Source organism: Thermobacillus sp., assembly GCF_003390775.1.
Lineage (GTDB): Bacteria > Bacillota > Bacilli > Paenibacillales > Paenibacillaceae > Thermobacillus > Thermobacillus xylanilyticus.
The window spans coordinates 1-49,160 of the sequence record NZ_QEWA01000056.1 but is presented as its reverse complement, the minus strand read 5'-3'; the positions used below and the strand labels follow the sequence as shown (position 1 = coordinate 49,160).

Below are 49,160 nucleotides of genomic sequence, written 5' to 3'. Positions count from 1 at the left end.
GATTAAGGGCGCGGTTGGCCACCATAGCGAAGATCAGACGCTCAATGGACGATTGATATTTACGATCCTTGAACAATTTTTCGAGGATGGCGTCCAACCCGATCTTTTGCCACAGCTGATGGAGGAGCCAGGCTCCGCCCAAGCGCTTGCTGGACCGGAACAAGAATTCCGCCGTTTCGCCAATTGCGTTTTGCGCCTGCAGCGCCGCTTCCGGAGTCAGGTAACGGGCAATGCTCTGCACCAACCGTTCCAGAACGGAACGATCGATTTCGTCCTCGCGGCCGAACGAGTAGATGACCTTCGCCTTGGCATGCTTCGCGACGGGATCCCACTCGTTGTGCGCAAGCTGAAGGTAAGCGGTGGTGGATCCATTTTTGTTTTTTCGAGAAACGCGTCGTATATACATGCCTATATAATACCATATATCATCAATAAATACAAGAAAACATCAACAAAACGTGTGCCTATGAAACTTTGCGTTTTTTTCTATCTTCAGTCCCCAAAAACCTTGCTGTTATGCGATTCTTTATTTTTCATGTGCCTAAAATTGCCGATTTACTGTCGAACTCGGGTTCCGCCCATTCGTCATCCCTCCATCGGTCGTATCTGGCTTGATGTTGTCGTCTCGTTGGTTAAATGTATTTTATCATAGCGGTTTACTCGGGTTTTAATTGAAAATTAAATCGTTCAATAGAGGATTTCGATTGCCGCCGATCATGGCTGACTGCTGCACGGGGCTTGACACTGCTTGGCAAATTTCGTCATACAAGCACATATAGGCCGCTGCCCACATAGACTGTAAAACAGTCTTCCGCCGCCGGAGGCGTGCGGGCCGTTCCGGTAAATCATCTTGGGGGTGGCCTTATTCATGCCTGGATTGTTCGCTGCCATCGCTTTGTTCATCAAACAGCTCTCGCTGCTGGTTTCCTACGTCAAGAACAACGCCTTCCCGCAGCCGCTGCAGGAGGAAGAAGAAGCGAAGCATCTCCAGCTGATGGCAGAAGGGAATCAGCATTCCCGAAACTTGCTGATCGAACACAATCTGCGCCTGGTGGCCCACATCGTCAAAAAATTCGACAACACCGGCGAAGACCTCGAAGACTTGATCTCGATCGGCACGATCGGGCTGATCAAGGCAATCGAAAGCTTCCAGCCCGGCAAGGGGACGAAGCTCGCCACTTTCGCCGCGCGCTGCATCGAGAACGAGATCCTGATGCATCTCCGCTCGCTCAAGAAGACGCGCAAGGACGTATCGCTTCACGATCCGATCGGGACGGACAAGGAGGGCAACGAGATCACCCTGATCGATATCCTCGGCTCGGACACGGACGAAGTGGTCGACAAGGTGCAGCTCAAGATCGAGAAGTCGAAGATCCACAAGAATCTGGACATTCTCGACGAGCGCGAGCGCGAAGTCGTCGTCGGCCGGTTCGGGCTGGAAGCCGGAGGCGAGGAGCGGACGCAGCGGGAGATTGCGAAGGAGCTCGGCATCAGCCGTTCCTACGTGTCCCGGATCGAGAAGCGTGCGCTCATGAAGCTGTACCACGAGTTTTACAAGCAGAAGAAATAACGCCGGCCGGAGCCTTTTTTAGGCTCCGGCTGTATACATCCGCCAAAGCTACGAGCTAGTGGTGTTGAAGAAGGTGCAGTGCTCTAGGAGTCAATCTTTACGATACATAGAGTCTAGGTTTACTACTTTCATCTACTTTGTACAACCCAGTTACCCAATTAAAAACACAATTCACTATGATGAACTAGGTTTTTTGTAAGTCACATAGAGGTATAATGTCTTCATGTTTCTTATAGAGAGAAAAATAGAATGAATTGTAATAGTTAACCAAACACCTATAAAAACCCAGGAAAACCAATTAACTTTCAAATTTTCAAATTTTCGAGGGATAAATAATCCGATGTAATAAAAAATTATACTGAGTAAAACAACAATTAGTTGAATTATTACCGCCCATGTAAAGAAACATATGAGCATTTCATAAAGATTTAATGAACCGTCGTCAGAACGCTTTTTTCTAAGAGTTTCTGTAGGACCACCAGTTATTGTTGCTAAAATTGATATGCTAGCAATATTAAAACCGGCTAGAATGGCTACTGCTGCAATTACTTGACCGCTAATCTGTTGAACTTTTTCAATAAGCGGTTTAAAGTCGTCAACTGACAAGGATGTAAAAATTAAAAGTATTATAGATAAAATACAGGGAAACAGTACATCCATTAGTAGTTCGGAAGTAGAAGAATACTTCCAATATCTTTTAAAGGTAACCCAAGGAAAATTATTAGCCCTTATGAACGATCTAATCCTATTCATCTTTTTCTCTCCTCATTTTAGAGGAAGTCTTGATAAGCACAACTCCCTTAAAACAGCTTCCGCTGATCGCATTGTTGGTTGTCCAGTATGATCTACGTCTACACTTCGTCTATATTTTTCTTGAGATTCATCCATTCGAATAACTTTCTCTGCTCCAGCAATTTTACCTTTTACAACAATTTTTGATACACCTGGCTTATCGACGTATCTACGTATAAAAGGGACAGCTCCAGCCAAACCACTACGACGGTATTTGGCCGTAAAATCTAATTTGACACTGGTAGCTTGGACAATAGTGGCCTCCTCTTGGAGTTCACGCACGGCCGGGTTTTCATCAGCAGCATATTGTGTCGTGGTAACTTCAATAGAAATTCTATTGACAGAATTCAACGATTGAATGTCGTCAAAAAATGAATTACTCAATAGAGTACAAATTTGTATATAAGTAAGATTATGTCGTGTAATTACTTCAGCACCTAAATGTTCAATATACTCTTCAATTCTTGGTCGGTTAAGCTTAACATGGCTTTGAAGCAAAAATAACCCGTCACTTTTCCGTATGCAGAAGTATGTGTAGAGGGTTTCACCCTCACGAAGGTGTTTCGGATTTGGTCGAATAGTTAAATTATCTGCATGAATTAATTCACCAGTTGTTCCATATTCAGCATAAGCAAACCTCCCGAAATAATAGTCAGTTTCCTCACTAAAATGGTCAAGATACATCAGCCATGAGTCTTGAAACCTCTGTGTTTTCTGTTGAAGCGGCAAGTCGTTAATATGTGAAAATATTTCTCCAACTATCCGCTGGTCCCACTTTATTGAATCAACTTGTCTATCTCCTTCAAGATAATGAAGATCGAATTGATACGCATAAAAGTTTTTTTGTTTTGTGGGCAATCTCCCCATCCTCCTTACTAACCAATTTAATTGGTTTCTTTCGACAGGGATGTGGGAAACCCTTCCTATCTCAAGTAATTTTGTAATACCTCTTAAAGCCTATTTTGGTATCCTCCTCTCGAGAATAAAATTGGCTTACATCTCCATTTTAATAGGAACATATGTTCTTATCAAGTAACAGATTTTTATATTTGTTTTTATGGTTGCTTCCTCTATATTTGCCGCCCATACAGGTGCAACCCGAAGGCTTATTTGAATTAGCTTCGCAACGAGCACGTCATCCACAGTCCGTCGGATACTTCAAGATCTGAACGCACCGACAAACAACAAGAACCGCACCCGGATCAGCCGTCTCCCGGCCGCAGGGTGCGGTTTTCGCTTGACTTATCAACTCAACAACTCATGCCCGGCGCGGGCGACCACCTCTTTCAGCTTCTCCACATAGAGCTGCCCGAGACGGCTCAGGGACGTCTTCTGGTTCGTGATATAGCCGATGAGCATGTCTTCGTCCGTCTTGAGCCGCACGGGCTTGATCAACCCGCCGTACACGTCCTGGTTCAGCACGCCGGAACTGATCGTGTACCCGTTCAGGCCGATCAGCAGATTGAACAGCGTCGCCCTGTCGCTCACCAATATTTTCTTCCGGTAGCTTCGCGTGCTCAGAATTTCCTCCGCGAAATAGAACGAGTTGTACTCCCCCTGCTCGAACACGAGACACGGATACTCGTCCAGTTCGTCCATCTCCAGCATCTCCCGCTGCGCCAGCGGATGGTGGACGCTGATGAACACATGGGGCTTCGCGGTGAACAGCGGATGGAACTTCAGGTCATGATCCCGCAGCAGCTTGGTGATCACTTTCCGGTTGAACTCGCTCAGGTACAGAATGCCGATTTCGCTGCGCAAGTTCCGGACATCCTCGATGATTTCGTGCGTCCGCGTCTCGCGCAGCGTGCATTCGTATTCGTTCTCGCCCAGCGTCTTCATGAGCGCCACGAATGCCTGGACGGCGAAGGCGTAATGCTGGGTGGAGATCGAGCACAGCTTCCGGGACGGCCGCTTGTTCAAGTACCGCTGCTCCATCAACTCCGCCTGCTCCACCACCTGGCGGGCATAGGCCAGAAACTCGATGCCCTCGTTCGTCAGGGCGATCCCCTTCGGGGAGCGCACGAAAATCTCGATGCCGAATTCTTCCTCGATCTCCTTCACCGCGTTCGACAGACTCGGCTGTGAAATATAGAGCTGCTTCGCCGCCTCGCTGATCGAACCGCAGTTCACGATGGCGAGAATGTATTTGAGCTGCTGCAGCGTCATGCGATCGCCCCCTTGCCGCCGTCAGAACACGAACGTTTCGTCCGTAATGGGCGCCACTTTCGCCACCGCGTACGTCGACCCCTTCTGCGAGAAGAAATCGTAGGTCGAACCTTCGTTCCGAATGCCGTTCATGACGATCGGATTGACTTCCTCGTCGGGGAACATCACATCCATCCCGAGGTTCATGAGCGCCTTGTTGGCGTTGTAGCGCACGTAGCTTTTCACTTCCGGACCGAGGCCGGTCTCCGCGTACACGTCGTTCGTATATTCGATTTCATTGTGATACAGGTCGAGCAGAAATTCGCAGCCCCACACCGTCAGCTCTTCCTTCACCTTGTCGGGAAACGATTTAAACAGTTGCTGCGCGAAATAGCCGACGGCGACCCCGTGGATCGACTCGTCCCGCAGGATGAGGGAGATGACCTCGGAGCTGTTCCGCAAGATCCCCTGGCCGCCCAGATAGAGCGGATAGAAAAATCCGGAATAGAACAGGAACGATTCCAGCATGACCGAGGCGAACATCGCCTTCCACAGGGAGACGGGGTCATTCTCCCGGATCGAACGGTAGACGCCCGAGATCCGGTTCGCCTTGTATTGCAAATATTCGCTCTTCTTCACCCAGTCGAAGATCGCCTCGATCTCGCTGTTCGTGCAGAGCGTGGTGAAGATGTACGAGTACGACTTCGCGTGGATCGCCTCGAACGCGGCGAACACCGTATAGAGCGCCTTCTCCTGCAGATCCGGCGCATGGCGGGCGATCTCGTTCATCCCGATGTTCGTCTGGATCGTATCGAGCAGCGTAAGCCCGCCGAGCACCTGCTTGTACGTCTCCTGATGCTCGAACTGGCTCCACTGCTTCACGTCCTTGCTCACGGCAATCTCCTCGGGGAACCAGATCTGCCGCCATTGTTGATCCCAGAACGTCTGGACGAGGTCCCGGCCCTGCCGGTTCCAGTTCACCGCTTCATACCGATTCAGACCGAGCATGCCACACACTCCTCAATCGTCTGCAGCCGCTGCCGCACGTAGTAAACCGTCTTGATCCCCTTCATCCACGCGTAAATGTACAGCCGGGCGAGCCGCTCCGTCGTCCATTGGTCGGTCACGTACACCGTCATCGAGAGGCCCTGGTCGACATGCTTCTGCGCCGCCGCGTACAGGTCCACCATGCGGAACGGATCGATCTCCCAGGCTTCCTTGTACAGATGCTTGTTCCCGTCATTCAGGAACGGCATCGGATAGATCGTGCGGCTGTCCGCGTAGTCGCGGATTTCCACCCGCTCCGTGATCGGGGCAAGGGACGCGGTGCAGTTCCGGATGTACGAAATGCTGCCCGTCGGCGCCACCGCCAGCCGGTAGGCGTTAAACAGCCCGTGCGCCATCACCTGCTCCTTCAGTTCCTGCCACATCTGTCTCGTGATGACGGGCACGGTCCCCAGCGCGCGCCGCACCGGCTCGGGCAGTTCCCGCTCTTCCTTGTCCACATACGGGTCAAAATAGGAACCGTCCGCGTAGTCGCTCAGCTCAAACCCGTGGAACGTCTCCCCCTTCTCCCGGGCCAGCCGCATGGAAGCGAGCAGCGAGTAGTAGTTCAGCGCCTCCATGAACGCATCCACGAACAGGATCGACTCGTCCGAACCGTATTCCAGCCCTTGCGACACCAGATGGCCGTGCAGATTCATCACGCCGAGCCCGACGGAATGCATGAGCCGGTTCGCCTTGCTGACGGACGGCACGTTCCGGATGTCGGTCATGAGCGACACATTGGTGAGCAGCCGCATGGCCGTATCCACGAGCTTTTCGAAATCCGTCTGCGTCGCCTTGTGGATGTCGAGCGAGCCGAGGTTGCAGGACACGTCCATGCCGTATTCATTTTCCGTGCCGTGGTCGTGGATGACGCTGGTCTGCTGCACCTGCAGAATTTCCGTGCACAGGTTGGACATTTTCACCCGTCCCAGCCCGCGCAGCGGATGCCGGGCGTTGACGTTGTCGTCGAACACCTCGAACGGATAGCCGGACTCGAACTGGGCTTTCTTGATCTCCGTGTACAGCTTCCGCGCATTGACCCGCTTCAGCTTGCGGATGTTCGGGTTGTCCAGCAGCTCGTAGTACATCTCGCTCATGCTGATCTCCGACATCCGCTTGCCGTACTCCCGGTAAATGTCGTACGGGCTGAACAGGACGATGTCCTTGTCCCGCTTCATCAGCTCGAAGAAAATATTCGGCACGATGATGCCCGTGGACAGCGTCGCCAGGCGGATCTTCTCGTCGGCGTTCGGCTTCTTCGCGGAGATGAGGCTCTCGATGTCGGCGTGGAAAATGTTCAGATAGACGACGCCCGATCCGTTGCGCTGCCCGAGCTGGTTCGAATAGGAGAAGGCGTTCTCGAGCAGCTTCGCCACGGGCATGACGCCGCTGGCGCGGCTTAAGATGCCCTTGATCGGATCGCCGAGCGGACGGATGTCTGTCAGGTTGACGCCGACGCCCCCTCCGAGGCGGGACAGTTCCAGGCAATAGCCGATGTTCGCGGCGATGCTGTTCATCGAGTCGTCCATCGACAGCTTGAAGCAGCTCACCAGCTCGCCGCGGGCCCGCTTGCCGCTGTTCAGCGCCGTCGGCGTCGCCGGCTGGTAGGCGGTCATCATCGCGTCGACCGCCCGCTCCGCCAGCTCCTTGTCGCCGCGCGCCAGGTAGAGGGCGATGATGACGATGCGGTCCTCGTATTTTTCCAATATTTCGGCGCCGTCCCGGCTCTTCATCGCATAGCTGTCATAGAACTTGCTCGCGCTCATGAACGACGGGAACCGGAAATGATAGCTGTACGCCCGCTCGAACAGCTTCTCGATGAACGCCTTGTCGTACTGCTCGAGGAATTCCCGCTCATAGTAGCCCTCGTCGACGAGGTAGCGGATTTTCTCGTCCACATCGATGAAGTAGCGCATCTTGACGTTCACATGCTCGAGAAAATAACGCCTCGCCGCTTCCCGGTCCTTCGCCAGATCCAGCCGCCCCGTGCGGTTGTAGTGGTGCAGCACTTCGTTGTTAATTCGCAAATACGATTTCATGCCGGCTCCCCTTCCCGATCCGTTCCAGGTAAAATTGCCGGATCGCTTCGTAATCCTGCCTGAATCCGCGCAATTCCAGCTTGCGCACCAGCGGCACGTTCCACCGCGCCGCGATCGCATCCCCGGCTCTGCCGAAATGGACATGCCCGAAGTTGCGGTTGCCGCTGACGGCCACGCCCCGGCAATGCGCGCCGCTGCGCTCCATGAATCGCTGCACGACCTCCGGCACCTGCCCCAATCCGTCGGTGTAGGTCAGCAGCAGGAACGGCTCCGCGACCGTCGTATCCTCGCCGATCTCGATTCCCGGCAGCCCCAGCTGCGCGACGATGTAGCGGACATTGCCCGTCCGGCTGGCGTAAGCGATCATCCGTCCGCGCCCCCCAGCCGCTCCAGCATCTCTTCGGTGCTCGTCCAGAACTCGCCGTCCGCCTCGAGCGCCGGCACGGTCTTGATGCCTGCGCTGATCAGGCGCTCCCGCGCCGCTTCGTCATGGTCGATGTTGATGATCTCCACTTCCTTGCCGGAGCGCTGCGCCTCGGATTTGATCCAGATGCACCGCGGGCAGACGGTTTTCGTGTACAGTTTCATGGCGGGTTCCTCCCTTGTGCGGTTCGATTGGATGAAAAAAAGCACCCTCTCCCCCGAGGATGCCTGCTGACGACAAGCGCATGGCGCGGAAGCCCTGCCGCGGCAAAACCGCTCCATCCTCCGCATGCGCCGGCCGTTCCTGTTCTCAATCCCCGGAGAAAGGAAACCACGTTTCGGTCAGGCAGGTCTCCTGGCTCCGCCTCATCCTCCCGTTCCCTTCCCATGCGCGAAAGCGCACAGTGGATGTGAACGTTCGTCCGCGTTACAGTTGCGGGGACAGCGCCGGATTCGCACCGGCTTCCCTATTAAACCGCCTTCGCGGTGCCTGTCCGAAACAAGCAATATGTGGTTGTGCGAGATGAGTCCATCCTAACACAAGTTTTGCCGAGGTACAAGATATAGTGTTTCGGGATCAATTCACCTCCAATATATTGATTCCACGGCGTTCCGGCCATTTCGGGGCACGCTTCGGCTCCATAGAAAAAAACTATCGAACGCGATAGAAACCGCGTATTACCCGATACCTCGTCCGGTCTTCCATAATCTGAAGCAAAGACGAAATCGGGAGTGATGGGGATGCAGACATCGATCATCGGATATCCGAGAATCGGAGCCTCGAGGGAACTGAAGTTTGCCGTTGAGAACTATTTCAGGGGAGAAATCGGCGCCGGGGAGCTGAACCGGACCGCCGCCGGCCTCCGAAGTGCGCATTGGCAAGTGCAGAAGGACAGCGGGATCGATCACATCCCTTCCAACGACTTCTCCTTCTACGACCATGTGCTCGACACGGCCGTCCTGTTCAATCTCGTTCCGGAGCGCTACCGCGCGCTGGGGCTTGATGAGCTCGAGACGTACTTCGCGATGGCGAGGGGCTATCAGGGGCCGCGGGGCGACGTGAAGGCGCTGGCGATGAGGAAATGGTTCAACACCAACTATCATTATCTCGTGCCCGAAATCGAAGATTCCGCGGAAATCCGGATCGCCGGAAGCAAAATCTTCGATGAATACGAGGAAGCAAGGCGGCTCGGCATCGAGACCCGGCCGGCGCTTGTCGGCGCCTTCACCCTGCTCAAGCTGGCGCGGTTCACCGGGCGCAGGCGGGCGGAACATGTCCTCGCCGACATCGTCCGGGCCTATCAGGATGTCCTTCAGCGGCTGGGGGAACTGGGCGCCCGGTGGGTTCAGCTCGATGAGCCGTGGCTGGTGACGGATTTGACGACGGAGGACATCCGGCTGCTTGCGGAGCTGTACCGGCCGATCCTGTCCGGGAAGCACAGCGTGAAGGTGCTCGTCCAGACGTACTTCGGCGATGTCCGCGACTGCTATGAAGAACTGCAGACGCTGCCCTTCGACGGCATCGGGCTTGACTTCGTGGAAGGCGTGCAAAGCCTGGTGCTCCTGCAGAAACACGGTTTCACGGAGAACAAGACGCTGTTCGCAGGGGTCGTAAGCGGCCGGAACATCTGGCGAAACCGTTATGCCGACACGCTGCGGACGGTGCGGGAAATCCGCCGTTATGCGCGGGATGTCGTCATCGGCCCGTCCTGTTCGCTGCTGCACGTGCCGTATTCGGTCAAGCATGAGACGCGGTTGCCGCAGGACTATACGCGCCATTTTGCCTTCGCGGAGGAGAAGCTGCGGGAGCTGGCGGAACTGAAGCGGCTCCTGGACAGCCCGAATCCGACGAAGGAAGAGGCGTACAAGCGCAACGAGGCGCTGCTTGCGGGTCCTCGCTGCAAGCCGGACGAAGCGGTCCGGGCGAGAGTCGCCGCCCTGACGGAGCGCGACTTCACCCGTCTGCCCGCCTTGCCGGAACGGGAAGCGATCCAGCGGGACAAGCTGAAGCTGCCTTTGCTTCCGACCACCACGATCGGGTCGTTCCCGCAGACGCCGGATGTGCGGGCGATTCGTGCGGCGTACCGGAAGGGAGAAGTGCCGGAGGAGGCGTACAGGCGGTTTATTTTCGACAAGATCGCGGACTGCGTCAGACGCCAGGAGGAGATCGGCCTCGACGTGCTCGTCCACGGCGAGTTCGAGCGAAGCGACATGGTCGAATATTTCGGCGAGTGTCTGGACGGCTTCGTCTTCACGACAAACGGCTGGGTGCAGTCCTACGGCACGCGGTGCGTCAAGCCGCCGATCATCTGGGGCGACGTCCGCCGGTCCCGGCCGATTACCGTCGAGCACGCCGTCTTTGCCGACGGGCTGACGGACCGGCCGGTCAAGGGGATGCTGACCGGGCCCGTGACGATGCTGAACTGGTCGTTCCCGCGGGAAGACCTCCCGCCGAAGGAGATCGCCTTCCAGATCGCCCTCGCCATCCGCGACGAAGTACTGGATCTCGAAGCCCATGGCATCGGGATCATCCAGATCGACGAAGCGGCGCTCCGGGAGAAACTGCCGCTCAGGCGGTCCGACTGGCACGCGCAATACCTGAGCTGGGCGATCCCGGCCTTCCGGCTCGTGCACAGCGGTGTGCGGTCCGAGACACAGATTCACACCCATATGTGCTACAGCCGGTTCGAAGACATGATCCGGGAGATCGAAGCGATGGACGCGGATGTCATCTCCTTCGAAGCATCGAGATCCGATCTTGAACTCGTCGAGACGCTGCGGGCGAGCGGTTTTCGTCCGGGGGCAGGACCGGGCGTCTACGATATCCACTCCCCCCGCATCCCGGATGTGGAGGAGCTGAAAGCGGCCATCCGCAAGATGGTCCGCGCCATCGGCCCCGCCCGCCTGTGGATCAATCCGGACTGCGGGCTGAAGACGCGCGGCGAAGCCGAAACGTGGGCCAGCCTGCGCCATATGGTGCAAGCCGCGGCCGAGGTCCGGGCCGAGCTTCAGGGTTGATATGGAACGCCTTTGCAGGAAATCGACTGAAACAAGATGAAAGAATATGGAAACCGGTTTAAGCATGGGCGCTGTGTACGCGAAGGAAGGGATGACTTGCCTTGACGCTGGGAATGTCCATCCTCCTGTACGGGCTGGCGTTGTCGATCGTGCTGTCGGCGATGATCGTGGGAACGCTGTACGCCAATCCCCGGCTGCTGCTGCAGTCGTACCCCGAGGGCATTCAGCGGGCGGCCGGCGCGAAGACCGCTTCGGAACAGCGGACAACCCGCATCATCGGCGCTTGCTTTCTGCTCGTGCTCATCGGCGTTCCGGCGGTCTCCACCTGGCTGCTCGAGCGGTCGCTCGGCGGGGACATCGCGTTTCCGACCGCCTTCCTCAACGCGTTCGGCATCATGACCGTGTTCAACGCGGTCGACTGGCTCGTCCTCGACTGGCTGCTGTTCTGCACCGTCACGCCGAAGTTTCTGGTCATTGAAGGAACGGAAGGCATGGCCGAATACAGGAACTATCGTTTTCATTTCAGAGGTTTTGTTGTCGGCACGGTGTTGGCCGCAGCCGCAAGTCTGGCATTGGCTGCGGTTTTTGCAATCGTATAGGCTGCTCAGCGGCCCTCCGGAGTTCCATTGCGCAGACATCCGGAGGGCCTCTCGTGTCCCGCCGTCGGCACCGCTCTCGCCATCTCTGTCCGCGCCGCTCAGTTCCCGAACCTTCAGGATCAAGGCCTCCCGCCGGGAAGTCCGGATTTGGTTGCGGCCGCGCATTCTGGTAGAGTAGAGACATGGGCGAAAGCGCTCACAGGAGAGCCGGATGCGGCGGAATCACTCACAGTTGTCGAAACGGCGGTAATTTGGAGGCATTTTTGATCCGGACGGAAAAATTGAGGCACAAGGAGAGGGACTGATCATGAAAATCGCGCGCTTCATCCCGCTGGCGGAACCGGAATCCCCCGCCCGCCGCGGCATTCTGGAAGACGGCTGGCTGCGGGAACTGTCCGGCGGACTGTTCGACCCGCCCGCGTTCACCGGCCGGCGGTTCGGGCTTGCGGACGTCCGCCTGCTCGCGCCGGTCATGCCGCGCCATATCATCGGCATCGGCAAAAACTTCGCCGCTGCGGGCGAGCCGAAACCGCCCGAACCCGACATGCCGATCCTGTTCTTCAAACCGCTCGGCACCGTGATCGGTCCCGGCGATCCGATCATGCTGCCGGACGGGGCGAATCGGGTGAAGTTCGAGTCCGAGGTGGCGGTCGTCATCGGGCGGACCGCACGCCGGATTCGTCCGGAGGATGCGGACGGCGTCATCTTCGGCTGCACCGTCGCGAACGATGTCAGCGCGCTGGACTTTTTCCACCCCGAAGGCCATTGGACGATCGGCAAGGCGTTCGATTCGTTCTGCCCGCTCGGGCCGGTCATCGACACGGCGTTCGACTGGCGCACGGCGCGCATCCGCGCCTCGGTGAACGGCGTGCCGAAGCAGGACGGCGCGATGGACGAAATCATCATGCCGGTCGACCGGCAGATCGCTTACATCAGCCGCTTCATGACCCTGCAGCCCGGCGATGTCATCCTGACCGGCACGCCGGCGGGCGCCGACTGGGTCGGCGACGGCGATGTCGTCACGTGCGCGGTCGACGGCATCGGCGAGCTGACGAATCCGGTCGCCGCTCCGGCGTGATCCCGCTCCGGCGGCTTCCCGGACGGGCGCACCGGTCTTAGGGCCTGACGCCCCGCAGCACCTGTGCGCCCTCGAAATGGGAGTCCAGCACGACCATCGTCCGGCAGCCGATCATTCCCGGCTCCGCGACGATCTCGTTCGTCACCGTCGCGCTGAGCACAAAGCCGCTGTCCGCCACCATCGGCTCATCCCGGCCGTATTCGATCGCGTCATCGTGCATATCCTCGAGAAGCTGCTCCGGATCGACCAGCACGGACGTATAGATCGTCGCCGTCGGCAGGAAATAGGCCGCCAGGAAGAACGGCCGGTCGGCCGGATAGCCCCCGAAGCAGAGACGTTCGCCGTAGAATCGGAGCACCGTGCCGACAAGCAGCGGCAGGAAGCCTTCGGGGAGCTCCAGGTGTTCGACTTGTTTGACATCAACCGAAATCCAGGAATCCTGTCGCATGGTGTTCATTCCTTCCGTGGGCCGCTCGAATATCCCGGGCAGATTCGGGCAACGATGGTGCTGAAAACCTTAAATGTCGTCAAAAAAACTGAAAAATCTCCAAGATTTCGAATCGCCATGGTCTGGCAGCCTTATACAGGTTCACTATAATGGAAGTGATGCAACAGCCGCAAGCATTCTCCGGCCCGCCTGTCATCAGGCTTTCCGCAGCCGAAAGGGAGAATGGCATTGAAACGCAAACCGTCCATTCTGGCGCAGCTCACGATCGGTTTCACGGCGATTCTGCTCTTCGTCATGTCGGCGACGGCAACGGTGACCTACGTGCAGACGTCGCGCTCGTCGTTGAATCAGACCGCCAGGCTGCTGCTGGACTCCATCACCCATCTGAGCGGCAAGCTGGACGCCAATCTGATCGAATATGACAAAATGACGCAGGTGCTGGCGTTCAACGAGGTCGTGCAGAAACATTTGTCCGCCCGCACGAATCCGGGGAGCTACAACGAAGAGCTGATCCGCGTCATGAACGCGAGCAACCGGACGAGCGGACACGAATCGAATATCATGATCCTTGACCGGTACGGATCCAGCTACCTGGCCAACTCTTCCATGGACTTCCTCTGGCGGTCGCTTGAAGCCGTGCAGAAACAGCCCTGGTACGACGAAATGGAACAGTACAAGGGACGCATGCTCTGGTTCTCCGGACTCGTCTGGGTGGGCGGCGCCCAGCCGGCCGTGATCGGCGCGCGGAGCCTCAACAACATCGAGACGCTCGAGAACATCGGCACGATCGTCTTCGCCTACCCCGCGATCACGCTGCAGAAGACGATCGGACAGATGAACCTCGGCAAGAGCGGCAAAGTCCAGGTTGTCGACTCATTCGGCCGCGTCGTCTATTCGACCGTATGGGACGACGTGGGCACGCCTGCGCCGAGCGTGCTGCTGGAGCAGGTGCGCAAAGTGCCGAGCGACATGATTACGCTGAACACGGAAGACGGGCCCGCCTACATCTCCTATGCGTATTCCGAATACAGCGGCTGGACGGTGCTGGCCTACATCGACCGCAGCGAAGTGTACGAGGGCGTGTCGCGCCTGCAGCGCACCATCCTCTGGATCAGCATCGTCGGTCTGTCCGTCGGCATTCTGTTCATCACCTTCTATTCCTGGACGCTCGTCAGACCGATTCGCTTCCTGGCGAAACGGATCGAGCGGATCGACGAAGGCCATCTGCTGCCGGTGAAGCGCCAGCTCTGGAATGCGGAAGTGTCGGGGCTGTATGACAGCTTCAACCGCATGCTCGCGCGGCTGCAGCAGACGATCCGCGATCTGACGGACAAGCAGGTCAGCGAGCGGCAGGCGCAGTTCGTCGCGCTGCGCGCCCAGTTCCGCCCGCACTTCCTGTACAATACGCTGAACACGATCTACTGGACGCTGGAAGGCAAGCGCGACGCCGCGGCGGCCGCCGAGATGGTGCAGCTGCTCAGCGAGCTCTTGCGCTACAGCATCCAGCCGGGCTCGGAGATGACGACGGTCCGCGAGGACGTCGCCCAGCTCAGACGGTACATCACCCTGCAGAAATACCGCTACGGCGAGCGGCTCGATGTCGAGCTGGACATCGACGAGGAACTGCTCGATTGCCGGTGCATGAAGCTGCTCCTGCAGCCGATCGTCGAGAACGCGATGACCCACGGGCTGGAAGGCGTCAAGCGGGATCAATGGAAAATCCGCATCCGCATTCAGCGCGACGGGCGGGACATGGTGCTGACCGTGGACGACAACGGCATCGGCATGAGCGAACGCGAGATGAAGGAGATTTTGTCCGAAGACGCGCCGCAGCGGAACAAGCCGCTGCACACCGGCATCGGTCTGCCGAATCTGCAGGAGAGAATCCAATACATCTATGGCCGCAGCTACGGGATCACCTTGTCCGGCAACGAATGGGGCGGCCTGCGCGTGACGATCCGCATTCCGATCGATCCGGACGCCGGCAGCGGCAAGGAGGTGCCGTGAGATGACACCGCATGGACAACCCAGACGCGGCGGACCGCGCCGGACATGGCCGCTCCTCGCGCTGGCCGCGCTGCTCGTCCTCGCCTCATGCGCGGAGGGCGGCATGATCGTCAGCCACGGCGCCCGCGGCGCGGACCAGGGGCCGGACCCGCTCGTCATCTGGCTGTGGCCCGGTTCCGGCTACGAGCCGTTCATTTCACAGTATAACGAGGAGCATGACGACGTGCAGGTCGAGATCGTCCGGTTCGACTCCCAGGATCTGCACGCCAATCTCCAGACCGCGTTTGCGGCCGGCTACGGCGCGCCGGATGTCGTCATGATCGACCTCAGCTACATGGAACGCTTCAAACGGTTCCCGTCCTACTTCTACAATCTGCGGGAACTCGCATCCGAGCCGCTCGCCGGGCGGTATCTGGCGTGGAACTGGCAGCAGGCGGCCAGCCCGGACGGCTCGTTCATCTACGCCCTGCCCGCGTCCATCGGGCCGATGACGATGCTGTTCCGCGTCAGCCTGTACGGGCAGGCCGGATTGCCGCTGGACCGGGGCGAGCTGGCCGAATCGCTGCCGGACTGGGATTCGTTCCTCCGCAGCGGCATCGTGCTCCGCACCCGGACGGGCAAACCGATGATCGACAACATCGGCACGCTCTACCGCGCCATCCTCGGCCAGGCCGAGGTGCAGTACTTCGACCCCGAGACCGGCGCCTTCATCGGCGACACCAACCCGGCGGTGCGCGAAGCCTGGGACTACGCCGTCGCCGCGAAGGTGAACGGCCTGTCCGCCGGCCTGCAGACGGGCTCGACCGAGTGGGCCGTCGGCATGGAGCAGGGACACTTCGCGACGCTGCTCGCCCCGGCCTGGATGCTCAGCTACGTGACAGAGAACTCGCCCGGCGCGATCCGCCAATGGAACATGACGCGGCTGCCCGGCGGAGCGGCGAACTGGGGCGGATGGTTCTTCGCCATTCCGCGGGAGAGTCGCCATCCGGATGAGGCCTGGGAGCTGATTCGATGGCTGACCGATGAAGAACGGCAGCTCGAACTTTTCCGTGAGCAAAATATTTTTCCGTCGCTCACAACTTTGTACGACAATACCGATATTACGAATAAACGGGATGGTTTCTTCATGGGCGCGCCGGTCGGCCAACTGCTGAGCGAGGCTGCGCTTGCGGTCCGGCCGGTCTATGCGGGCGCCTATCAGCCGCTGGTCGAGGAGATCATGGAATCGGCGCTGCAGAAAGTCGAGAACGGACTGCTGAGCGGCGACCGGGCGTGGGAAGACGCCATGCGGCAGATCCGCACGGAACTCGCGGCGCGATAACCCGCCGGCACGACGACAGAAGGAGGATTGACCGATGCGGATTCTGATCGTGGATGACGAATCCGGCGTCCGTCAGATGATGGCGGACACCGTGCGCCGATTCGACGACAGCTACGAAGTGGAAGAAGCTGAGGAAGGCGAAGAGGCGCTGCGCATGCTGGACGATTCGTTCGACCTGGTCATCACCGACATCCGGATGCCCGGCATGGACGGGGTGGAACTGGCGTCCCGCATCCGCGAACGTTTTCCCGACATCATCATTTTCATGCTCACCGGCTACGCGGAATTCGAGTACGCCCGGGCGGCGATCCGCGCCAACGTCTCCGAATATTTGCTCAAACCGGTATCCGTGCAGGCGCTTCGCGAAGCGATCGCCAAGGCCGCCGATACGGTACGGGGACGCAAGGAAGCGGAGCGGATCAGCCGGCTGCGGGAAATGGCCCTGCTGGAGAAAAGGGTGCAGGATCTGCTCTACGAACTGCCCCTCCCCTACTACGACGAGTGGATGTTCCCGGAATACGACGCCGTCGGCGTGCTCAGCTTCGTCATCGAGGACGCGGAGGAAGGCGGCACGATCCGCTTCGCCGTCAAGAACGTGCTGGGCGATGTGCTGAGCGGTTTCGGCGTTCCCCTCGTCTTCGTTGAAGGCAGCCATCTGACCTGCGTCCTGTTCCTGAAGGACGGCCACGCGTCGCCGGAGGAGATCGCCTCGCGCTGCGCGGACGCGGTCCGCGCCACCCTGCGGCGGACGATCCGGGCCGGGATCGGCGGCGTGGCCAAGCAGCTTTCGGAAGTGAGCGGCCTCTACTGGCGCAGCCTGAAACAGCTCGGCATTGACCGTCCGGCCGTGCCGGTCGCGGGCGACGGGACGGAACAAGGAACGGACGGCCTGCTTGAGCCGCGCGGCGAGATGCACCATCTGATCCGCCAGACGATTCACATTCTGGAGACGGAATACGACCAGGACATTACGCTGTCCGGACTCGCCGAGCGATTGTATCTCAATCCGAACTACCTCAGCACCCTGTTCAAGAACGAGACGGGCACCACGTTCACGCAGGCGCTGCTCCGCATCCGGATGGAAAAGGCGAAGGAGCTGCTCCGCACGACGAAGCTGAAGATTTACGAGGTTGGCAGCCGGGTCGGCTACGCCGATTCCGCGCATTTCAGCCGGGTGTTCAAAAACCACGAGAACATGAGCCCCTACGAGTACAGAGAAAAATACGCGCAGACCTGAAGCCTGTTCACACATCCGCACCTTGTAACCGGGGTGGCCTCTTGCGGCGCATGGGTGCGCCGGAGGGAGTTTCACCGTGCCACACCTCCGGATCTGGTGCATATCTGCACCAGATGGAGGTTCTCCGCGCCTACCTTCCCGCATCTGGTGCATTTCTGCACCAGATGGAGGCACTCCGCGCCGACTCCTCCGGATGCGGTACCAGCGCAGTGCCATCGCACAAACGGGCTTCCGCTTGAAGATTGCGCCTCAAGCGGAAGCCCGTTTCAACTATCCCCTCACACCGCCTCCGGCAGACCGAGGAGCGTGCGCCGCAGCGCGCGCCACGCCGCCTCCAGCACCCGCTGCAGCCGCCACGCCGCGCCCCCGGCGGCCATGACGACGATGCCATTGCGCCAGGTGCGGGAGGCGCCGGCGATGCACCCGCCGGGCATGGCCTCGGACGCGCGTTCGATCGCCTCGCGCACCGCATCCAGATGGATGCCGTCCAGACGGTCGGAGAAGCAATACAGCATCCCGACGTGCGTGCAGTCTTCCCAGGCACCCGGCGCGGCGATCCGCTGTTTCGCAGGGTCGACGAGCTGACGGCTGCGGAAGATCAGCTCCCCGCCGTACCGGACGGACAGCGTCGCATCGTAACGGCGGAACGCGAATTTTTCCCCGCGCCCGGCGCGGCCCGGGCAGATGATCTCGGAAGACAGCCAGACGGCGCCCGGCGCGAGGTCGACCTCGGTGCACGCGGCAAACTCGGCGTCCCGGTACAGCATGAGCGGCTCCATCATCGACTGGACGCACGCGCCTTCATGCAGCGCGAACCGCTGCGTCAGCACCGCGCCGCGGCCTGGCGGCGACGGATGGATGCGCGTGTGCCCCTGATTCGTCAGGCAGACGCGCGCGTCCGCCTCCGCCGTCCACGCCATCTCGTAGCGGTCGCCGGTGAGCATGCCGGGCGACGCATCCATGACGATGACGGCCAGCTCGTGCTGGCGGTCGAACGCCTTCGCGATTTTGAGCGGTGCGGTGTGCATCTTCGAGACGAGGGCGGTGCGCCCGCCGCGGACGGCGAAGGCGGCTTCGAGGCGAGCCTGCCCGTGGGCCGGCGGCACTTGCGGCAGTCCGTCTGCCGATGCTGCATCCAGCCTTCCGGCCTGCGCTGCGTGCGGTCGGGGCCCAGGCACCGCATGCGGCTGCACGATGGCCCGCGTCCCTAGTCCTGCGGCTGCCGCCGCGCCGTCAATGCGTATGCCGGATGCCGCGGGCATGCTGAAGCTCATGTTCCAGCCAGTCGACGATCATGCGGAGCCCTTCGCCGCCGTGCAGCAGATTGGTGAACACATAGGGCCGTCCGCCCCGCATCCGCTGCGTATCTTCCTCCATCACCTTGAGGCTCGCGCCGACATGCTCCGCAAGGTCGATCTTGTTGATGAGGAGCAGGTCGGAGCGCATGATGCCCGGACCGCCTTTGCGAGGGATTTTCTCCCCTTGCGCCACGTCGATGATGTAGATGAACCGGTCCGCCAGTTCCGGGCTGAACGCCGCCGCCAGATTGTCGCCGCCGCTCTCGATCAGAATGAAATCCAGATCCGGGAACCGGGTTTTCAGATCCTCGATCGCCTCGAAGTTCATCGAGGCGTCCTCCCGGATCGCCGTGTGCGGGCAGCCGCCCGTCTCGATGCCGATGATCCGCTCCTCCGGCAGGCAGCCGGTTTTCACGAGAATGCGCGCGTCTTCCGCCGTATAGATATCGTTCGTGATGACGGCGATGCTGTAGCGGTCCCGCATTGCCTTCGCAATGCGCTCGACGAGCGCCGTCTTGCCCGAACCGACCGGCCCGCCGATGCCGATCCGCATCGGACGGTCCGCCGGTACGGTCGGCGTCTCCCAATCATGATGGTGATGATGTCCCTGTCCTTGGCACATGGAAATCCCTTCCTATCAAAAAATGGTTATCCGGCGTCATCGCTACGACATGAACAGCCGGGAATACAGCGTCTCATGGCGCATCGCCATCAGTTCCGCAAGCGGCGTGTTGCCGTGCGCGTCCTCCGGTTCGAGCCGGTTCGCCAACTCCCACCCTTCGGCGATGAGCGGGATGAGCCGGGCGATGATCGCCTGCCCCTCCGTCTGGCCGATCGCCATAAGACGCAGCGCGCTGTTCACGCAAGTGACGATGTTGCCGTAAAGCAGCCCCTGCACCGCCTGATGGAGCGGAAAGCCGAGGCGCCGGCACAGAAACCCGAAGACGAGCGGATGCGTAGCCAGGGAGCGGCCGCTTCGGAAGGCCTCTTCCAGCGGCGACAGATCAAGTCCCGGATGGACACTGGCCGCGAGGCGGAGCAGCCGGCGCCCCATCTTCCCGGCGGCCGCCCGCGACTCCGCCGCCGCGCGCTGGAGATGGACGAGCCGCTCGATGCGCCAAGCCCGCTCCCAGTCATCCGTCGGGCATTCGTACACCGCCTTCACGATCATCGCGTCGAGCGTCGCCCAGCTCTGCAGCAGCAGCATCGTCTCCGCATAGCGCTCAAGATCAGCCGACGTCCGGATCCGCCCTTCCTGCACCATCGTCTCCAGGCCGAACGAATGCGAGAACCCGCCGATCGGCAGCGCGGACTCGAGCAGCTGCTGCAGCATCAGCCACGACACATCTGCTCGAGTCCGCGTCGGAACGGACACCGGCACCGCTCCGCCGCCTGCCGGACTATCCAGAGCATCCGCCACAGCCACAACCTCCTTGCCGCCTCAGAACAGGAAATACCGCTGCGCCATCGGCAGCACGGCCGCCGGCTCGCAGGTGCACGGCTCGCCGTCGACGGTCACCTTGTACGTCTCGGGATCGACTTCGATCCGCGGCGTCGCGTCGTTCAGCACCATATCCTTCTTGCCGATGTTCCGGCTGCCCTTCACCGGCTCCACCCGCTTCGTCAGGCCCAGCTTCTCCGCGATGCCTTGGGTATAGGCCGCCTGCGACACGAACGTGATCGAGGTCGCGGCGCGCGCCTTGCCGAACGCGGCGAACATCGGCCGGCCGAATACCGGCTGCGGCGTCGGAATCGACGCGTTCGGATCGCCCATCTGCGCCCAGGCGATGGCCCCGCCCTTCAGCACGAGATCCGGCTTCACGCCGAAGACCATCGGATTCCAGATGACGAGATCGGCGAACTTGCCCGGCTCGACGGAACCGACCAGATGCGCGATACCGTGCGTGATCGCCGGATTGATCGTATATTTCGCGATGTAGCGCCGGATGCGGAAGTTGTCGCTCGCCGTGTCCGGTTGAAGCTGTCCGCGCTGGCGTTTCATTTTGTCCGCGGTCTGCCATCGTCCGGCCGGCGATCGCGGCCAGCGTATCCTCCACGAACCCCGACTCGTTCAGCGTGTCGGTGTGGATGGCGACCTGCACGTCGTGCAGATCCGCCGCGCGCAGGCACGCGTCGATCGCCGCCGGCGTCGTCCCCCAGTCCTCGTGCAGCTTCAGCCCGATCGCGCCCGCTTCGATCTGCTCGATGAGCGGCTCGATGAACGAGGCGTTCCCCTTGCCGGTGAAGCCGAGGTTCATCGGGAATGCCTCGGCCGCCTCCAGCATGCGGGCGATATGCCAGGCGCCCGGCGTGCACGTCGTCGCGTTCGTGCCGGCGGCCGGCCCGGTGCCGCCGCCGATCATCGTCGTGATGCCGGACGCGAGCGCCGTCTCGATCTGCTGCGGGCTGATGAAATGCACGTGCGAATCGATGCCGCCGGCGGTGACGATCCGGCCCTCGCCCGCGATCACCTCCGTGGAGACGCCGACGATCAGGTTCGGATCGACGCCGTCCATCAGGTCGGGGTTGCCCCCCTTGCCGATGCCGACGATCAGGCCGTCCTTGATGCCGATGTCGGCTTTCACGATGCCCCAATGGTCGATGATGACCGCGTTCGTAATGATCGTGTCGAGCACGCCGTCATCGCGCCGCGCCCGGCTCGACTGCCCCATGCCGTCGCGGATGACTTTTCCGCCGCCGAACTTGCATTCGTCGCCGTAGACGGTATAGTCCCGCTCGATTTCGGCCCACAGCTCCGTGTCCGCCAGCCGGATCGCATCGCCCGTCGTCGGGCCGAACATGCCGTCGTAGCTTTTGCGATCCATCCGGCTCACCGCGGTCCCTCCTTCCATGCTTCCAGCCGCTCCCGCACCTCTTCGGGAACAGCGCCGGGAGCAGCCACGCCCCGCGTCAGCCCGTTCAGGCCGTAGACGATGCGTGATCCGCCGATTGTGGTCAGGACGACCGGCTTCTCTTCGCCCGGCTCGAACCGGACCGCCGTTCCGGCCGGAATGTCCAGCCGCATGCCGAACGCCGCCTCGCGGTCGAAGACGAGGGCGCGGTTGACTTCGAAGAAATGAAAATGCGAACCGACCTGCACGGGACGGTCGCCCGTATTGACGACAATCAGCTCCTTGCGCGGCCTTCCCGCGTTCAGTTCGATCCCGCCTTCCGCCGTCCGGTATTCCCCTGGAATCATGCACGGCATCTCTCCTTCCACATTTGCATGCCGGATCTCCGCCCGGCCGGTTATTCGGCTATCGGATGGTGGACGGTGACCAGCTTGGTGCCGTCCGGGAAAGTTGCCTCGACCTGCACTTCCTGAATCATCTCCGGCACCCCTTCCATCACCTGGTCCCGGCGCAGGATGCGGGCGCCGTACGCCATCAGCTCGGCGACCGTCTTGCCGTCTCGCGCGCCCTCGAGGATTTCGGACGTGATGAGCACCACACTTTCCGGATAGTTCAGCTTGACGCCGCGCGCCAGCCTCCGCCTTGCGAGATCGGCGGCCACGCTGATCATCAGCCGCTCCTTCTCCCTTTCCGTCAGCAGCATGCGTACATCTCTCCCTTCCATCCAATTTAATGTTCGGTTTTCTAACATAATTATAACGTTAATCCTCAGAATTCGCAATTTAATGTTAACTTTTATAACATAAAAATTTTGCGCCCCAATGCTCTTGCATCTTCTCGAAAAAACCGGTACGTTCCTGATGAGTGTGTTGTGACGAGGAGTGATCCCGAATGAAGGAACAGGGCATCCGTCGTCTGACGGATAAGGAAGTGGATGACAGCATCCGGCTGTCCTCTTTCGCGTTTCAATTCAGCCTCAACCCGGAAGTATGGGAACAGCGCCGCAAATCGTTGAAGCCGGACCGCGTCTGGGGATATTTCATTGACGGACGGTTGGCGGCCAAAGCCGCCGTCCATCCGATGCGGATCTGGCTGAACGGCCGCAGCATCCCGATGGGCGGCATCGCGGGGGTCGCTACGTGGCCGGAATTCCGGAGACAGGGACTCGTCCGGCAGCTCCTCCTGCACGTCCTGGGCGTAATGCGCGACGAAGGGGTGACCGTTTCGTTCCTGCACCCCTTCTCCATTCCGTTTTACCGGAAATTCGGTTGGGAAGTCGTCGCGGACGCCGTTGTGCTTGAACTGCAGCCGGAGAAATGCGGAGGATTCGCGATGGAGGGCGGCATGCGGCGGATCGAACGGCCCCTGGAGGAACTGGGACTGCTCCATCGCCTGCGCGGGCGTTATGCGGCCCGGTTCAATACCATGAACGATCGCGACGCGGATTGGTGGGAAGAGCGGGTGCTCGCGAACGAGTGTTGCTGCTACATCTACGAGGACGCGTCCGGCGAGCCGCAGGGGTACATGCTGTTCACGCTGAAGGACCGGCTGATGCACATTGCGGAGTGGGTTTACCTGAATCGCGAAGCGCGGGAGGGCATGCTGGCGTTCATCGCCAACCACGATTCCATGGCGGACAAGGTGCAGCTGAAATGTTCGGCGAACGACCGTCTGCCGTTTCTCCTGCATGATCCCCGGTTCACGCAGACGCGGATGCCGCACGTCATGGGCCGCATCGTCGATGTCCAGAGCTTCGTCTACGCATACGCGTTCCGACCGGGGAACGGCCCGACCCGTCTGCGGCTGCGCATCACGGACGAGGCCGCGCCCTGGAACGACGGCGAATTCCTGCTCTCCGTCGACGCGGACGGCCGCGGGAGCCTGACGCCGGCCGCCGCCGGGTCGCCGGATGCTCCGGCGCTGGCTTGCCACATTCGCGCGCTGTCGGCAGTGCTTCTCGGCGATCAGCGTCCTGCGTCCCTGTATGAGGACGGCTTGTTCACCGGCGACGCGGCGGCCGCGGAATTGCTCGAATCTCGCGTTCCGGCGACGCCGACGAATCTGATCGATTTCTTCTGAGACCAAAAGCAGACATTCGGATGGCGGGAAGGCGCAATTGCCCCCGCCGTTTTTGTTGCCTCCGTCTGCCTCCCGATTGCTGGTCAAGGTATGGCGGATATGTTACACTAAATTAGATAGTTCCCGGCGTTTGCACGGATCCGCCTCAGAATCGGAAAGGGGAAATCGCAGTTGACCACAGGCAAAATGAGATCCGACATGATCAAGCGCGGCTTCGACCGCGCCCCGCACCGCAGCTTGCTGCGCGCCGCGGGAGTCAAGGAAGAAGACTTCGACAAACCGTTCATCGCGGTCTGCAACTCTTACATCGACATCATTCCGGGCCACGTCCATCTGCAGGAATTCGGCAAGCTGGTCAAGGAAGCGATCCGCGAAGCCGGCGGCGTCCCGTTCGAGTTCAACACGATCGGCGTCGACGACGGCATCGCGATGGGCCATATCGGCATGCGCTACTCTCTCGCCAGCCGGGAGCTCATCGCCGACTCGGTCGAGACGGTCGTGAACGCCCACTGGTTCGACGGCATGGTGTGCATTCCGAACTGCGACAAGATTACGCCGGGCATGATGATGGCGGCGCTGCGCATCAACATCCCGACGATCTTCGTCAGCGGCGGTCCGATGAAGGCCGGCAAGACGTCCGACGGCCGGTCGATCTCGCTGTCGAGCGTGTTCGAAGGCGTCGGCGCCTACCAATCCGGCAAGATCGACGAGAAGGGCCTGCGGGAACTCGAAATGTACGGCTGCCCGTCGTGCGGCTCCTGCTCCGGCATGTTCACCGCGAACTCGATGAACTGCCTCGCCGAAGCGCTCGGCCTCGCGCTGCCCGGCAACGGCACGATCCTGGCCATCTCGCCGGAACGCCGAGAGTTCGTGAAGCAATCGGCGCGCCAGCTGATGGAGCTGATCAAGCGCGACATCAAGCCTCGCGACATTGTCACCAAGGAAGCGATCGACAATGCGTTCGCCCTCGACATGGCGATGGGCGGCTCGACGAACACCGTGCTGCACACGCTCGCGATCGCGCGCGAAGCGGGCATCGATTACCCGATCTCGCGCATCAACGAAGTGGCGGAGCGCGTGCCGCATCTCGCCAAGATCGCGCCCGCATCGGATTACCACATCGAAGACGTGCATGAAGCCGGCGGCGTATCGGCCATCCTGAACGAGCTGCTCAAGAAGCCCGGCGCGATCCACGGAGAATGCATTACGGTCACCGGCAAGACGCTCCGCGAGAACGTCGAAGGCTGCGAGATCAAGAACAAGGACGTCATCCGTCCGCTGGACAATCCCCACAGCGAGCGCGGCGGCCTCGCGATTCTGTTCGGCAACCTGGCGCCGGAAGGCGCGGTCATCAAAGTCGGCGCGGTCGACCCTTCGGTCGGCGGCTACCACAAAGGCCCGGCCATCTGCTTCGATTCGCAGGATGAGGCGCTCGCGGGCATCGCGTCCGGCAAGGTGAAGGAAGGCCATGTCGTCATCATCCGCTACGAAGGGCCGAAGGGCGGTCCCGGCATGCCGGAGATGCTGGCGCCCACGTCACAGATCGTCGGCATGGGCCTCGGCGCCAAGGTCGGCCTCGTGACCGACGGCCGATTCTCCGGCGCGTCCCGCGGCATCAGCATCGGCCACGTCTCGCCGGAAGCGGCGGAGGGCGGCCCGATCGCGTTCGTCCGCGACGGCGACATCATCGAGCTCGATCTGAACAACCGCACGATGAACGTGCTGATCAGCGACGAAGAGATGGAGAAGCGGCGCGCGGAATGGCCCGGCTTCACGCCGAAGATTTCGGGCGGCTACCTCGCGCGGTACTCGCATCTCGTCACGAACGCCAGCATGGGCGCCGTGCTCAAGATCTGAATACAAAAAGACGGGCTGTTCCGTCAGATCCCTTAAGGCGCGGGATCCGGAACAGCCCCTTCTTTTATGCCGCGATTACTGCTGCAGCGTCTTGCCGCCCGTCAGGATGGCCGCCGCCGGCCCGTCGGCCGGCAATGCCCCCGCCGCGGCCGGCTCGAGCGCGCCGGACGCATCCGGCTGCGGACGGCCGGACGCGCTGCCGTACCGTCTCAGGAACTCGGCCATGGACATCGCCATGATGCGCGGGTAGAACTGCACATTCTTGTCTCTGAGCAGCTCCCCTCCGCTCGGATGAAGCACCCGGATCAGCAGCCGGAGATACCGGGTCGTCAAGAACCGGAACGACCCCCGGGGCATATCCAGCACGCTGAACCCGAACGCCTCCGGACCGCGGTGAATCATGCTGATGCCGTACAGCCCCTTGACATCGCTGAGATCCGCTTTGCTCTCCAGATGCCGCGCCAGCGCCGGCAGCGCCTTCTCCGTCTCGCGGATCAGGAAAATCGCGACTTTCATGAGTGAACGCGAATTCTCCAGCAATTGCCTGAGCTTCGCATTGTCGAAATGCAGTTCGACGATCTTGTCGTTCGGCCGGATGACGGCGCCGTCGTCCAGCACGAGCTCGCCGCCGCGATACGGCCGGATGCGGTAATGAAGCAGCGAGCCGTCGCCGACATCGACAATCCGGAACAGCACGTTGAAGCAGCGCTCCCATGCCATCCAGCATGCCGTCACCGTCCGCTTGAACCAGCCCGGCTGCCGCCCGGCCTTCTCGCGCGCGCGATTCTTGTCCGTCACGGCGATCAACTCCCCGATCGTCACAAATCGATAGCCCCGCTCGCTGCCCCGTTGCAAATACACTTCCAGCGCCTGCAGCATCTGTTCCGGCGCGTCTTCGTCCGCTCCGAACGTATTGCCGCAGTCGTGCAGAAGCAGCACTTCGCCCGGGCGCAGCTTCTTCATCATCCGCGCCGTCAGCCGTTCGACGCCGACGCGCTTCCGCCAGTCGCCGAACATCGCCGACCACAGAATGATCTGCAAATAGCCGAGATTGGCGAAATCGAACAGATTGACAATGCCCCACGGCGGACGGTAGTAAACCGGCTTCACACCCGTCGCCTGTTCGATGATCCCGCTCGTGCGGGCGATCTGTTTCTTCACCGTGCCGGGGCGCATGAGCCAGTTCGTCTTGTGTAAATAATTATGAATGCCGATGTCATGTCCTTCCTCCGCCATCCGCCTGAGCAGCTCGGGGTGCCGCTCGGCGTGGACGCCGACGACGAAGAACGTTGCCTTCGCCCCGTATTTGCGCAGCAAATCCAGCAGGCGTGGCGTGTACACCGGGTCCGGCCCGTCATCGAATGTAAGCGCGATCTCTTCGCGGGCTCGTCCACGCTTGAATACGCGGAATCCGAACGTCCGGCTGATGAATCCTGGCAGAAAAGCATAGAACGTCAGGAAGTAGAATCCCCACAGCAGCACATTCTCCATGCGAACGTTTCCCCACCATCCCAAGTGAACGCCGCACCGGTTTCGCTTCCGGCGTCGTATTCATCTTGTTTATTGTATCATAATCGTTAAAAAAATAGGCGGCTTCTCCAAAACTATAGTAAAATCAGGTTGTCCCTTTTTTTGCGCCACCAACATCTCGAAGGGGAGTCGATATGATCACGTTCTACAAACGCTACTGGCGGACGGCATTCGATATCGCGCTCATCGCGCTTACCGTATGGCTCATCATGTACGTCTTCAGTTTTCTGTACAAGATCGCCGCTCCCGTCTTCATGTCCTTCCTGATCTTCGCCTGCATCGAGCCGCTGGCGAAACGGCTGAACCGGATCGGCATCAAGAAAGCGATCGCTTCCGCCATCAGCGTCCTGTTCTTCACGCTGGTCATCCTCGGGGCGTTCATCGGGGCAGGCGTTCTGCTGACTTACGAAATCATGGAATTCGTCGACCGGCTGCCCGATTACCAGACGATCTTCACCGAGGAAGCGACGTACTGGATCGCCTGGCTCCAAAGCCGGATCGACCTGCTCCCGGAAGGCGTCGTGCAGCAGACGCAGAGCGTCATCAATTCGATTACGGGCTGGGGGCAGCGGGTCGCAACGCAGATTCTGGTCGGATTCGTCAACATTCTTTCATCCCTCAGCACCTTCGTGTTCAATTTCGGTATCGGCATCATTCTCGCGTATTTTCTGAGCATCGAGATCGACACGTGGAAGAAGCTGGCCCGCGAAAAAACGCCCAACACGTTCAAGACGGCGTTCTACTTCCTGAAAGACAACGTGCTGGCCGGCATCGTCGGGTATCTGAAATCGCAGCTCATCCTCGTCTCGATCACCTTCGTGGTCATTCTGACCGCCCTGATGCTGCTCGGCGTGAACAACGCCTTCACGATCGCGGCGCTGTCGGCCATCGCGGACATCCTCCCGCTGCTCGGCGTCACGACCGTGTTCGCGCCGTGGATCATCTACCTGTTCATCGTCGGGCAGACGCAGCTTGCGATCTGGCTGACCGTCATCCTCGGCGTCGTCCTGCTGACGCGCCAGATTCTCGAGCCGAAGATCACGGGCGGAACGCTCGGTGTATCCGCCTACACGATGCTCGTCTGCATGCTGGTCTCGCTGTCGCTCTTCGGCGTGGCCGGCGTCATCCTGTCGCCGGTGCTCGTCATCCTGATCAAGCAGCTGCACGCGCAGGGCTATCTGCGCCGCTGGATCCGGCCGCCGCTCGATTACGACAACCCGCCCGCGGATCCGCCCGCAGGCTCGCCCAACGCAACCTGACCCGGCAAAAAAGCTCCGCCTCCGTTAGCGTACGGAAGCGGAGCTTTCTTCATGCGCCGCGAGGATATCCATCACTTGCCGGAACAGCAGAACCGCCTGGTGCTCGCTGCCTTCCGGGCGGTTCAGCGCCACGACGGCGGCGGCGTACCGCGGCCGGCCGACCGGCCCGAAGCCCGCGAACCATTGATGATTGACCGGCCGGCCATCCTTCATCGCCTGGGCCGTTCCGCTCTTGCCCGCGAGCGGCCACGCCGCATCCCGCAGGGCGCGCCCCGTCCCCTCCCGGACGACCGCCTCCATGCCGTGAAGCAGGAAGGCGGCCGTGCGCGGCGAGACGCGCCCGAAACGCGACGGCGATTCGGCGGTTCCGAACGCGGCCATCCGGCCTCCGGAAGCGTAGCGGATGTCCGCCACGATGCGGGGCGCGGGCACCCGGCCGCCTTGCAGCAGGGCGACGACGGCTGCGGCCGCCTGCAGCGGCGTGGCGGCCGCGTCGCGCTGGCCGATGGCGGTCTGGACGATCAGACCGCCGTCCCGCGCGTCCGGCCGGCCGGCGAACACGCGGCCGCTCTCTTCCTCGGGAAGCGGCCGGACCTCGCCGCCGGCCCCCGGCCAGCGGATCGGGCGGACAAGCGGCCGGCCGAAGCCGAGCCGGTCGGCCGCCGCCGCCAGCTGCTCCGGCGTGAGTCGTTCGGCGATCTGTGCGAAGGCGACATTGCACGACTGGGCGAACGCCTCTTCCAGCGTCAGCACGCCGTGACCGCCTTCCTTCCAGCAGGAGAGCCCGTAGCGCCCGTATTCGCCGTCGCAGCGGAAGCGCTCCTTGGGATGAACGACGCCGGCGTCAAGCGCCGCCGCCAGCGTGACGAGCTTGAAGATCGAGCCCGGCGCGGCGGCGCGGAGCGCGTGGTTTTCCGTGCCGGCGAGGCCGGGCGCGATCCGCAGCGGATCGTAAGCCGGCCGGGAGACCATCGCCGCGATGTCGCCGGTCGCCGCATCCAGCACGACGATCGCCCCTTCCTTGAGGCCCGCCCGGTCCGCCAGCGCGGACAGTTCGCGCTGCAGCCGGCCGTCCAGCGTCGTCCGGACGGTCAGCGGATAATAGCCGCTCCGGCTTTGCGCGATCCGCAGCGCCCCCGGCAGCGAATCGCCGCCCGCGTTCCGTCTGCGCTGGGCGATGACCGGTCCCGAACCGCGCAGCAGCTTCTCCAGCGAACGCTCGAGCCCCATGCCGCCGATCTTCGCATCCAGCGGCATTTCGCCCCTCGCCGCTTCCTCCGCGTAAAGCTCGGCAAGCCGTCCGGGATTCTGGCTGACGTAGCCGACGACATGCTGCGCTCCCAGGACGGACGAATCCCGCGGCGTATAGGGCAGCACATAGACGCCGGCGAGCCCCGCTTCCTCCGCCGTTCTTGCCGACTGCCCGTGAAGCGGAAGCGGCGCGCGGCCTTCCCGGTCCATGAGGAACTCCGGCTCGGTCAGACTCTCCAGCCAGCTCCGCAGTTCGTCCGGCGGCATGCCAACCGCTTTCGCCAGCTGCGCGTATTGCCCTTCCTCTCCCCGCGGTCCGTTCACCGGAAACGCGGCCAGGGCGGGGTACGGCAGCCCGACCAGCGACACGCCGGCCCGGTCGACGATGCGCCCGCGTCCCGTATCGGCGACCAGTCGGTCGAACCGGCTCACCACGGCCCGTTCGGTTACGTCCGCGGCGGCGGGCAGCACCCCGGGCAGCACCTGCAGCCACGCCAGCCGGCCGAGGCAGACCGCTGCCGCGATCGTCGCGGCGACGCCCAGCCGACCGATCCGGCGAATCCTGCGTTCGGTCCGATCTTCCTTCACATCCCCCGCCTCCTTCCATTCGCCAGTGTAGCCTTCGGGTGCGCTCCCTATGCCCCGCCAGGGCGTCCGTTGCATGAAAAAAGCCGGTCCCGCGGGACATGCCGCGGAACCGGCCTTGACGCATCTTAGGCTTTGCCGTTCTGATTCTTCCAGTCGTCCGTCCGGAAATGGGAGAGCGTCTCCTTCAGATGATTGGACACCTTCTCCAGCTCGTTCGACAGCACGACCAGATTCTCGCTGATGTTCAGCTGCTCGTTGCTGAGCGATGCCACTTCCTCGCTCGTCGCCGACGATTGCTGCGCCACCGCGCTGACGTTGCTCATCGCTTCGGAGAGCACGCTCTGCGTCTGGCCGAGCTGAGCGACCGAATCGTTCACCGTCTCCAGATGCGCCGTGAAGGCGTTCATCTGCGCCTGGACGGACAGGAAGATCTGATTCGCTTCCTTGACCGATTCGATCTGCTCCTGGAAGATCGGATAGGCCTCTCCCAGCACGCCGACCGTGGCTTCGATCTCGCTCTGGATCGACTCCGTGATCGAGGCGACGACATCGATCGACTCGCGGGATTGATCCGCCAGCTTGCGGATCTCGTCCGCGACGACCATGAAACCTTTGCCCGCGGCGCCGGCCCGCGCCGCTTCGATCGTCGCGTTGAGCGACAGAATGTTTGTCTGCTTCGTGATATTGTTGAGCACATCGAGAATTTGCCGGATCGACCGCGTGCTTTCTTTCAGCCTGTCGACCTTCTCGACCATGTTGCGCGTCATTTCCTCGGTCATGCCGGTCTTCTCGATGAGCGAAGCCATATAGCGCGTGCCCTGTTCGCTCGCCCGCTCGACCTCGACGGCCGACGAGGCCATCTGGTCGCGCGCTTCGTTGACCTCCTGCATCTTCGCGCCCATCTGCTCCGTCAGTTCGCTGCCGCGCTCCGCCTCGACCGCGAGGCTCGTGGCGCCGTTCGCGATTTCCTCGGTGGCGACGGCGATTTCCTTGGCGGAAAGCGCCGTCTTGCGCGAAGCTTCCGACAGATTTTCCGCCGTCCGCAGCACTTGCGCCGCCGACTCGTTCGTCCGGTTGACCAGCGCCGTGATCTGCTCCATCATCTGGTTGAAGCTGAGCGCGAGCTGACCGATTTCGTCGCGCTTCCTGATGTTCGAACGGACGGTCAGATTGCCTTTCTCCCCTTCGTTCATCAGGTTGCGCAATTTCGCCAGCGGCATCGCGATCATCCAGATGACGAGCAGGCCGATGCCCGCGGCGAGAAGGGCCGCGATTCCCAGCATGCCGTACATGACGTTGCGGATCTTGCCGGCATCCTTGACCAGCTCACCGACCGGCAAGGTGCCGACCAGCGTCCAGCCGGTGATGAGCGTCTGATAGGGCGCAAGCACCGTATCGCCGTTCAGCTCGGCGGTGACGGCTTCCGCCTGCAAGGCCTGGCCGAGTTCAATGTCCAGTTTCTGGCCGACTTCTTCATCCGGACCGAACAGAATCGTCCCGTCCGCATCGACGATGCGAACCTGGCTGCCGTCGCCGAGCGAGACGCCGGCGAATTGCTCCATGACCACCTGATAGTCATATTCCAGCACCAGCAGGTAGATCGGTTCATTGGTCGCCGTAGAGCGAATCACCTTGGCGAGTCCGAACGTCATTTTGTTGCCGTTGCCGTTCAGACCGTTCTTCATCGTCGGAATCCAGTACGTCGTGCCGTCCAGTTCGAGTGCCCGCTTGTACCAGTCGGATTCAAGCGCCTTCTGGACGTCGAGACGGCTCGTCGCGCTCAGGATGGCAGACAGCTCGTTCTTCAGCGGAAGCAGCGCGCCGCCCGTGATATATTTGCTGTTGCCGAACAGGAAGTTGTTGAAGCTCGTCTCGATTCCCTGCACTTTCTGGTAACGCTCGAAGTCGGTCAGGTTCGCCGCATAGGCCAGCTCCCGGGAATTCAACTGAAGCGTCTGGTCAAGCACGACGGACATGACCAGGTTCTCGATGCTGGACAGCTGCAGATTCAGCTTGCCCGCCGTCTGGGAGATCGCCGTCTTCGAGGCGTCCATCACCTTGTTCTTGATGATGTCCTTCGCCGTCTCGTATGAATAGAGCCCGACGGCGTAGACGCAGACCAGAATGCTGACAAAAATGATGGCGAACAGCTTCACGCCAACGGAACGGGTCAGCCTCACCTTGTTCAGGCCGGCGCCGATTTTCGATACAGCCTCGGTTACCTTGGTGAGATCGGCCGCATTCCGGTTTTTTGCCGATGAATCGGGTGCGTCGCCCTGACTTTTTCGTTCTTTCGGTTTCCATGTCCATTTCATGATGTCCACCACCCAAATCGCACTAATGTTGCGTATCGCTTTCATTACGCTGTTTTAAAGTGTTCAACGTCATGCTTCGGAGCACCAACGGATTGGTCTTGCCGCCTCCCCTCTGCCGGTTGCCTTGCATTTGCCGTGAAAGACACGATTGCCGCCGGTCATGCTTCCGGCATCGTATGTACTTACGCATATATTTTTATTATCGGAAAGGACGGCATGCTTCGTTAGGCCCGGCTTGCAAAAAAAATCCGGGCTTATCCGCCCGGATGATCGTCTTCCTTATGGTTCCTCCCGCTCATGCGCCGATCCGCTTCCGCATCAGATCCATCGCCCGGACCGGCTGCTCCGTGCGAATCCGCACGCGCTGCAGCGGATGGCGGGCAACGTCGATCCGTGCGCCGGACTCGTCTTCCAGTTCGCCGAGCGTCTGGCGGAACAGCCTGCCGCCCGGACCGAAAAATTCGACTTCCTGCCCCGGACGGAACGGGCTCCGCTGCTCGACGAGCGCGATGCCGGTCCGTTCGTCGTAGTCCAGGACGACCCCCGCAAAGTCATACGGCGCGCCCTTCGGCTCCGGCCCGTAGATATGGTCGTCCGCGTCGGGCTCGCCGAAGAAAAATCCGGTGGTCAGCGGCCGGTTCGCCGCCTTGTAGATCTCCTCAAGCCACTCCGGCTTCAGCCGGTAGCCGGCGGGATCGGCGAAATAGGCGTCGATGGCCTGGCGGTAGACACCCGTGACCGTCGCCGCGTAATGCAGGCTTTTCATCCGCCCTTCGATCTTGAAGCTGTCGATGCCGGCCTCGATGAGCTTCGGCAAATGCCCGATCATGCACAGATCCTTGGAGCCCATCGTGAACCGGTCGCCTTCCCCGGCCAATACCGGCTCGTCTTCGCCGAAGTACAGGTCGTACTGCCAGCGGCAGGACTGGCAGCAGCCGCCGCGGTTCGAATCCCGGTCGGTAAAATGGTTCGACAGCACGCAGCGCCCGCTGAACGACGAGCACATCGCGCCGTGGACGAACACTTCCAGCTCGATGTCGACGCGCCGCTTGATCTCCAGAATTTGCTCCAGGCTCGTCTCCCGGGCCAGCACGACGCGCGGCAGCCCTTCATCCTTCCAGAACTGGACGGTGCGCCAGTTCAGCACCGACTGCTGCGTGCTGAGATGCACCTCGAGGCCGGGCGCAACGCGCTGCGCGGTCTCGATGACGACCGGATCGGCAGCGATGATCGCGGCGATGCCCGCTTCCTCGAGCCCGCTTAAGTATTCCTCCAACCCGTCCAGATCCTCGTCGTGCGCGTAGATGTTGACCGCGCAGAACACTTTGGCGCCATAACCCCGCGCGAACCGGGCGCCCTCCTTCATCTCTTCGAGCGTGAAGTTGTCGGCGTTCGAGCGCAACCCGTATTTCTGTCCGCCGATATAGACCGCATCCGCGCCGTAGTGGACGGCGAACTTCAGCTTCTCCAGACTTCCGGCCGGCGCCAGCAATTCCGGACGCTCAAGCCGGACCCTTCTGCCCCTGGCAGCCGGCATCGTCATCGCGGCCATCAGCGCCGCCTCCTTGCTCCTGTTCTAGTAAACCTGTTCCTTGTAGTAAAACCCGAACGTCAGCTCGCGGCGGGGATCCTGCAGTCGCCGAATCGGCTCGAGCCACTCCTCACGAAACTCGTATCCCGCGGGATCGCGCAGCCATTCGTCGATTGCGGTGCGGTACGCCCGGACGGCCGCCTCGTTGTATTCGGGCGTCTTCAGCAGCCCTTCGATCTTGAGCGCGTCGATACCGCCCTCGAGCAGCTCGTGGACGACCTCGAGCAGGCAGATGTCGTCCGGACTCATGATATGCGTTCCGGCCTCGTCCTCGAAGATCGGCAGCCGGCTGTCCGGACGCTCCGTCTCGATCAGATAGAGTCCCTGCGCCGCGTCGGCTGCCCCCGGACGGCCAGCGGTCCGCTCTGCATCCGATCCGTCCCGTCCGCGCAGCTCGAACGCGCGGCCTGTATTCGCACTGTGCTCCAGATAGCTCTCCACGAGCCGCCGCTTCGAGTGGTAGATGTTCGTCATGCCGTGCACCTGAACCTGCACTTCGAGCGACGTCTTCGCCTTGAACGCCAGAATCTCTTCCCCGTTCAGCTCCCGGGCGAGCACGGCGCGGGAAGCGCCGCGCCTGCCCCAGAATTCCGCCGCGCGGGCGTTCGTCGCCGTCATCTCGGCATTCCAGTGAACGGCGATCCGCGGCGCCTCTTCGCGGACCGTCATCAGCACGGCGGGATCGCCGCATTCGACGGCATCCGCCCCCGCTTCCGCCAGCCCGCGGATGTATTCCGGCAGCGCCTCGAGCGCCGCGTTGTCCAGCAGATTGTTCACGAGCACGTACAGCCGTTTGCCTTGCGGATGGAGCAGCCGCGCCGCGTCGCGGATCATCGCGAGGTCGAACGGACCGGCGGCGCGGGCGGCGAACGGCGGTCCGCCGACGAGCAGGGCGTCCGCTCCGGCATTCGCCAGCCGCTCCAGCTCAGCCGGGGATGACGCCGTCGCCAGCAATTCCGGCTTCCGTCCCGCCGTCATCCGCCGCCGCCTCCTTGAGCCGCGACTGCATTGCTTTTGCGGATGTTCTCCTGATGCTCCTTGAACGTTCTGGCGAACAGATGCGTCCGCGAGCCGTCCTTTTTCGTCACGTAATAAAGGTAATCCGTCTCTTCCGGCTCGAGCGCCGCGCGGATCGCCGACAGGCTCGGGCTCGCGATCGGTCCCGGCGGAAGTGCGGGAATCTTGTACGTGTTGTACGGGCTGTCCACCTCGAGATCTTCTTCCAGAATCCGTTCCTTCGTCTCGCCGAGCGCGTATTGCACGGTGGCGTCGATCTGCAGCGGCATGCCTTCCTTCAGCCGGTTGTAGATGACGCTGGCGACGATCGGCTGTTCCTCCGCGACGGCGACTTCGCGTTCGATCAGCGACGCGATGGTCAGCAGCTCGTGCAGCGTCATGTTCCGCTCGTCCAGGACGTCCTGCCAGTCTTCGGGCAGTTGGGCCAGCTTCCGGTCGAGCTCGATCATCATCCGCTTCAGAATGTCGGCTTCGGTGCTGCCCGCCTCCATCTCGTAGGTTTCGGGGAACAGATAGCCCTCCAGCGGATGGAGCAGCTTCTCGTCATCCGGCACGGACGCGGCCGCGGACGACCAGCCCCGCGCCTCGGCCGAATCGGCCAGCGCGAGGAAGGCGGACTTGTCGATCAGTCCCTCGGCCGCCAGCTTGTCCGCTATTTTCTCGATCGTATAGCCTTCCGGAATCGTGAAGCGGAACGTCTCGGGCTTCAAGGTGCGCCCTTCGTTCAGCATCGCGATGATCTCGTCGTTCGTCATGCCCGGCGTCATCTCGTACAGACCGGCCTGAAAATGATCCCCCTGATCCTTGAAGTGCAGATAATACTTGAACAGAAATGCGCTGCGGATAATGCCGTAGTCCTCCAGCAGTTCGGCCGTCCGGAAAGCGGACGTGCCGCTCGGAATTTCAATCCGCACCGGCTCTCCCGCGGCGGTCGGCTTCAGACCGTTCCAAATGTAGAGGGCGACGCCGCCGATCCCTGCCGCCATGAGCAACAGCAGCGACAGGATGACCCACATCGTAATCCGCCATTTCGGTATCGGCATCCGGACGCGGCCGTCCGTGCCGGTCGGTTCAGCTTGGATGTGATCCGACATGTCTCTACCCCGTTCCTCCTGTTCAACAGCACAGAGGGACGAGCTTCCCCGTCCCTCGGCGTCCCTATTCGAGCGAACCGCGGTCTCCTGCGCTTTCCTCGAATATCAGCTCGTCGTATCCTTCCGCGGCTGTCTCCCACTCGTCTTCATCTTCGATGTCCGCCAGCTCGAACGAGCCGTCATCCCGCGTTTCGACACGGAAGAAGGCGATCTCGTCATTCCGGCGCATGTCGGGCGTCTGCAGCGCGGCATACACCGCGTCCCCGACCCTGTACTCGGCGAGCAGCTCGAACGTCTCCGTCCCGCCTTCGCCGTCGATCAGTTCAATCTCCCTGCCGTAGGTCTCCTTGAGCCGGTTCAGCCGTTCAATCCGCATCATGCTTCCGTCTTGCCTTCTTCCAGCTCGGCCAGCAGCGTATTGAACGTCTCTTCCACCATGTTCCACTCTTCCTCGTCTTCGATCGTGTACAGCTTCAGATCGTCGCCGTCTTCCTCGTACCGGAAGGCGTACACTTCCTCTTCCTCGCCCTCCGGCGCGTCAACCGGCATAAGCATCATGTACTTCTTGTCGGAATCGTCGAGTTCGAACTTCATGATGACTTCGAACTCTTCCTCGTTGCCTTCTTCATCCGGGATATAGATGATTTCCGGCTCTTCGGTCAGCTTTCCGTCATCGGCCATCGTTTTCTCACCTGCCCGCTTTGGAATCGAGATAATGCTGCAAAATCAGCGTTGCCGCCAATTTGTCCACAACCTGCCTGCGTTTTCTGCGGCTGACGTCCGCTTCAAGCAGCGTCCGTTCGGCCGCTGCCGTCGTCAGCCTTTCATCCCAGAGGTGAACGGGCAACTGTAGTTTTCCGCGCAGCATATCTGCAAATGCGATGCAGATTTCGCCACGCGGCCCGATCGATCCATCCATGTTGCGCGGCAGGCCGACGACGATCTCGCTGACCTCCCGTTCGCGGACGAGCCGTTCGATTTCTTCCAGTTCCCGGCCGTCCCGATGTCTTTCCACGACGCCGACACCCTGCGCCGTCCATCCCAGCTCATCGCTCACGGCGACGCCGATTCTCCGGTCGCCGAGGTCCAATCCCATAATCCGCAATGCGCCGCTGACTCCTTTATCCGCCGCAGGATGAGGCTCAGTTCGTTCCCATGGTCCTTACCTGCGCCGGCTCAGATAGTACCGGACAAGCTCTTCGATCAATTCGTCCCGTTCCTTCTTGCGGATCAGGCTTCTTGCGTTCTTGTGCCGGGGGATGTATGCCGGATCGCCGGAAAGCAGGTATCCGACGATCTGGTTGATCGGGTTGTACTCCTTCTCGACCAGCGCGTCGTACACCGCCAGCAGAATGTCTTCGGCACTCGTCTCGACCTCTTCCGCCTTGACGTTGAATTTCATCGTCTTGTCCATGGATGAACTCATCGCCGGCACCTCCCTTTCGGGTGAGACCAGATTCATATTTCCATCATATCACATTTGCTTGGGCCAGAACCAGTTCCTCCGCACGCTTCAGCGCTTCGTCAAGCTTCGACGGATCCTTGCCGCCGGCCTGCGCCATATCCGGACGGCCGCCGCCTCCGCCGCCGCAGACCGCCGCCACTTCCTTGATCAGCTTGCCGGCGTGGAAACCTTGGCCGGCCAGATCCGGCGAGACGGCGATGACGAAGTTCACCTTGCCGTCCTGCTCCGCGCCCAGCACGATGATGCCGGAGCCGAGCTTCGCCTTCAGTTCGTCGGCGATGCCGCGCAGCGCGTCCATGCCGCCGGCGCTCACCCGGGCCGCGATCAGCTTCACGCCGCCCACTTCGCGCGCCTCGCCCGCGAGCGATCCGGCCTCGATCCGGCCGAGCTTCGCCTGCAGCGATTCGATCTCGCGCGACAGGTCCTTGATCTGCACCTGCAGACCCTCGATCCGCTTCGGCACGTCCTGGACGCTGACCTTAAGCAGCCCGGCCGACTGACGCAGCACGGCGATCTGATGATCCATGTACTCGTACGCCTTCCGGCCCGTCACCGCTTCGATCCGGCGGACGCCGGAGCCGATGCCGCTCTCCGAGACGATCTTGAACAGGCCGATCTGGGCCGTATTCTGCACGTGGATGCCGCCGCACAGTTCGATGCTGTAGTCGCCGATCTTGACGACGCGCACGATCTCGCCGTATTTCTCGCCGAACAGCGCCATCGCGCCCATCGCCTTCGCTTCGGCCAGCGCGTGATACGAAATCTCGACGTCCGTGCCGAGCCAGATCTGTTCGTTGACGCGGCGCTCGATGTCGTCCAGTTCCTCCTGGGTGACCGCGCTGAAATGGGTGAAGTCGAACCGCAGCCGATCCGCCTCGACGAGCGAGCCGGCCTGGTTCGCATGCCCGCCCAACACTTCCTTCAGCGCCTTGTGCAGGAGGTGCGTCGCCGTATGGTTCTTCGTGATCGCTTCGCGATCGGCCTTCGCGACAGCCGCTTCGATGACATCGCCGACGCGCAGCACGCCGCTTTGCACCTTCACGTGGTGAACGTGCTGGCCGCGCGGCGCCTTCGATACGTCCTGCACCACAGCGCGGACCTGTTTGCCCGTAATTTCGCCCCGGTCGCTCACCTGGCCGCCGCTTTCCGCGTAGAACGGCGTACGGTCGAGGATGACGAGGCATTCGGTGCCTTCGCCCGCCAGGTCGACCATTTGCCCGTCTGCGACGATCGCGGCCACCTTCGCCTCCACGGCGACCGCGTCATAACCGACGAATTCGCTCGGCTCGGCGTAATCGTCGAGCGGTCCGCCCTGCACCTGCATGCCGCCAGTCTCCTGGCGCGCCGCACGCGCCCGCTCCCGCTGCCGTTCCATCGCGGCTTCAAATCCTTCGCGGTCGACGGAGAGGCCGTTCTCCGCCGCATAGTCTTCCGTCAGATCGAGCGGGAAACCGAACGTGTCATACAGCTTGAACGCATCCTCGCCCGAAATGACGCCGCCTTGTCCGCGCGCCGCTTCGGCGACTTCGGCCAGCTTCGCGAGGCCGCCCTCGAGCGTCTCGTGGAACCGCTCTTCCTCGGTCCGGATGACGCGCTCGATGAACGCCCGCTTCTCGACGACTTCGGGGTAGTGCGACCCCATGATGTCGCCGACGACCGCTGTCAGCTCATACAGGAACGGCCGCTCGACGCCGAGCTTCCGTCCGTAGCGGACGGCGCGCCGGAGCAGCCGGCGGATAACGTAGCCCCGTCCTTCGTTGGACGGCAGGACGCCGTCGCCGACGGAGAACACGACCGTCCGGATATGGTCGGCGATCACCTTGAGCGCGACGTCCGTTTCCTCCCGCTCCTGGTAGCGGACGCCGGCGATTTCGCACGTCCGGTCGATGATCGGCCGGAACAGGTCGGTGTCGAAGTTGGAGTCGACATCCTGCAGGATCGACGCGAACCGCTCAAGCCCCGCGCCGGTGTCGATGTTCTTGTTCGGCAGCGGCGTGTAGCTTCCGTCCGGATTGTGGTTGTACTGCGAGAACACGAGGTTCCACACTTCGAGGAACCGCTCGTTCTCCCCGCCCGGATAGCACTCGGGATCGGACAGGTCGCCGTATTTTTCCCCGCGGTCGTAGAAAATTTCCGTACACGGTCCGCACGGCCCTTCGCCGATGTCCCAGAAGTTGTCCTCCGTCTTGTAGATGCGTTCCGCCGGAATGCCGATCTTCTTGTTCCACAGCTCGAACGCTTCCGTGTCCTCCGGGTGGACGGTCACCGACAGCCTGTCCGGTTCGAAGCCGATCCACTCGGGGCTTGTCAGGAATTCCCACGCCCAGGTGATCGCTTCTTCCTTGAAGTAGTCGCCGATCGAGAAGTTGCCCAGCATTTCGAAAAAGGTGTGGTGCCGCCGCGTCTTGCCGACGTTCTCGATGTCGTTCGTGCGGATGCATTTCTGCGCGTTCGCGATGCGCGGGTTGGCCGGCTTCACGCGGCCGTCGAAGTAAGGCTTGAGCGGCGCCATCCCCGCGTTGATCCAGAGCAGGGAAGGATCGTTGCGCGGCACGAGCGATGCGCTCGGCTCGATCGCGTGGCCTTTGCTTGCGAAGAACGCAAGCCATTTCGAACGGATTTCACTGGCTTTCATGACTGTCGTTACGCCTCCGTCTTTCGGTTTCTCAAGATAATAAAAAACGTCCTTGCATCAAGCAGGGACGAATTCATGATTCGCGGTACCACCCTGGTTACCGGCTCCCTTCCCGCGGGCACACCGGTCGCCTCGCCGGACGATAACGGGTCCTGCCGGCGGATTTTCCCTCCGCACTCCGAAACGAGCTTCGGCCGCCCTGATGCCCGGGGCCCTTCCAGCCGCGCCTTTCGACTTTCGCGCGGGGCTCCCTCTCTGTCCGGCCGGTCACGGCTTACTCCTGTTTCATCCTGGTTTTGTCCGATATAGGCATATTCCCAACGTATTATAGTATTGCCGCGCGCGTTGTGTCAAATCGTTCTCCTGCGGATGTAATAGGCGAACAGATGCTGCAGGACGACCTTCGCCGCGGCGAATGCCGGCACGGCCAGAATCATGCCGATGAGCCCCGCGATCTCGCCGCCGGCGAGCAGCGCGAAGATAATCGTGAGCGGATGCATGTGCAGCGAACGCCCGACGACCTGCGGTGAAATGACGTTGCCCTCGATGATCTGGCAGAGCGTGTTGACAAGCACGGTGAAGAGCACCATTTTCAGCGATACGGTCGAGGCGACCAGCAGCGCGGGCGCCGCCCCGATGAACGGGCCGAGATACGGAATCACGTTCGTGACCGCGACGAATGTGGCGAGCAGCAGCGGATACGGCAGCCCGATCAGCCAGTAGCCGGTATAGGCCAGCAGGCCGACGATCGCGCAGACGATGAACTGGCCGCGGATGTAGTTGCCGAGCGCCTCGTCGATGTCCTTGAACAGCCGGATGAGCCCCTGCCGCCGCGAACGCGGCACGTAATTGATGATCGCGCGCTCGAACGCGTCGAGATCTTTCAAAATGTAGAACGCGAGGAACGGGATGATGAACGCGACGAAAACGGCGTTCAGCATCGACCCGATGTTGTTCATGAACGACAGCGCCGCCTCGGCCATCCTTTTCTCGAGGTCGATCAGCGACTTGTTGATCGCATTGCGCACGCTCTCCGGCAGGAACGAATGGTTGTTCAGCTGGTCCATCAGATTCTGGGCCCGCATCGTCAGTTCGGGCGCGTGCCGGTTCAACTGCTCGACCTGCTCGGCGATCATCGGAATCGCGTTGAGCAGGATGACCGTCACCGCCGCGGCGAACACCGCGTAGATGAGCAGCACCGCGACCGAACGCGGCACCCGCCGCTCGGCGAGCAGCGTGACGACCGGATTGAGCACGTAAGAGATGATCATCGCGATGATGAACGGCGCAAGAACCGCCTTCAAAAATCCGTAAACCTGAAGCAGCACGGGCTTGAGCTGCTGGAGCAACAGCAGAACGGCCAATATGAGGATCGTGTAGACGAGCCCTCTGAACAGCCGGCTGGCCGCCCATGGATTCATTCCGGCCACCTCCTTCCCGCCGCGGGGACGGGCCCACCGCAAGACACAGTACATTATATGTAGCGGGTGGGACATTCATCCTCCTTGTCCGCGCGCGGCTCTTCCGGAAGGGGTCGGAGCGGGAAGGAGAGAAGAAGAATCCCGAAATTCCATCGCCAAAAACAGCAAGGCGGCCCGCATCTTGCGCGGACCGCCTCGTCCTGCCGCCGGCTTGTGAAGCCGGCACTTCAATTGGCGTGCATCTGCTGCTCGACCGTCGGTTCATCGAAGAACAGGTCATCGAGCGAACTGAGCGTGCCGTCTTCTTCCACCTGGAATACCGACATTTTGTCGCCGTTGACCGTCAGTTCGATGAAGCATCCCCAGCAGTAGTACTGGTGCGAACCGATCTTGCCGATGTCTTTGGAATTGCAATTTGGACATCTCATACTTGCATTGCTCCCTGCTATCCCGATTCCGTGACGAAGGCCTCCAGGTCATGTTCGCATCGGGCGGGGACGAGTATCGCGTTCTCCCCGAGTTTCATCCGTTCGGGGTCCGCGGGAGTCTTGAGCCGCTTGCGCCCTTCGATCAGATCCGAGACAAAGCCGTCCGTCAATTCAAAGCCTGTAATTGGTGTACCCTGAAATCCTTGAAAATAAACATCCGATACGCGTCCGAGCTGCCTGCCTTCATCGGTGATGACCGGAAGATCTTTCAGCCGGATCTGCCCGGTATGGAACGTTCGGCCGATTTCGGCCGCTTCCAGCCGTTTGACGGCGCCTTTGTCCGAGATGAGAATCGCGTCGCTGCCGCAGGCCGTGACGCTCTCCCAGAGCGCGGCGTCGTAATACCTTTTGAACCACCACCGTCTGGCTTTCAGAAGAAATCCTCGGAGTGACCAGTGCTCGTCAAACCACAGATCGAGCACCTTGCCCGCCCGATGGCCGGTCTTCTCGTCGAAGACCGGCAGACCGATCAAACACTGCGCGCTTAGCACGGGGATCGCGCCCCTTTCATTTATTACGCAGGCGATCTGCTATGGTTGCAATTTTTTCTGCGGCTGTCTCGATTTCTTCCATCGTGTTCGAAGGGCCGAAGCTGAATCGCACGGCCGATTTCAGGCGCTCTTCCGGCAACCCCATCGCTTTCAGCACATGCGACCGCTCGAGCGATCCGGAAGAGCAGGCGGAGCCGCTGGCCGCGGCGATGCCTTCGAGGTCGAGCGCCATGAGCAGCGTCTCCGTATCCGCGCCGATGAAGCTGATGTTCGTCACATGCGGCAGCCGGCTGCCGATGCGGCCGTTCACGATGGCGCCCGCGGGGCCGAGCTTGCCGATCAGGAGCGCTTCGAGCCGGTCCCGGAGCGCCGCCAGGCGCCGGACTTTCTGATCCATCCGTTCGACCGCCAGCTCGACCGCGCGCGCGAATCCCCAGGCGGCGGCCACGTTCTCGGTGCCGGCCCGGCGCTTTCGCTCCTGGGAACCGCCGTGGATCAGCGATTCGAACGGCGTACCGGCGGCGATGTAGAGGGCGCCGATTCCCTGCGGGCCTCCCAGCTTGTGCGCCGAGAAGCTGACGAGATGGGCCGGCGTCTCCTTGAGGTCGATCGGCAACACGCCGAGCGCCTGCACGGCGTCGACGTGGAAGACGATGCCGCGTTCCTTGAGGCGCCCGCCGATCTGATGGATCGGCTGGATCGTGCCGACTTCGTTGTTCGCCCACATGACGCTGACAAGCCCCGTCTCCGGCCGGAGCGCCTCTTCCACCGCCGCCGGATCGATATAGCCGGTCGAATCCGGCAGAACGCGCGTCACGGCGAATCCTTCGCGCTCGAGCGCATCCGCCGCATGGAGGACGGCGTGGTGCTCGATCGCTGATACGACGATATGCGTCTTCCCTCGGCGTCCGAGCGCGCGCGAAGCGCCGATGACGGCGGCGTTGTCGCTCTCGGTCCCCCCTGAAGTAAAGACGATTTCGGATGGCTTGCAGTTCAGCCGCGCGGCGATGCGGTCCCGCGCATCGGTCAGCCGCGCCCGCGCGGCGCGCCCGAACGCGTGCAGACTCGAGGGATTTCCCGGTCCGCCGCGCATGACGTCCAGCATCGCTTCGGCCACCTCGGGCAGCAGCGGCGCGGATGCGGCGTGGTCCAGATAGATGCCTTTCATTCCGTCAAGCTCCGTTTCCTGCTCCGGTTGATGCGCCCTGAGCGAATCAAATGTAGAACATGTAGCTGTCCTGTTCGCGTTCGCCCTGATACGCGATGAGGTCGGCCAGCGTCGTGGAGTCCAGCACGTTCGCGATCGCATCGCGGATGCGGAGCCACAGATCCCGCTTCGCCGGATCGTCTTCTTCCGTGAAGTCGACGGGCGAGATCGGCCCTTCCAGAATGCGGATGACGTCTCCGGACGTGATCTGCTCCGGTTCCTTCGACAACACATAACCGCCGTATGCGCCGCGAATGCTCTTGACGAGACCGGCGTTGCGCAGCGGCGCGACGAGTTGCTCAAGATAATGTTCGGACAAGCCGTTACGTTCGGCAATGCTCTTCAAAGACTGAGGCCCGTCGCCGTATTTTGCTGCAAGTTCCATCATGATCGTCAGTCCGTAGCGGCCTTTCGTCGAAATTTTCACTGTTTTGGCACCCCGCTTTACCATTCTGTCCCAAAATCAATTCGCGGTATTCCTATCATCACCATATGGTAACACAATTCGGTCGGATTGTGTTCCAGATTGCAGCAGGAACGGTGAAAATATTTTCGCATTTGTGTTACAATGTGCAAATAGGCGGTGATACGAATGATGACGAAAGATCCATCCAGGACGCGCGTCGTCGTCGGCATGTCGGGCGGCGTCGACTCCTCCGTCGCCGCGCTGCTGCTCAAGCGGCAGGGCTACGACGTCGTCGGCGTATTCATGAAGAACTGGGACGACACGGACGAATTCGGCCGCTGCACGGCAGACGAGGACGCGGAAGACGTGCGGCGCGTCTGCAGCCAGATCGGCATTCCGATGTACACGGTCAATTTCGAGAAACCTTATTACGATAAAGTATTCGCGTATTTCCTCGCGGAATACGAGCGCGGCCGGACGCCGAATCCCGACGTCATGTGCAACCGCGAGATCAAGTTCGGCGAGTTTCTGGAGAAGGCGCTCGAGCTTGGCGCAGACTTCCTGGCGACGGGCCACTACGCGCAGATTGACCGAACCGGCGGGAGCGTGCGCCTTATGCGCGGCGCCGATCCGAACAAGGACCAGACCTACTTCCTGCACGCGCTGAGCCAGCGGCAGCTCGAGAAGGCCATGTTTCCGATCGGCCACCTGACGAAGCCCGAAGTGCGGCGAATTGCGGCCGAAGCCGGACTGGCCACGGCCGGCAAGAAGGACAGCACCGGCATCTGCTTCATCGGCGAGCGCAATTTCAGGGAATTCCTCAGCAACTATCTGCCTGCCCGGCCGGGCCACATCGTCGACCTGGCCACCGGCAAGGTCATGGGCCGGCATGACGGCCTGATGTACTACACGCTCGGCCAGCGGCAGGGGCTCGGGATCGGCGGAACGGGCACGGGCGAGCCCTGGTTCGTCGCGGACAAGGATCTGGAGCGCAACGAGCTGCTCGTCGTACAGGGCGACCGGCATCCCGCCCTGTACTCGAACGGGCTGACGGCGAGCGGCGTGAACTGGATTCCGCCGCACAGGCCGGAGGGACCGTTCCACTGCACGGCGAAATTCCGCTACCGCCAGCCGGACCAGGGCGTCACGGTGATGCTGCTTGAGGACGGCACCGCCGAAGTCGTCTTCGACGCGCCGCAGCGCGCGGTCACGCCCGGCCAGGCCGTCGTCTTCTACGACGGCGATGAATGCCTCGGCGGCGGCACGATCGAGCGCGTGCACAAGAACGATCCGGCGGCTTTGGCCCCCGACGCCGTCCGATGATCCTTAGAAGCAGTCCGCAAAGCACGGAAACCTCCGGGCATGCGCCGGGCGGCGCAGTTCCGGAGGTTTCCTTGTTGACGCGGGTGCCGCATCAGCCCGTCTTCTCGGCCGACAGCAGTCCCTCGCTGTTCTCGTTGTCCCGGATGATCCGGACGGTGATGCGCGAGATACGCAGATGATCCGTCTCTTCGATCACGAACTTGTGCGTGTCCTTGTAGAATACGCCTTGGCCGCGCTTCGGCGGAATTTCGATCTGCGAATAGATCCATCCGCCGATCGTATCGTAGTCGTCGGACTCGATGTCGAGGTTGAAGAAGCTGTTCACTTCCTCGATGAGCAGAAGCCCGTTGATCGAGTACGTCGTCTCGTCCTTGCGCTCGATGTCCGGCCGCTCCTCGTCGAACTCGTCCTGAATCTCGCCGACGATCTCCTCCATGATGTCCTCAAGCGTGACAAGTCCCGACGTTCCGCCGTACTCGTCAATCAGAATCGCAATCTGCGTCTTCTTCTTCTGCATCAATTTGAGCAATTGGCTGATCTGCATCGATTCCGGCACGGTCGTAATCGGACGCAGAATCTCCCGGATGCTCTGCGGCTTGTTCCCGTCAGCCCGCAGGATGTCCTTGATATGGACAAAACCGATAATGTTGTCCTTGTCGTTCTCGCAGACCGGATACCGGGTGTGCATTTCCTGCAGCGCGATCGCCTTGTTCTCTTCGAACGACAGGTTCGCGTACAGGACGTTCATTTCGGTGCGCGGAATCATGATCTCCCGGGCCGTCGTCTCCGCGAATTCGAAGATGTTATCCACGAGCGTCAGTTCGGTGTTGTCGATCAGACCGCTCTTGTGGGACTCCTTCATCAGAATCCGGATCTCTTCCTCCGTGTGCGCCGACTCGTGCTCCGATGCCGGGGCGATGCCGATCAGGCGCAGCATGCGGTTCGCGGTACCGTTCAGGAACCAGATGAACGGGTACATCAGCTTGTGGAACGCGATCATCGGCCCCGCCGTCCACAGCGTGACGCCCTCCGCCTTGCGGATGGCCAGCGTCTTCGGCGCCAGTTCGCCCAGCACGATATGCAGGAACGTGATCAATGAGAACGCGATCGCGAATGAAATCGTATGCAAAATGACGTCGTTCTCAATGCCCGCCGCGTGCAGAACCGGCTCCAGCAAATCGGCCACCGCCGGCTCGCCGATCCAGCCGAGACCCAGCGACGCAAGCGTAATCCCGAGCTGGCACGCGGACAAATAGGCGTCCAGATTGTTGGTCAGATTCTCGGCCAGCTTGGCGCGCTTGTGTCCTTCCTGCACGAGCGTGTCGATCCTGCTGCCGCGGACTTTCACCATCGCGAACTCCGCCGCCACGAAGAAGCCGTTCATGAACACCAGGAATACGACCAGCAAAAGACTTAGCCATATGGGTAACGGGTCACTGCCCACCGATTCCCTGATCCCCGCCGTTCCGCCGGGCGGAAGCCGTGCGGGACAGGTGCACCTCCTCTGAAAAATGATGGCGTCCTGCGACAGCCTATTTATAAAGAATCCTTATATCAAAAGTTTATGCCATACTGCCTCCGCGCGTCAAATGTCTGTGACCGCGCTTTAGTTATCCTTATTCGGTTAAGGTTGACCTTTATGAACCTTTGCCGGGCGGAATTGACCATTTTCAGCCGTCAGGTCACGATCTGCCCGATTTGCGCCTTTTCTGCTGGTTGATGTGTATTTTTTCCTCCATCCCCTGGGTTGTCGCTTCATAGAAAATTTTGCCGCCCAACCGATCAGGCAGATACTGTTGCTCGACATAATGCCCCGGGTAGTCGTGCGGGTATTTGTAACCGACGTGCCCGAGCTTCTCCGCCCCCTTGTAGTGTGCGTCGCGCAGGTGCAGCGGCACCTCCATCGTCCCGGCCGATTCGATCGCGTTCATGACGCGGCCGATGGCCACGGCAGTCGCGTTCGACTTCGGACTTTCGACCGCGAACAGAATCGCCTGCGCGATGTTGTATTTCGCCTCCGGCCAGCCGATCTTGTGGTAGGCGTCCATCGCCGTCACCGCCTGCACCATCGCCTGCGGATTGGCCAGGCCGATGTCCTCGCTGCACGCCACGATCAGCCGGCGCAGAAACACCATCGGATCCATGCCGAGCTTCTCCACCGCGTACAGGAACCAGAACAGGGCGGCGTCGCTCGACCCGCGGATGCTCTTGTGGAACGCCGAGAGAACGTCGTACTGCGTCGAAGGATCCGCCTTCACCGTCGGCTGGCGGATCGACTCTTCCGCCACGTCCAGCGTGATGTGCACGGTGCCGTCCTGCCGGGACGAAGTCGTGACCGCCGCCAGCTCGAGCGCGTTCAGCGCCCGGCGGATGTCGCCGCCGGCCATCCGCGCGATGTGCTCCAGCGCTTCTTCGTCGACCTGAAGCTTCATGAACCCGAGCCCGCGCTCGCGGTCGGCCAGCGCGCGGCGCAGCGCCGTCATCACATGCTCCGTCGTCAGCGGTTCGAGGCGGAACAGCGTCGAACGCGAGAGCAGCGCGCCGTTCACATGGTGGAACGGATTCTCGGTCGTCGCACCGATGAACACGATGATGCCCTGCTCCACCGCGGGCAGCAGCGCGTCCTGGCGGGCCGTGTTGAACCGGTGCACCTCGTCGAGGAACAGGATCGTCTTCTTCCCGTACAGCACTTTCACTTCCCGCGCCCGGTCGATGACGTCCCGCACGTCCTTGACCGACGCATCCACGGCGTTCAGCCGGACGAACTCGCCCTGCGTCCGCTTCGAGATGATGTGGGCGAGCGTCGTCTTGCCGCAGCCCGGCGGGCCGTACAGCAGAATCGATGTCACCTGGTCGGCCTCGATCGCCCTGCGCAGCAGCTTGCCGGGACCGAGAATATGTTCTTGCCCGACATATTCGTCCAGCGTCTCGGGACGCATCCGATCCGCAAGCAGCCGGGCGCGTGGCGTTTGCTCGTCTTGATAGGTGAACAAATCCATGTCCGTCATCCCACCCTCGCTTATGTTGATGATAGCATATTCGCACATGCGTTCGCCACCGTGCCGCCCGCGGGGTCTGAGTCAAGTCAGCGTGGGCACCTTATTGGGGATGCTGGATCACAACCGAAAAAAGAGCCAATCCCTTGTTAGCGGTTTCAGTTTTTCTTCCTTCAGGAACTGCTCCAGATCCCTGGTATCAGTATCCTCTAAGTCCTTTTAATGCCATTCCAGTCGGGCGACTTTGCCATTGGCTTCTGAGCAGTCGGA

At 61.2% G+C, this 49,160-nt stretch carries 42 protein-coding genes, 2 pseudogenes and 1 riboswitch; of the genes and pseudogenes, 11 read left to right on the top strand and 33 right to left on the bottom strand.

What is annotated here, in order from left to right; translation table 11 throughout:
- Positions 1–406: pseudogene (locus C6W55_RS16135) on the bottom strand (IS1634 family transposase); the annotation flags it as partial.
- A 462-nt stretch (positions 407–868) separates the two neighbouring features.
- Here C6W55_RS16135 and sigK point away from each other — a divergent pair.
- Positions 869–1,570 (top strand): RNA polymerase sporulation sigma factor SigK, encoded by a 702-nt coding sequence (sigK, locus tag C6W55_RS16130; protein ID WP_015255307.1) that lies wholly within the window; start codon positions 869–871, stop codon positions 1,568–1,570.
- A gap of 174 nt (positions 1,571–1,744) precedes the next feature.
- On the opposite strand, the gene C6W55_RS16125 is transcribed toward sigK, so the two are convergent.
- From C6W55_RS16125 to C6W55_RS16095, 7 genes are all read right to left on the bottom strand, one after another.
- Positions 1,745–2,323, bottom strand: coding sequence for a hypothetical protein (locus C6W55_RS16125; protein ID WP_286893812.1), 579 nt, complete (start codon positions 2,321–2,323; stop codon positions 1,745–1,747).
- 12 nt (positions 2,324–2,335) lie between these two features.
- Complete coding sequence (locus C6W55_RS16120) at positions 2,336–3,220, bottom strand: hypothetical protein (RefSeq protein WP_286893810.1); 885 nt, start codon at positions 3,218–3,220, stop codon at positions 2,336–2,338.
- Between the two features lie 387 nt (positions 3,221–3,607).
- Positions 3,608–4,531: a LysR family transcriptional regulator gene (locus tag C6W55_RS16115; RefSeq protein WP_015255308.1), complete on the bottom strand. Its 924-nt coding sequence runs from the start codon at positions 4,529–4,531 to the stop codon at positions 3,608–3,610.
- Between the two features lie 21 nt (positions 4,532–4,552).
- The gene (gene nrdF / locus C6W55_RS16110) at positions 4,553–5,518 is read right to left on the bottom strand and encodes a class 1b ribonucleoside-diphosphate reductase subunit beta (RefSeq protein ID WP_015255309.1); all 966 of its coding nucleotides are present in this window, start codon (positions 5,516–5,518) and stop codon (positions 4,553–4,555) included.
- Entirely contained in the window at positions 5,506–7,596 is a 2,091-nt protein-coding gene (gene nrdE, locus C6W55_RS16105) for a class 1b ribonucleoside-diphosphate reductase subunit alpha (RefSeq protein WP_015255310.1), read from the bottom strand. The genes nrdF and nrdE overlap by 13 nt, the downstream gene beginning before the upstream one ends.
- Complete coding sequence (nrdI, locus tag C6W55_RS16100) at positions 7,574–7,963, bottom strand: class Ib ribonucleoside-diphosphate reductase assembly flavoprotein NrdI (protein WP_015255311.1); 390 nt, start codon at positions 7,961–7,963, stop codon at positions 7,574–7,576. Before nrdI ends, nrdE begins: the two co-directional genes overlap by 23 nt.
- Complete coding sequence (locus C6W55_RS16095; protein WP_015255312.1) at positions 7,960–8,184, bottom strand: glutaredoxin family protein; 225 nt, start codon at positions 8,182–8,184, stop codon at positions 7,960–7,962. Before C6W55_RS16095 ends, nrdI begins: the two co-directional genes overlap by 4 nt.
- 163 nt (positions 8,185–8,347) lie before the next feature.
- Positions 8,348–8,528, bottom strand: a riboswitch (cobalamin riboswitch).
- Positions 8,529–8,760: 232 nt separating this feature from the next.
- Between C6W55_RS16095 and metE the strand changes: the two genes are divergently transcribed.
- The 3 genes from metE to C6W55_RS16080 all read left to right on the top strand — a co-directional run bounded on the left by metE (position 8,761) and on the right by C6W55_RS16080 (position 12,714).
- Positions 8,761–11,037 carry a 5-methyltetrahydropteroyltriglutamate--homocysteine S-methyltransferase gene (metE, locus tag C6W55_RS16090; RefSeq protein ID WP_286893806.1) on the top strand — a complete coding sequence of 759 codons (2,277 nt, stop codon included), beginning with the start codon at positions 8,761–8,763 and terminating at the stop codon, positions 11,035–11,037.
- 101 nt (positions 11,038–11,138) lie between these two features.
- A complete protein-coding gene (locus tag C6W55_RS16085) occupies positions 11,139–11,636 on the top strand; it encodes a hypothetical protein (RefSeq protein WP_015255314.1) in 498 nt (165 codons plus the stop codon).
- A gap of 307 nt (positions 11,637–11,943) precedes the next feature.
- The gene (locus C6W55_RS16080) at positions 11,944–12,714 is read left to right on the top strand and encodes a fumarylacetoacetate hydrolase family protein (protein WP_052835990.1); all 771 of its coding nucleotides are present in this window, start codon (positions 11,944–11,946) and stop codon (positions 12,712–12,714) included.
- A 37-nt stretch (positions 12,715–12,751) separates the two neighbouring features.
- Here the strand turns inward: C6W55_RS16080 and C6W55_RS16075 are convergent, their stop codons facing one another.
- Positions 12,752–13,162 (bottom strand): hypothetical protein, encoded by a 411-nt coding sequence (locus tag C6W55_RS16075; protein WP_015255316.1) that lies wholly within the window; start codon positions 13,160–13,162, stop codon positions 12,752–12,754.
- Positions 13,163–13,390: 228 nt separating this feature from the next.
- Between C6W55_RS16075 and C6W55_RS16070 the strand changes: the two genes are divergently transcribed.
- Genes C6W55_RS16070 through C6W55_RS16060 form a run of 3 tightly spaced genes read left to right on the top strand, consistent with a single transcriptional unit; the run spans position 13,391 to position 17,727 of the window.
- Entirely contained in the window at positions 13,391–15,169 is a 1,779-nt protein-coding gene (locus tag C6W55_RS16070; RefSeq protein WP_015255317.1) for a sensor histidine kinase, read from the top strand.
- Position 15,170: 1 nt separating this feature from the next.
- Positions 15,171–16,490, top strand: coding sequence for an ABC transporter substrate-binding protein (locus C6W55_RS16065; protein WP_286893803.1), 1,320 nt, complete (start codon positions 15,171–15,173; stop codon positions 16,488–16,490).
- A 34-nt stretch (positions 16,491–16,524) separates the two neighbouring features.
- On the top strand, positions 16,525–17,727 hold the full coding sequence (locus tag C6W55_RS16060; RefSeq protein WP_015255319.1) for a response regulator transcription factor: 1,203 nt from the start codon (positions 16,525–16,527) through the stop codon (positions 17,725–17,727).
- Between the two features lie 278 nt (positions 17,728–18,005).
- Here the strand turns inward: C6W55_RS16060 and C6W55_RS16055 are convergent, their stop codons facing one another.
- The 6 genes and pseudogenes from C6W55_RS16055 to C6W55_RS16030 all read right to left on the bottom strand — a co-directional run bounded on the left by C6W55_RS16055 (position 18,006) and on the right by C6W55_RS16030 (position 22,580).
- Positions 18,006–19,001 carry an urease accessory protein UreD gene (locus tag C6W55_RS16055; RefSeq protein ID WP_083883218.1) on the bottom strand — a complete coding sequence of 332 codons (996 nt, stop codon included), beginning with the start codon at positions 18,999–19,001 and terminating at the stop codon, positions 18,006–18,008.
- On the bottom strand, positions 18,961–19,647 hold the full coding sequence (gene ureG, locus C6W55_RS16050; protein WP_015255321.1) for an urease accessory protein UreG: 687 nt from the start codon (positions 19,645–19,647) through the stop codon (positions 18,961–18,963). The genes C6W55_RS16055 and ureG overlap by 41 nt, the downstream gene beginning before the upstream one ends.
- A gap of 42 nt (positions 19,648–19,689) precedes the next feature.
- Positions 19,690–20,445 carry an urease accessory protein UreF gene (locus C6W55_RS16045; RefSeq protein ID WP_015255322.1) on the bottom strand — a complete coding sequence of 252 codons (756 nt, stop codon included), beginning with the start codon at positions 20,443–20,445 and terminating at the stop codon, positions 19,690–19,692.
- A gap of 21 nt (positions 20,446–20,466) precedes the next feature.
- A pseudogene (locus C6W55_RS16040) lies at positions 20,467–21,859 on the bottom strand (urease subunit alpha).
- On the bottom strand, positions 21,856–22,224 hold the full coding sequence (locus C6W55_RS16035) for an urease subunit beta (protein ID WP_286893800.1): 369 nt from the start codon (positions 22,222–22,224) through the stop codon (positions 21,856–21,858). Before C6W55_RS16035 ends, C6W55_RS16040 begins: the two are co-directional and overlap by 4 nt.
- 50 nt (positions 22,225–22,274) lie before the next feature.
- The gene (locus tag C6W55_RS16030) at positions 22,275–22,580 is read right to left on the bottom strand and encodes an urease subunit gamma (RefSeq protein ID WP_015255323.1); all 306 of its coding nucleotides are present in this window, start codon (positions 22,578–22,580) and stop codon (positions 22,275–22,277) included.
- 188 nt (positions 22,581–22,768) lie between these two features.
- On the opposite strand from C6W55_RS16030, the gene C6W55_RS16025 reads away from it, so the two are divergent.
- Positions 22,769–23,956, top strand: coding sequence for a GNAT family N-acetyltransferase (locus C6W55_RS16025; RefSeq protein WP_286893798.1), 1,188 nt, complete (start codon positions 22,769–22,771; stop codon positions 23,954–23,956).
- Between the two features lie 186 nt (positions 23,957–24,142).
- On the top strand, positions 24,143–25,813 hold the full coding sequence (gene ilvD / locus C6W55_RS16020) for a dihydroxy-acid dehydratase (protein ID WP_041853894.1): 1,671 nt from the start codon (positions 24,143–24,145) through the stop codon (positions 25,811–25,813).
- A gap of 75 nt (positions 25,814–25,888) precedes the next feature.
- Here ilvD and C6W55_RS16015 read toward each other — a convergent pair whose 3' ends face one another.
- Positions 25,889–27,304, bottom strand: coding sequence for a polysaccharide deacetylase family protein (locus C6W55_RS16015; protein WP_015255326.1), 1,416 nt, complete (start codon positions 27,302–27,304; stop codon positions 25,889–25,891).
- A gap of 173 nt (positions 27,305–27,477) precedes the next feature.
- On the opposite strand from C6W55_RS16015, the gene C6W55_RS16010 reads away from it, so the two are divergent.
- On the top strand, positions 27,478–28,602 hold the full coding sequence (locus tag C6W55_RS16010) for an AI-2E family transporter (RefSeq protein WP_015255327.1): 1,125 nt from the start codon (positions 27,478–27,480) through the stop codon (positions 28,600–28,602).
- Between the two features lie 24 nt (positions 28,603–28,626).
- Here C6W55_RS16010 and C6W55_RS16005 read toward each other — a convergent pair whose 3' ends face one another.
- From C6W55_RS16005 to cymR, 15 genes are all read right to left on the bottom strand, one after another.
- Positions 28,627–30,441: a peptidoglycan D,D-transpeptidase FtsI family protein gene (locus tag C6W55_RS16005; protein WP_286893797.1), complete on the bottom strand. Its 1,815-nt coding sequence runs from the start codon at positions 30,439–30,441 to the stop codon at positions 28,627–28,629.
- A gap of 125 nt (positions 30,442–30,566) precedes the next feature.
- A complete protein-coding gene (locus tag C6W55_RS16000) occupies positions 30,567–32,756 on the bottom strand; it encodes a methyl-accepting chemotaxis protein (protein ID WP_015255329.1) in 2,190 nt (729 codons plus the stop codon).
- Between the two features lie 295 nt (positions 32,757–33,051).
- Positions 33,052–34,308: a peptidase U32 family protein gene (locus C6W55_RS15995; protein ID WP_015255330.1), complete on the bottom strand. Its 1,257-nt coding sequence runs from the start codon at positions 34,306–34,308 to the stop codon at positions 33,052–33,054.
- Positions 34,309–34,332: 24 nt separating this feature from the next.
- Positions 34,333–35,325, bottom strand: coding sequence for a peptidase U32 family protein (locus tag C6W55_RS15990; RefSeq protein WP_015255331.1), 993 nt, complete (start codon positions 35,323–35,325; stop codon positions 34,333–34,335).
- On the bottom strand, positions 35,322–36,458 hold the full coding sequence (mltG, locus tag C6W55_RS15985; protein ID WP_286893796.1) for an endolytic transglycosylase MltG: 1,137 nt from the start codon (positions 36,456–36,458) through the stop codon (positions 35,322–35,324). Before mltG ends, C6W55_RS15990 begins: the two co-directional genes overlap by 4 nt.
- A gap of 64 nt (positions 36,459–36,522) precedes the next feature.
- Entirely contained in the window at positions 36,523–36,837 is a 315-nt protein-coding gene (locus C6W55_RS15980; protein WP_015255333.1) for a DUF1292 domain-containing protein, read from the bottom strand.
- On the bottom strand, positions 36,834–37,139 hold the full coding sequence (locus C6W55_RS15975) for a DUF1292 domain-containing protein (RefSeq protein ID WP_286893795.1): 306 nt from the start codon (positions 37,137–37,139) through the stop codon (positions 36,834–36,836). The genes C6W55_RS15980 and C6W55_RS15975 overlap by 4 nt, the downstream gene beginning before the upstream one ends.
- A gap of 7 nt (positions 37,140–37,146) precedes the next feature.
- The gene (gene ruvX / locus C6W55_RS15970; protein ID WP_015255335.1) at positions 37,147–37,563 is read right to left on the bottom strand and encodes a Holliday junction resolvase RuvX; all 417 of its coding nucleotides are present in this window, start codon (positions 37,561–37,563) and stop codon (positions 37,147–37,149) included.
- A gap of 57 nt (positions 37,564–37,620) precedes the next feature.
- Entirely contained in the window at positions 37,621–37,884 is a 264-nt protein-coding gene (locus C6W55_RS15965; RefSeq protein WP_015255336.1) for an IreB family regulatory phosphoprotein, read from the bottom strand.
- 43 nt (positions 37,885–37,927) lie between these two features.
- The gene (gene alaS / locus C6W55_RS15960) at positions 37,928–40,558 is read right to left on the bottom strand and encodes an alanine--tRNA ligase (protein ID WP_286893794.1); all 2,631 of its coding nucleotides are present in this window, start codon (positions 40,556–40,558) and stop codon (positions 37,928–37,930) included.
- A gap of 350 nt (positions 40,559–40,908) precedes the next feature.
- The gene (locus tag C6W55_RS15955) at positions 40,909–41,979 is read right to left on the bottom strand and encodes an AI-2E family transporter (RefSeq protein ID WP_286893793.1); all 1,071 of its coding nucleotides are present in this window, start codon (positions 41,977–41,979) and stop codon (positions 40,909–40,911) included.
- A 227-nt stretch (positions 41,980–42,206) separates the two neighbouring features.
- Complete coding sequence (locus tag C6W55_RS15950; protein WP_015255339.1) at positions 42,207–42,407, bottom strand: hypothetical protein; 201 nt, start codon at positions 42,405–42,407, stop codon at positions 42,207–42,209.
- Between the two features lie 17 nt (positions 42,408–42,424).
- Positions 42,425–42,958, bottom strand: a complete 534-nt coding sequence (locus tag C6W55_RS15945) for a PRC-barrel domain-containing protein (protein WP_015255340.1) — start codon at positions 42,956–42,958, stop codon at positions 42,425–42,427.
- 16 nt (positions 42,959–42,974) lie between these two features.
- Entirely contained in the window at positions 42,975–44,126 is a 1,152-nt protein-coding gene (locus tag C6W55_RS15940) for a cysteine desulfurase family protein (RefSeq protein WP_015255341.1), read from the bottom strand.
- Positions 44,127–44,172: 46 nt separating this feature from the next.
- Positions 44,173–44,592 (bottom strand): cysteine metabolism transcriptional regulator CymR, encoded by a 420-nt coding sequence (gene cymR / locus C6W55_RS15935; RefSeq protein ID WP_041854423.1) that lies wholly within the window; start codon positions 44,590–44,592, stop codon positions 44,173–44,175.
- A 165-nt stretch (positions 44,593–44,757) separates the two neighbouring features.
- On the opposite strand from cymR, the gene mnmA reads away from it, so the two are divergent.
- Complete coding sequence (mnmA, locus tag C6W55_RS15930; RefSeq protein WP_286893790.1) at positions 44,758–45,894, top strand: tRNA 2-thiouridine(34) synthase MnmA; 1,137 nt, start codon at positions 44,758–44,760, stop codon at positions 45,892–45,894.
- A gap of 91 nt (positions 45,895–45,985) precedes the next feature.
- Here mnmA and C6W55_RS15925 read toward each other — a convergent pair whose 3' ends face one another.
- Complete coding sequence (locus C6W55_RS15925; RefSeq protein WP_015255344.1) at positions 45,986–47,338, bottom strand: hemolysin family protein; 1,353 nt, start codon at positions 47,336–47,338, stop codon at positions 45,986–45,988.
- 238 nt (positions 47,339–47,576) lie between these two features.
- Complete coding sequence (locus tag C6W55_RS15920) at positions 47,577–48,893, bottom strand: replication-associated recombination protein A (RefSeq protein ID WP_286893814.1); 1,317 nt, start codon at positions 48,891–48,893, stop codon at positions 47,577–47,579.
- Positions 48,894–49,160 lie beyond the last annotated feature (267 nt).

Bases quoted from the DNA above. Each gene is read 5' to 3' on its own strand.
- alaS (WP_286893794.1), bottom strand. From the start codon at position 40,558: ATGAAAGCCAGTGAAATCCGTTCGAAATGGCTTGCGTTCTTCGCAAGC.
- C6W55_RS16000 (WP_015255329.1), bottom strand. From the start codon at position 32,756: ATGAAATGGACATGGAAACCGAAAGAACGAAAAAGTCAGGGCGACGCA.
- C6W55_RS16125 (WP_286893812.1), bottom strand. From the start codon at position 2,323: ATGAATAGGATTAGATCGTTCATAAGGGCTAATAATTTTCCTTGGGTT.
- C6W55_RS16075 (WP_015255316.1), bottom strand. From the start codon at position 13,162: ATGCGACAGGATTCCTGGATTTCGGTTGATGTCAAACAAGTCGAACAC.
- C6W55_RS15965 (WP_015255336.1), bottom strand. From the start codon at position 37,884: ATGAGTTCATCCATGGACAAGACGATGAAATTCAACGTCAAGGCGGAA.
- C6W55_RS16010 (WP_015255327.1), top strand. From the start codon at position 27,478: ATGATCACGTTCTACAAACGCTACTGGCGGACGGCATTCGATATCGCG.
- C6W55_RS15990 (WP_015255331.1), bottom strand. From the start codon at position 35,325: ATGACGGCGGGACGGAAGCCGGAATTGCTGGCGACGGCGTCATCCCCG.
- metE (WP_286893806.1), top strand. From the start codon at position 8,761: ATGCAGACATCGATCATCGGATATCCGAGAATCGGAGCCTCGAGGGAA.
- C6W55_RS16115 (WP_015255308.1), bottom strand. From the start codon at position 4,531: ATGACGCTGCAGCAGCTCAAATACATTCTCGCCATCGTGAACTGCGGT.
- nrdE (WP_015255310.1), bottom strand. From the start codon at position 7,596: ATGAAATCGTATTTGCGAATTAACAACGAAGTGCTGCACCACTACAAC.
- ilvD (WP_041853894.1), top strand. From the start codon at position 24,143: ATGAGATCCGACATGATCAAGCGCGGCTTCGACCGCGCCCCGCACCGC.
- C6W55_RS16030 (WP_015255323.1), bottom strand. From the start codon at position 22,580: ATGCTGCTGACGGAAAGGGAGAAGGAGCGGCTGATGATCAGCGTGGCC.
- nrdI (WP_015255311.1), bottom strand. From the start codon at position 7,963: ATGATCGCTTACGCCAGCCGGACGGGCAATGTCCGCTACATCGTCGCG.
- mltG (WP_286893796.1), bottom strand. From the start codon at position 36,458: ATGTCGGATCACATCCAAGCTGAACCGACCGGCACGGACGGCCGCGTC.
- C6W55_RS16015 (WP_015255326.1), bottom strand. From the start codon at position 27,304: ATGGAGAATGTGCTGCTGTGGGGATTCTACTTCCTGACGTTCTATGCT.
- C6W55_RS15975 (WP_286893795.1), bottom strand. From the start codon at position 37,139: ATGGCCGATGACGGAAAGCTGACCGAAGAGCCGGAAATCATCTATATC.
- C6W55_RS16095 (WP_015255312.1), bottom strand. From the start codon at position 8,184: ATGAAACTGTACACGAAAACCGTCTGCCCGCGGTGCATCTGGATCAAA.
- C6W55_RS16060 (WP_015255319.1), top strand. From the start codon at position 16,525: ATGCGGATTCTGATCGTGGATGACGAATCCGGCGTCCGTCAGATGATG.
- C6W55_RS16025 (WP_286893798.1), top strand. From the start codon at position 22,769: ATGAAGGAACAGGGCATCCGTCGTCTGACGGATAAGGAAGTGGATGAC.
- C6W55_RS15920 (WP_286893814.1), bottom strand. From the start codon at position 48,893: ATGGATTTGTTCACCTATCAAGACGAGCAAACGCCACGCGCCCGGCTG.
- C6W55_RS16080 (WP_052835990.1), top strand. From the start codon at position 11,944: ATGAAAATCGCGCGCTTCATCCCGCTGGCGGAACCGGAATCCCCCGCC.
- nrdF (WP_015255309.1), bottom strand. From the start codon at position 5,518: ATGCTCGGTCTGAATCGGTATGAAGCGGTGAACTGGAACCGGCAGGGC.
- C6W55_RS16055 (WP_083883218.1), bottom strand. From the start codon at position 19,001: ATGAGCTTCAGCATGCCCGCGGCATCCGGCATACGCATTGACGGCGCG.
- ureG (WP_015255321.1), bottom strand. From the start codon at position 19,647: ATGTGCCAAGGACAGGGACATCATCACCATCATGATTGGGAGACGCCG.
- mnmA (WP_286893790.1), top strand. From the start codon at position 44,758: ATGATGACGAAAGATCCATCCAGGACGCGCGTCGTCGTCGGCATGTCG.
- C6W55_RS15940 (WP_015255341.1), bottom strand. From the start codon at position 44,126: ATGAAAGGCATCTATCTGGACCACGCCGCATCCGCGCCGCTGCTGCCC.
- C6W55_RS16035 (WP_286893800.1), bottom strand. From the start codon at position 22,224: ATGATTCCAGGGGAATACCGGACGGCGGAAGGCGGGATCGAACTGAAC.
- C6W55_RS15980 (WP_015255333.1), bottom strand. From the start codon at position 36,837: ATGATGCGGATTGAACGGCTGAACCGGCTCAAGGAGACCTACGGCAGG.
- C6W55_RS15950 (WP_015255339.1), bottom strand. From the start codon at position 42,407: ATGAGATGTCCAAATTGCAATTCCAAAGACATCGGCAAGATCGGTTCG.
- sigK (WP_015255307.1), top strand. From the start codon at position 869: ATGCCTGGATTGTTCGCTGCCATCGCTTTGTTCATCAAACAGCTCTCG.
- C6W55_RS15995 (WP_015255330.1), bottom strand. From the start codon at position 34,308: ATGGCCGCGATGACGATGCCGGCTGCCAGGGGCAGAAGGGTCCGGCTT.
- C6W55_RS16065 (WP_286893803.1), top strand. From the start codon at position 15,171: ATGACACCGCATGGACAACCCAGACGCGGCGGACCGCGCCGGACATGG.
- C6W55_RS15955 (WP_286893793.1), bottom strand. From the start codon at position 41,979: ATGAATCCATGGGCGGCCAGCCGGCTGTTCAGAGGGCTCGTCTACACG.